Raw genomic sequence first — 43,089 nt, 5'->3', positions numbered from 1 at the left:
AAGACTTCCAGGACGTCGTCAGCCACCTGCCTCAGTTCATTGACCAGGTCTACAACGCCACCCGACTGCACTCGGCGCTGGGCTACGTCCCACCCAACGAATTCGAAGATCAACTCGCCCGGCAAGCGGCTTAGTTCTGTGCCACCTCTGTGGTCCAGCCCCAGGGGTTCACTCCAGCGCTCAAACAACTGCCGCGAGTCAGTTCACGAAGCGGGCCTGTCCTTCGGCAGGCCCGCAGCCCGTCCGCCCTGCGCTCCTCGGCGCCCCACAGGCGCGCCGCCACGCCCTCACCGGCACCAGGGCCTGCGTCGCGGGTGATCGGCCGGCACCGGCGACATGCCGAACTGACCGTAGCGGTACATCGAACTGCCAGGGAGGCAGGGAGGCAGGGAGCCAGGGAGCCAGGGAGAAGCGGGCACGCTCGGTATTCAACGATCGTTTCCACGCGGTGGTGGCGGGCTCAGGGTGCGCGGGCGATTTCGGGGTCGGCGAGGAGCGGAGGATGGACGGGCTGCAGGCCTGCCGGAGGACAGGCCTGCTTCGTGAACTGATTCGCGGCGGTTGTTTGAGCGCAGCGCGAAGCGCGTAGCGAGTTCTGCCGCGGCCCGTCTGTCCGAGCACCGCAGCGGAGTCGGACCGCAGGGCCGACCGACCCCGTATGAGCCCGCGCACCCTGAGCCCGACACCACCGCGCACCCCGAAGCATCGCCGAAGCAGCAGCGACGATCTCAATCCAGATACGACCGCACCTTCACCGGCAGCACCGGCGCCTCCCACCGGTAGTCGTCCGCCAGAACGTCGCGCCCGGCGACCTGGCCCTTCCACTGCAGGGCCAGCAGGTCGGCCATCGTCCACCCCAGCCAGTCCGCGCGGAAGGGACGTTCGGCCACCGATGGCACATCGGCCGGCACCTGGTTGCGCCACACGATGGCCGGAATGCGGTACCCCGAGGCCGTGCTCGGGCTGTGGCCCACATGGTCGCTGCCGTGGCCCACCTCCTGGCCATGGTCCGAGACGTAGACCCAGGCCCGGTACTCGGCCAGGCGCCCCACGGTGCGCGTGAGCTGCAGCGTCTCGGCGACCACGAAGTCGTGGTACAGCAGGGCGTTGTCGTAGTCCTGGCGGAAGCGCCGCACCCACGCCGGGCGGCCCTTGGCGATCAGGCCCGACTCGACCGCGTCCACCGTGTCGTCGAAGGGGTTGTCCTGCGTGCCCGGAAAGCGCAGCCGGTAATGCGGATGGGCGCCCAGCAGGTGCACCACGATCAGCTTGCGCTCGGCCGGGTCGGCCAGGGCTTCCTGCACGCAGTCGAGCAGTTCGCCATCGAGCGAGGCACTGGCGCGCCCCGGCACGCGGTTGACGATCTCGACCTCGTCGGCGAGGCGCGCATGCTGCTGCTCGATGGCCACGTCGTCGTGGTTGCTCATCCACCAGACCTTGTAGCCGGCGGCGCGCGCCAGCGGCAGCAGGTGCTGCGCGTCGGCCGCCGTGGGCTGGCCGAATCGCATCATGTTGGCCATGGCCGGCAGCGTGCTCGCGTCCACCGACCAGGCATGGCGCAGCACCGTCATCTGCTGCGGCTCGCGCCGCTGCGCGGCCGCCAGGCGCGGCGTGGTGTTGCGACCGTAGCCGTAAAGCCCCAGGTTGTCGCGGTTGATGCTGTCGGTGATGACCAGCACCACCGTCGATGGCCCTGCGCGCGTCACCTGTGGCGCCGCCGCATGGGCGTGCTGCAGGGCGGCGTCGCGCATGCGCTGCTGGTCGGCCCAGGCGGTGCGCAGGTCGCCCGCATCGTCGACCCACTGCGTCCAGAAGACCACCGGATGCAGCCGCCGCCAGGGCTTGCTGGCATGGGCCAGTGCACCGAAGGCGAAGGCCACCACCAGCAGGGCCAGCCAGGCGCGGTGGGGCGCGACCTCGATCTCGACCGGCGTGCCTGCTGCACCGCCATCGGCGGCATCGCGTGGCGCTCCGGCGGCCGTGGCGATGCGGCGTCGCCGCCCGTAGGCCGTCAGCCGCCACACGGCATAGCCCGCGGCCCCCATCACCGCGCACCACAGCGCGGCCGTGCGCCAGTGCATCTGCAGGTACTCGCCACTTTCGCGCGCATTGGTGTTGGCCAGCGCGCCCAGCACCACAGCGCCGTCGGGCGCGGACTGGTAGGTGTCGAGCAGGTAGGCCCGCACCACGCCATCGGCCGCGAAGGCCATCACCGCCGCCAGCACCGCCACCCGCCGGGCGCGGTGCACCGCCGTGCTGCGCACCGGCCAGGCCATCCAGGCCAGCGCGGGCAGCAGCAGCACCAGCATCTGCGCGACCCGCCGCCCATCGTGGCCCAGCACCACGAAGCCGGTCGCGATGGCGACGAGGGCCATGAGCGGCCAGGCCTTGGCGCGTCGCGGTGCGCCAGGCGTCGGGACGTCGGTCGGCGCCATGTCGGCGTCCTGGCGGCGGTCGCTCAAATGGAGGGCTCCTGCAGGCGAATGCGGGCGCTCAGCGGCCGGTCATGTTCTCGGGGATGACCCACTGGTCGAACTGCTCGCCCGTCAGGTGCCCCGAGGCGATGGCCGCCTCGCGCAGGCTGCTGCCTTCCTTGTGCGCCTTCTTGGCGATGTAGGCCGCCTTGTCGTAGCCGATGTGCGTGTTCAGCGCGGTCACCAGCATCAGCGAGCGGCTCACCAGCTCGGCGATGCGGTCGCGGTTGGGCTCGATGCCCACGGCGCAGTGGTCGTTGAAGCTCACGATGCCGTCGGCCAGCAGGCGCACGCTCTGCAGGAAGTTGTGGGCCACCATGGGGCGGAACACGTTCAGCTCGAAGTTGCCGGACATGCCGCCGATGTTGATGGCCACGTCGTTGCCCATCACCTGCGCGGCCAGCATGGTCACGGCCTCGCTCTGCGTCGGGTTGACCTTGCCGGGCATGATCGACGAGCCCGGCTCGTTCTCGGGAATGCTCAGCTCGCCGATGCCGCTGCGCGGGCCGCTCGCCAGCCAGCGCACGTCGTTGGCGATCTTGTTCATGCTGGCCGCCAGCGTCTTGAGCGCGCCATGCGCATGCACGAAGGCGTCGCAGGCGGCCATCACCTCGAACTTGCTCGGCGCCGTGACGAAGGGCAGGCCGGTCAGGCGGGCCAGCTCGGCCGCCACGCCTTCGGCATAGCCCTTGGGCGCGTTCAGGCCCGTGCCCACCGCGGTGCCACCCAGGGCCAGTTCGCACAGGTGGGGCAGGGCGGCGCGCACATGGCGTTCGTTCTGGTCCAACTGGGCGACCCAGCCCGAGACCTCCTGGCCCAGCGTCAGCGGCGTGGCGTCCTGCAGGTGGGTGCGGCCGATCTTCACGATGTCCATGAAGTCCTCGGACTTCTTCGCCAGCGTGGCGCGCAGCTTGGCGATGGCCGGCAGCAGCTTGTGCGTGAGCGCCTGCACGGCCGCGACGTGCATGGCGGTGGGGAAGACGTCGTTGCTCGACTGGCTGCGGTTGACGTCGTCGTTGGGGTGCACCAGGCGGCCTTCGCCGCGCGCACCGCCCAGCAGCTCGCTCGCGCGGTTGGCCAGCACCTCGTTGACGTTCATGTTGGTCTGCGTGCCCGAGCCGGTCTGCCATACGACCAGCGGGAACTCATGCGGATGCTTGCCGGCCAGCACCTCGTCGGCGGCGGCCACGATGGCATCGGTCTTCTTGGCGTCCTGCAGGCCCAGCTGCTGGTTGACCACGGCCGAGGCCCGCTTCACCAGGGCCAGCGCCTGGATGATCTCCAGCGGCTGGCGCTCGCCCGAGATGTCGAAGTTCTGCAGCGAGCGCTGCGTCTGCGCGCCCCACAGGTGGTCGGCAGGGACCTCGATGGGACCGAAGGTGTCTTTCTCGATGCGGGTGCTGGTGCTCATGGCGGCGAGTGTCGAGTGGATGAAGGAAAAGTCCGCCAGTATCCCCCGCGATGAGAAAAATTCTCAACCGCGCGGGTATGGCCCGGCGCGCAGCCTCCCCGCCCACAGCAGCCCCGCCAGCGCCAGGCCGAACACCACAGCCAGCTTGCCCAGCCAGGGCAGCACATCCGCCAGCGGCGCGCCCATCTGGTTGAGCCGCAGCGAGGCCTGGATGCCCGCCGTGCTGGGCAGCCAGCCGCCCAGCCATTGCAGCGGCAAAGGGAGCGCCTCGCTGGGCCACGAGAACCCCGAGAGGAAGGCCAGCGGCAGCGAGCTGAACAGGATCACCTGCAGCGCGCGTTCCCGGTCGCGAAACCAGCAGCCCAGCAGCAGACCCAGCGCACAGACCGTGGGCACATAGAAGGCCAGCAGCAGCGCGGCGGCCGGCGGATTGCCGCCGCGCGGATAGTCCTGCAGCACGAAGATCCAGCCGAAGAAGAACAGCCCCGTCATGAGCCCGAAGCCCGACAGCGCCGCCAGGCGCCCCAGCCAGGCTGCGGGGCGCGCACGCAGCCGGTCGGCCTCGGCCCAGGTGCCGGCCAGCATGGCGCAGCCCATCAGCAGCGTCTGGTGCAGGATCAAGAGCGCCACGGCCGGCACCACATAGCTGCCGTAGCCCTCGGTCGGGTTGAACAGCGGCACCAGCTGCGTGTTGAGCGGACTGCGGCTGGCCTGGGCCTGCGGCGCGCTTTGGCCGGCCGCCTGCAGGCGGCGGATCTCGATGCCGGCCGACACCGTGCCCACCGCTTCCGAGAAGCCGTAGAGCACCGACTTGTTGAGCAGCGCATAGGCGCCGTTGCCCTCGATGGTCACGCCCGCCGCCGCGCCGCGCACCACGTCGCGCTTGAGGTCGCGCGGCAGCAGCGCGTAGCCCTCGATCTCGCCGCGCCACAGGGCTTGTCGTGCCGCCTGTTCGTCGCCGGTCACCAGACGCACGTCGATGCGCGGGCTGGCCTGCGCGAAGCGCACGATCTGGCGCGACAGGTTGCTGCCGTCCTGGTCCACCACCGCGACGGGCACGCGCGTCACGGCCTCGGTGCCGTAGGGCCAGGGATAGAAGAAGCCGTAGATCACCGGCGCGAGCAGCAGGATCAGCAGCACGCCCGGGTCGCGCAGCACGGCCAGGGCCGTGGCGCGCCAGGCGTCGGCGAAGCGCAGGCGGGTGCGGTCGGCGTGCGGTGCGTCTGTCATCAGCGCTTGCCCCAGCTCTCGGGCGCCTTGGTCGCGCGGCCGACCAGGCCGGCGCTGGCGGCCAGGAGGGCCGTTGCGGCCACCGCCATCCACAGCGGCGTGGCCATCGAATAGGCCAGCGGCGCGCCCATCTGCAACTGCTCGATCTGCACGCGGGCGTAGTGCGTGTACGGCAAGGCCAGCGCCCAGGCGCGCGCGGCGGCAGGCATGGCCACCAGCGGAAAGCCCACGCCGCCGAAGGCGAAGGCCGGCGCGGTGATGAAGCCCGTGCCCGAGAGCGCCGTGCGCAGCGAGCGCGTCAGCGCCGCCAGGAAGGCGCCCATCGCCACCGACAGGCCCAGGAACAGCACCAGCGCCACGCCCACCCACAGCAGCGAGCCGGCCGGGTGCCAGCCCCGTCCGAGCGTGAGGCCCAGCAGCGCCAGCAACCCGACGACCGACAGCGATGCCCATGGCAGCAACAGCTTGCCGGCCAGGGCCGCGGCTGCGTCGCCCCAGTTTGCGCCGGCCGCCGTGCCCGCATTCGCACCCACACCCGGCGCCAGCCACTCGCCCAGGCTGCGGTCGCGCAGCTCGCGGCCCAGCGTCCACGCACCCGCGGTCATGGCAAAGATGTGCAGCAGCGCCGGGATCAGCGCCGCGCCCAGAAACTGCTCGTAGTTGCTCGAGGTGTTGAACAGCGCCACCGTGTTGGCCCGCACCGGGTCCAGGTGCGCCCGCGCCGTCGGGGCCGATTCGCCGCGCTTGGCGCGTGCCGTCAGCTCGATGCCGGCCGACACCGTGCCCACGGCCGTTCGCACGTCGCGCTGGATCAGGCTGGAATGGGTGCCGCGCTGCGCGTTGTGCAGCAGCACGACCTGACCGGCGCGGCCCTGCTTGAGCTCGCGCGAGAGCTCGCGCGGCATCCACACCGCCGCATGCACGCGGCCGGCCACCAGGGCACGGTCCATCTCGGCCGCGTCGGCATAGCGCTCGGCCACCTGCAGACCCGGCGAGGCTTCCAGGAAGCGCTCGATCTGGCGGGAGATGGCCGAATGGTCCTCGTCCAGCACGCCGATGGGCAGCCGGTTCGGCAGGCCGGCCGAGAAGATCCACCACATCAGCGCGGCGGCCAGGGCCGGCACCCAGCTCACCATGGCCAGCTCCCAGGGCTGGCTGGCGAGGCGCCGGGCTTCGCGGCGCAGGCTGCGGGTGAAGGGGCTCACCGGCTCAGGCATCGTGTGCGAGCTGGACGCCGCCGGGCGCGTGGTGAAGATTCATGGTGGCTTCGGGCACCCAGCCTCAGTCGACCAGCACGCTCATGCCCGGCCGCGCGCCGGCGATGGGCTGCAGCGGCCTGGCGCGGACTTCGAAGGTGCGCACGTCGAAGCCGGCGCCTGCGCGCGTGGCGCGCCAGGTCGCGAAGTCCGGCAGCGGCGCGCTGTACGTCACCTTGAAGCGGGCCGTCGCCGCCTGCGGGCCCAATGCCGGCAGGCGGGCCTCGAACTCGTTGCCGACGGCGAAGCGCGACAGCCGGTCCTCGCGCACGTTCAGCACCACCCACTGGTCGGTCAGGTCGACCACGGTGACGGCGGCCACGCCCTGCGGCACCAGCTCGCCGGCGCGGGCCAGCACCTTGGCCACCTCGCCGGCGACGGGGCTGCGCAGTTCGGTCTCGGCCTTGGCGGCCTGGGCCTCGGCCACCACGCCCGCCACCTGCCGGGCCTGGGCCTCGGCGGCGGCCTTGTCCTCGCCGCGGGCGCCCTGGCGGGCCAGGTCGTACTGCGCGCGGGCGGCGATGGCGGCATCGCGCGAGGCCTTCCAGTTGGCTTCGGCCTCGTCGCGCTTCTGCGCCGGCACCAGGCCCTCGCGCGCCAGGCCGTCCACGCGGTCGAAGGACTTGCGGGCCAGCTCGGCGGCCGTCTCGGCGCGCCGCCACTGCATGCGGGCCATCTCGATCTCCTGCGGGCGGGCGCCGTTCTCGGCCTTCTTCGCCACGGCCTGGGCGGCCTGCTGGGCGGCCGTGGCCTGGGCCAGCTTGGCATCGACCTCGGGCGAGGCCATGCGCAGGATCGGCGCGCCCGCCTCGATGCGGTCGCCCTCGCGCACCATGACCTCGGCGATGCGGCCGGGGATCTTGGCGGCGATGTCGGTTTCCTTCGCCTCCATCTGGCCCTGGAACACCTCGGGCGCCGGCCGGCTGGCGCGCCAGAAGCCCCAGCCGATCAGGCCGGCGACGATGAGGCCGGCCACGATGGCCAGGGGCAGGGTCTTGCGACGTTGGGTCATGGTCATTCGATCCTCACATCGGCGCGGGCGATGTAGTCGGCAAAGCGCTCGGAGATGCCGGCGCTCTGCAGCAGGCGGGCCAGGGCCTGCACGTACTCGTTGGCGGCCTGGGCGCGTTCGGTCTGCACCTTGGCCAGGTTGGTCTCGGCGTCGATCAGGTCCTGCGTGGTGCTGGTGCCTTCGCGCAGGCCGGCGCTGCGCAGGCGCACCACCTCCTGCGCCAGGTCGATGCCGGCCTGCATCGACGCGAACTGCCGGCGCGCGTTCTCCAGTGCCCGCCAGTTGCGCTCCACCAGCAGCGAGATGTCGCTGCGCGCCTGCGCATCGGTGCGCTCGGCCTGCTCCACCTGCTTCAGGCTGGCGGCGGCCAGCTGGTCGCGGTCGATGCTGTCGTAGAGCGTCCAGTACACGCCCACGCCGGCCACCCAGCCGGCCTCTTCGCGGCGCTTGAGGTCGTGCGTGCCGAAGGCCAGCACCTGCGGGCGACGCAGGGCCTCCTCGCCGGCATGCAGTTCCTCGGCCTGCACCTTCTTCGCCGCGACCTTGGCCAGGCCCGGATGGTGCAACTGCGCCGCATCGAGGAAGTAGCCGAGCGGCTCGACCGGCTGGCTGAGGACGAAGAGCGGCGTGCGCGGCAGCACCGGCTGGTCGGCCCGCACGGTGCGGGCCAGCGCGACGGCGGCCAGCTCGGCATCGTCCCGGGCCTTCTCGGCATTGCGGCGTGCCTCTTCATAGGCGCTGCGGGCCTGCAGCCGCTCCACGCGCGAGATGACGCCGGCCGCCAGCATCTTCTGCGCCGCCTCGTCGTGGCCGGCGATGGTGCGTTCGGCCTGGGCGCGCAGGTCGGCAGCGCGCTGCGCGAGCTGGGCGCCGAAGTAGCGCTCCACCAGCGTCTGGTCCACCTCGCCGCCGGTCTGGTCGGCATCGGCACGGGCCTCGCGGGTCTGTGCGCCGGCAAAGCCGCGCACCGCGTCGGTGGCGCCGCCGGTGTAGAGCGGCCAGATGGCCGACACCGACGACGTGAAGCCATGGCCATCGCGCTGCAGCGTGTAGCTGTCGGGCAGGCGCACCGGCAGGCGGGCCAGGCTGCTCTGCAGGCTGGCGGGCAGCAACTGGCCGACCTGCGTGAGGCCCGAATCGAAGGAGGACAGATCGACGTTCAGCCGCGCGTCATAGGCATAGCCCACGCCGGTCACGCTGACCACCGGCCCGCCCAGGTTGCGCAGCGCATCGGCGCGCAGCGACTTGGACTCGACACCGGCGCGCGCGGCGGCCAGCTTGTCAGAGCGCTCCAGCATGCGCTGGCGGGCGGCCTCGAAGCTCAGCGCCAGGCCGTCGGGCGCGGTCTGCGCATGCGCCGCCGAAGCAGCCAGGCCCGCGGCCAGCGCGAAGGCCGCAAGCGGAAAGGGGCGTCGCAGGTGGGTCATGGCGTGAAGGTCATTTCTGGCGGGCGACGAGGGCATCCAGCTCCTGCTGGAGGATGAGCGGAAAGGCCGCCTGCACCGCCCCCGTGGCCAGCGGTCCGGCCTGCTGCAGCAGCGCGGACGCGCGCTCGGGCTGGGCCAGCACCGCATCGACCAGCGTGCGCAGCCAGCGCCGCGCCACGCTGCGCAGGGTGCGCACCAGCGCCTCCTGCATGTCGATGGCCTGCTCGGGCGTGAGGCCCAGGGCCGCCAGCTGCTCGGCGATGCGCGCGAGCGCGGGGCTCAGGTGCTGCACGCTGCCGTCGGGCAGGCGGCGCGCCAGGCCGGCGCGCAGCGCGCGGTCGAGCAGGGCGGGTGTCATGCGGCCCTGCCATTGGGCCTTGACCTGCTCGGCTGGCACCACCAGCGGTGCTTCGGCCGCGAAGAGGTTGTCCGAGATCGACTGCGCCACCGCCGCCAGGCTGCGCCAGGAGCTGGCCGGCGCCTGCTCGAACACGCGGCGGATGGCCTCGATGCCGAAGCCCTGCTCGCGCAGCGCGCGGATCAGTTCGAGCCGCTGCGCATGCTCCTCGCCATAGAGCCCCAGCCGCCCGCGCAGCTTCGGCGGCGGCAGCAGGCCGGCCGTGGTGTAGGCGCGGATGTTGCGCACCGTCACGCCCGAGCCCGAAGCCAGGGCTTCGATGGTCAGTGCGTCGGTGGCGGTCGGGTCGGGGGGCATGGGGTGGGCGTGACGTGTCTTTTTCTATGTTACATGCGTCATGTCAAATAACAAAGCCGGATCGACGTCGGTCCGCAAGACCCCGCCAGCGCCTGATGTACGTGCAGCCCCGGCGTGCAGATCAGCCGACGCGGCCAGCCAGCGCGCGCAGCCGCGCCGCATCCAGGATCTCCACCGTGCCGCGCCCCGGCCGCACGATGCCCTGGTGCGCCAAGCCCTGCAGCACCTGGTTCACCGTCTGGCGCGAGAGGGCCAGCATCGAGGCCAGCTGCTCCTGCGACAGCCGGACCACGCGGCGCGTCTGGTGCGTCCATTCGCCGTAGCCCTGCGACATGGCCAGCAGGCGCGCGGCGATGCGGTTCTCGGCCGGCAGCAGGGCCATGTCCTCCAGCGCCTGGAAGGCCGCGCGCAGCTTGCTGGTGGCCAGCAGTCCGATCCACTGCCACAGCGCGGGCTGCGCCTGCAGCACGGCCAGCAGCGCCGCCTGCGGCACATGCAGCGTGACGGCCGCACCCTGCGCGTGGGCGTCGTGCGTGCGCGGCAGGCCGTCGAGCAGGCCGATCTCGCCGATCCACTGCGAGGGCTCCGCGATGGCCAGCAGGGCTTCCCGGCCATCGGCCGCCAGGCCGGTGATGCGCACCGCGCCCTCGGCGACGCCATAGAGGCCGTCGGGCGGGTCGCCGCGCCGGAACAGGCAGGCGCCGTCCGCATGGCGGCGCGCCACGGCCAGGCCCAGCAGCGCCTGCTGCAGGGGCGCGGGGGCGGCCTTGAACCAGCTGCCGCTGGCGGCGATGCGGGGCCAGTTGTCGTCGTTCATGGGTCGCAAGGGCGGCGGGCGCCTTGTGTCCGGCAGCCGACAGTGGCGCGCGGGGGGCCCGCCCTAGCATCGCCGCATTGCGCCAAGGAGACAACGATGAAGACACTGACCGAGCAACTGTCCACCTACGCGGGCTACCACAGGGACCCGCGCAACATCGCCACGCATTTCATCGGGATTCCCATGATCGTCCTGGCGGTCGTCGTGCTGCTGTCGCGGCCCGGCTTCATGCTGGCCGGGCTGTCGCTCACGCCCGCGGTCATCGCCAGCCTGCTGGCGATGGCCTACTACCTGCGGCTGGACCTGCGCTTCGGCGCCGTCATGGGCGCGCTGCTGGCCCTGGCGCTGTGGTTCGGCGACTGGGCCGCGGCGCTGCCCACGGCCCAGTGGCTGACCGTGGGCGTCGGCGGCTTCGTGGTCGGCTGGGCCTTCCAGTTCGTCGGCCACTGGTATGAGGGCCGCAAGCCGGCCTTCGTCGACGACCTGATGGGCCTGTTGATCGGGCCGCTGTTCGTGGTGGCCGAGGCTGCGTTCATGCTCGGCCTGTGCCAGACGCTGCGCCAGGCGGTGGAGCAGCGCGCCGGCCCGGTGCGCCACCGCGTGACCGCCTGAGCGCCCTGCCACCGGCGTGCCCCTACGCCGTTCGCCCTAGACCTTCCTGCAAATTGGCCCCGCGGGGGTCCGTTCCTAGACTGCCCCGACGACGTCCGACGGGCAGGTCGCATCCTGCGCCTGCGGGGCCCGCCGCCCGGGCGTGCCCCACGGCCGGACGCCTGGGGGTCGAATGGAACGCAAGATGCACAAGCCGGCCGGGGGCGCCGGCCGCCACCGCGCCGGGTGGGGCGCCTGGGCCGTGGCCGCGGCACTGGCCTGGCCCGCCGCCGGCGCCTGGGCACAGGCCGCCGCGCCCGATGCCGAAGCCGCCGCCCGCCAGCAGGAGCAGGCCCGGCTGGCCGATTCGGACACGCTGCTGGCGCTCACGCAGGAGGGCGCCATCCTGTATTCGCAGGACAAGGTCAAGCTCAGTGCCTACCAGTACTGCAGCCAGGCCGTGTCGCTGGCCGAGGCGGGCGACTTCCGCCAGAGCGTGCGCGCCGCCAGCAAGGCGCTGCACCTGGCCGGCGCCACGCAGGACCCGGCCCTGCTGGCCGCCGCCAAGCGCGACCTGGCCATCGTCTACAGCTATGCCGGCCAGCTGGAGAAGGCCGAGCAGTTCGCGCGCGAAGCGCTGCAGCTGCCCACGCGCGAGCCGCAGCTCATCCGCGGCCCGGCCCTCAAGGTGCTGGGCGATGTGGACGCGCGCCGCGGCGACCTGGCCGGCGCCATCCGCAGCTACGACGAGGCCCTGGCCGCCAGCTCGCCGCGCTATGCGCCGCTGGTGCAGGCCTCGCTGGCCAACGCGCTGATCGACAGCGGCAAGCCCGCCGACCTGGCGCGCGCGCGGCAGCTGGTGGACAGCCTGCCCCCGCAGCGCGACGCCTCGCTGGCCGCGCAGGTGGAGCGCACCCGCGCCAACCTGCTGCTGGCCGAAGGCAAGCCCGCCGAGGCCCTGACCGTCTTCCAGCAACTGACCACGCGCCGCGCCGGCACCGACGCCGGCTACTTCCAGCTCTGGGCCTGGGACGGCGTGGCCCGCAGCGAATTGGCGCTGGGCCGCAAGGCCGAGGCCGCGCAGGCGCTGGACCGCGCCCTGGCCGGCGTGGACAAGGTGCGCGCGCGCTTCCGCAGCGACGAATTCAAGATGGGCGTGTTCTCCGACCTGCAGCAGCTCTTCGAGCGCGCGGTGGGTCTGTATGCCGACATGGGCGCGCCGCGCCGCGCCTTCGAGGTGAGCGAGCACAGCCGCTCGCGCGCGCTGCTCGACGCCGTGCGTGGCCGTGCCCAGCTGGCCACGCAGGCCACGGCCGTGGTCGACCTGGCCAGCCTGCAGGCCACCCTGGCGCCCGACGAGCGCCTGGTGCAGTACCACGCGCTGCCCGACCGGCTGCAGGTGTGGGTGGTCAGCAGCACCGAGGTGCGCAGCCAGAGCCTGCCGATCCGCCGCGACGAGCTGGTGGAGCTGGTCGACACCTTCCGCAACTCGGTGGTGCGCGGCCGTCGCACGGCCATCGGCAATGCCGACAAGATGGGCGCGGCGCTGATCGGCCCGCTGGGCCTGCAGCCCGGCCAGCGCATCGTGGTGGTGCCGCACGGGCCGCTGCACTACCTGCCCTTCCAGGCCCTGCGGGTCAACGGCCGCTACCTGATCGAGACCAACCCGGTATCGGTCTCGCCCTCCATGAGCATCGCGGTGCAGCTGGCGCGTCGCACGCCGCGCGTCGACGGGCGGCTCACGGCCTTCGGCAATCCGCGCATCGAGGACAAGTACGACCTGCCCGGCTCGGTGGCCGAGGTCCAGCGGCTGGAGCAGCTCTTTCCGCGGCACACCGTCTTCATGGGCGCGCAGGCCACCAAGACGCAGTTCCGCCAGGCGGCCGGCGGCTCGCCGCTGGTGCACGTGGCCGCGCATGCCGAGGCCGATCAGGTCGACCCGCTCTATTCGCGCATCCTGCTGGCCAACGAGAACGGGCGCCAGAACTTCCTGGAGGCGCACGAGATCCTGGAGCTGCCCATGCAGGGCACGGCCCTGGTCACGCTGTCGGCCTGCGAATCGGGCCTGGGCCGCATCGCCTCGGGCGACGAGGTGCTGGGCTTCACCCGCTCCTTCCTGTCGGCCGGCAGCAGCAGCCTGATCGCCTCGCTGTGGCCGGTGTCGGACGACGCCACCGCGGTGCTCATGAGCACGCTCTACGGCGAACTCGCCAAGGGCCGCGACCTGCAGCAGGCCATGCAGGCCGGCCAGCTGGCGGTGCTGCGCGATCCCAAGATGGCCCATCCCTTCTTCTGGGCCCCCTTCAACCTGATCGGCAACTGGCGCCTGACCGTCCAATGAAGCCCGCCATGACCTCATCCTTCGCGATCCGTGCAACGGCACTGGCCGCTGCATTGACGGCCATGGTGCCCGCGCTGGCGCAGCAGCAGCTGGTGCCCACGCAGCCGCCGTGCACCAGCTGCGCCGCGCCCGGTGCGCAGACCCTGCCCGCGGCGCCGGCCGCGCCGGCGGTCTCCTTCCGCCTGAACGACCTGCGCCTGACCGGCGCCGAAGCGCTGTCGGCCGAGGACCTGCGCGAGATCACCGGCCCCTACATCGGCCGCGACGTCACGCTGGCCGACCTGGAGAAGCTGGCCCAGGCCATCACCGACCGCTACCACGCCCGCGGCTACTTCCTGGCCCAGGCGGTGGTGCCGGTGCAGACGGTGCAGAACGGCGTGGTGGAGATCAGCATCGCCGAAGGCCGCATCGGCAAGGTGGACGTGCAGGTGGCGCCCGAGGCGCCCACCAGCGAGGCGCGGGTGCGCGGCTTCCTGGCCGCGCTGCAGCCCGGCGCCGCCGTGAGCGCCCCGGCCTACGAGCGCGCCATGCTGCTGCTGTCCGACCAGCCCGGCATCGCCGTGGGCTCCGGCCTGCAGGAAGGCAGCCAGCCCGGCACGACCGACCTGGCGGTCGAGGTCAACCCCGGCTCGCGCTTTTCCTTCAGCGCCGATGCCGACAACCATGGCACCCAGGAGTCGGGCCGCTACCGCGTGGGCGGCTCGCTGCGCTGGAACAGCCCGCTGGGCATCGGCGACAACCTGGACCTGCGGGCCATGGTGTCCAACAACGACGCGCTGCAGCTCGGTCGCATCGCCTACGAAGTGCCGCTGGGCACCAGCGGCCTGCGCCTGGGCGCCGGGCTGGCCCGCATCAACTACCAGCTCGACGGCGAATTCGCGGTACTGGGCGCGCAGGGCAAGGCCGACGTGGCCGACTTGTCGCTCTTCTACCCGGTGATCCGCCAGCGGCGGCAGAACCTCTTCCTGCGGCTGTCGGTGGACACCAAGCGGCTGACGGACGAATACACCACGCTGGCTTTCGAGGGCCGCAAACGGGTGCACGGCATGGGCTTGAGCTGGACCTGGGAGCTGCGTGACGACTGGCTGGGCGGCGGCTACTGGGCCAGCTCGGGCACGGCGTACCGCGGCAGCCTGTCGATCCGCGAGCCCAGCCTGCTGGCGGCCGACCAGGCGCTGGGCGGCCCGCGCACCGAGGGCAGCTTCTCCAAGCTCACCTTCCAGGCCTCGCGCCTGCAGTCGGTGCTGCCCGAGCATTCGCTGTACCTGGCCCTGGGCGGCCAGTGGGCCAGCAAGAACCTGGACGCCTCCGAGAAGCTGAGCCTGGGCGGCGCGCGCGCCGTGCGCGCCTATCCCTCCGGCGAGGTGCTGGTGGACCAGGGCCTGATCGGCACCGTCGAATGGCGCTGGTCGGCCACCTCGGAGCTGACGCCCTACGTCTTCTACGACGCGGCGCGCGGCCGGCCGCAGAAGACCCCGGGCCTGTTCGACACCACGCCCGCCAGCCGCAGCCTGCGCGGCGCCGGCATCGGCCTGCAGTGGGTGCGCGCCGGCAACTTCTCGATCAATGCCTCGCTGGCCTGGCGCGCCGGCACGCCTGCGGCCGTCACCGACGGCGGCGGTCGCAATCCGCGGCTGTACGTGCAGCTGCAGAAATCCTTCTGACCGGCCGCGGCACCCGGCGCTTTATCCAAGAGGCCTCGCCATGAGTTCCCGACATCCCTCTTCTTCCGCCGCCGCGGCACGCCACTGGCGCCTGCGGCCCCTGGCGCTGTCGCTGCTGTGCATGGGCGCCGGCTCGGCCATCGCCCAGCTCGCACCGCTCACGCTGCCGGTGATCGCCCCGGGCGCGGGCTCGCTGCGCGGCGTCGCCATCACCGCGCAGAACGCTGGCGCCGGCACCATGACGCTGACGCAGAGCCAGGCCCGCGCCATCGCGCAGTGGACGAGCTTTTCCATCGGCTCGGGCGCGGCCGTCAACATCGTGCAGCCGACGGCCGCGTCGGTGCTGCTCAACCGGGTGACCGGCGGCAATCCGTCGGAGATCGCGGGTCAGCTCACGGCCAACGGGCGCGTGTTCCTGGTCAACCCCTCGGGTGTGCTGTTTTCGGGCACGGCGCAGGTGAACGTGGGCGGTCTGGTCGCCACCACGCTGGACATCCCCGACGCCAGCTTCATGCCCGCCGGCCGCGAGAACACGGCGCTGGGCCCGGGCGAGGTGCTGGTGTTCGAGCGCAACGATGCGAGCGCCACGACCGTGGTCAACCGCGGGCGGATCGTGGCGACCGCGGGCGGCACCGTGCTGCTGATTGGCGCGGGCGTGAGCAACGACGCCGGGGGCACGATCAACGCCCCGGGCGGCACGGCCGGCCTGGTCTCGGGCCGCAAGGTGTCGCTGGACTTCGCAGGCGATGGCCTGACCAATGTGGTCATCAACGCCGACGCGCTGGCGACCAACGCCTCGGCCGCCAATGCCGGCGTGCTGCAGGCCGACGGCGGCCGGGCGCTGATGCTGGGCAGCTCGACCACCACCGGCCAGCTGGTGGTGAGCAACACGGGCGTGGTGCAGGCCCGCAGCCTGGAGTCGCGCAACGGCGAGATCGTGCTGGGTGCCGGCCGCACCAACGCGCTGGCGGTCACCGGCGGCACGGTCGATGCGAGCGGCATCGAGGCCGGTCGCCAGGGCGGCAGCATCACGCTGGCCGGCGGCCAGGTGGTTCTGGCCGACGTTCCCCCGCCTGCCGTGCCTTCCGTCGCGGCCGACGCGCCGGCCACGCGGCTGGACGCGCGCGGCGCCGCGGGCGGCGGCACCGTCACCCTCGCGGGCACCTACGTGGGCGTGGCGCCCACGGCCAGCATCGATGCGAGCGCCACCGGCAGCGGGGCGGGCGGCAGCATCGTGATCGGCTCGGCCCAGGCGGTGACGCTGCCGGGCGAGGCGGCGCCCTCGCCCGAGGTCCCGCGCACCACCGTGCAGCTGGCCGGCACGCTGCGGGCCCGCGGCGCGGGCAACGGTGCCGGCGGCAGCATCTCGGCCAGCGCCGACGGCATGGTGGCCAGCCCGGCCGGCGTGGATGCCGGTGGCGGCAGCGACGGCGGCACCAACGGCCGGCTGACGCTGGCGGTGGGCGATGCGGTGCAGGTGCTGGCCGGCGACGTGGCCTACGACTCGGCCCTCTCGGCCACGGAAGGCGGCCGGGTGGGCGCCGCATCGCTGGGCCGGGCGCTCAGCAGCGGCACCGATGTCACCCTGTCCAGCGCCTCCACCGGCGATGGCCGCGGCGTGGTCTTCCAGCAGGGCGACACGCCGGCCAGCGCCGCGCAGGTCATCAAGACGGGCGGCCCGACCACCACGCTGCGCATCGATTCGGCCGGCAGCATCGACATGGGGCCGGGCAGCGCCATCACCGCCACCGAAGGGGCGCTGAACGTGGACTTCAATGCCGACTCGACCGGCGCGGCCCTGGCCACGGCGGGCACGATCCGGCCCTTTCCCGATTACGACACCGCCTGGGCGGGCGCGATCCGCCTGGACGGCGCGCGCATCGACGCCAATGGCGGCAACGTGCGCTTCTTCGGCCAGGGCGATGCCGCCAATGGCCGCGCCGTGGGCGGCGGCTATTCGGACGGCGGCACCGCCAGCGACCGCTGGCGCGCGGGCGTCTACATCGGCAACAGCCAGGTGCTGACCCGTGGCAGCGGCCAGCTCAGCCTGGCCGGCCAGGGGCGCAGCTGGGCCACCAGCGGCTCCTACACCGCCAGCGAGGGCGTGCTGGTGACGGCCGGCAGCACGGTGCAGGCCGGCACGGGCGGCCTGGCCGTCACAGGCACCAGCGGCGTGGGCGCGAGCGGCGTGCGGGTGGACGGGGCATCCACGCTCACCTCGGGCGGTGCGGCGGCGCTCACCGGCGTGGCCAGCAGCTGGACCGACGCGCAGCCGGGCGGCAGCATCGGCAACACGGCGGGGGTGCTGCTCAGCGGCGCGGCCGTGCAGGCCCAGGGCAACGTGACGCTGCAGGGCACCGGCGCCAACCTCGATGGCATGCGCGGCGACAACGAATTCACCGGCTTCCTCAGCACCGCCCAGGCATCGCAGGGCGTGCAGATGGTGTCCAGCCAGGTGACGGCAGGCACGGGTGCGCGCATCGACGTGACGGGTACCGCCGGCAGCGGCGGCTTCTCGGCCGTGCGCGACGGCACCACGGGCGCGATCTCCATCGTCGAAGGCGCGTCGGCGCGGGCCATCGACATCGGCGGCGCGGTGGGCGGCGGCCTGCGGGCCGAAGGCGGCACCGTCAACCTGCAGGGCGGCAGCGGCGCCGTGCGCCTGGGCACCGACGCCACCACGGTCGCGCTGGCCGGGCCGCGGCTCGATGCGCTGGTCGATGTCTCCAGCACCACGGGCACGGGCGGCAGCATCGTGATCGAGGCCAACAACGTGCTGCTGCAGAACCCGCAGGCCGATCCCGGCGCCACCTTCATGGACGCGAGCGGCGCGGGGCAGGGCGGCAGCATCGTGGTCAAGGGCACCAACGCCGTCGCCATGGCCAACGACGCGGTGCTGCGCGCCGACGCCAACGCGGCCACGGGCAACGGCGGGCAGATCCAGCTGCTGGGCGGCCGCACGCTGCGGGCCCACGGCAGCCTGTCGGCGCAGGGCGGCGCTTCGGGCGGCAACGGCGGCAGCATCGAGACCTCCGGCGCCGGCTTCGACCTCACCGGCATCCGCGTGAACGCCGGGGCCAGTGCCGGCAATGCGGGCACGTGGACGGTCGACCCCTTCGACATCACCATCGTCAACGGCAATGCCAGCGGCAGCCTGCCGGCCAATCCCTACGACGCGGTGGCCACCTCGACCATCCAGGACGGCGACATCAACAACGCGCTGCTGCGCTCCAACGTGACCATCGGGACGGGCACGGGCGGTGCCGCCGACCAGGGCGACATCTTCCTGGACGCGGCGCAGATCGCCTACGCGGGCACCGGCGCGCGCACCTTCACGCTCAATGCCAACCGCAGCGTGCGCTCGAATGCGGGCGCGAGCATCGCCTCGTACGGCGCGGGCGGGCCGCTGAACGTGGTGTTCAACGCCGCGGCGACGACGGGCAGCGCGGCCGTGGGCGGCGGCCAGGTGAGCTGGGACGGCCAGATCTACACCAACGGCGGCAACGTCGTCATGAACGGCGCCTGGACCAACGACTCCAACGGCGCCACCAGCGTCAGCCTGGGCGGCACGGCCGTGGTCGACACCCGCGGCGGCAATGCGCTCACGTCCCCGGGCGTCTACACCGGCGGCAGCGACGCGCAGGCCGGCGGCAGCGTGCAGATCACGGGGCGTACCGACACCACTTCGACGGGCAACTTCGTGACCGCGGCCGTCAACCTGGCCGGTGCGCGCATCGTCACGTCCACCGGCAACGTCGACATCCTCGGCACCACCACGCTGGGCACCGGCGTGCAGCTCACCGCCAACACGGCCACCGCGGGCATCCACACCACCAGTGGCAATGTGCGCATCACGGGCGTGGGCAGCTATGCGGCCAACAGCGGCAATGCGCCCGGGCATGGCGTGGCCATCGGCGCCCAGTTCGGCGGTGCGGGCTCGCTGCCGATGGTGGAGACCGGCACCGGCAGCATCGACATCACCGGCCTGCGGCTGGCGGGCGGCGCGTCCACCGGCGGCGACGGCGTGTGGCTGGGCAACCAGGCGCAGATCGGCAGCACCGGCGGCGGCAGCGTCACGGTGACCGGCGAGTCGCGCAACGACGGCGGCGCCGGCATCCGCATCATCGATGCCGGCGGCATCAGCGTGCCCTCGCCCGCGGGGCGCATCCAGTCCACCGGCCAGGTGGTGCTGCGCGCCGGCGCAGCGGGCACGGCCGATGCGCTGGTGCTGGGCAACGGCAGCCAGGTCAGCGCCGGCACGGTGCTCAACCTGCGGCCGGGCGCCGTGACCCTCACGGGCACCCCCGACAGCTATGCCGCCACCGGCACCGAGCGCGGCACCGACGCCATCGCGCTGGGCGGCACCAGTGCCAACGGCTTCGCCGTCTCCGCCGACGAATGGGCGCGGCTGTCCGCGCCGACGGTGGTGGTGGGCAGCAACGCACAGGCCGGCGCCATCACCGTGGCCGGCGCGCTCGGCGCCTCGGGCAACCTCACGCTGCAGGCCGACAACGAAGGCAGCATCGCGCTGCAGGCGCCGCTCACCGTCGGCGGCACGCTGGGCCTGCTGGCCACGCGCGACATCACGCAGACGGCGGCGGGGGGCATCACCGCGCCGACGCTGCTGGCGCGCTCGATCCTCGGCAACGTGCTGCTGGACCAGGCCGCCAACGACGTGGCGGCCAGCACGCTGGGTGGCAGCGCCGGGGGCAGCTTCCGCTACGTGGACGTGAACACGCTGCGTGTGGGCAGCGTCACCGCCTCCGGCTTCGATGCGACGGCCAATGCCGCGCAGGCCGTGACCAGCGGCACCCTGAGCGGCAGCGACGTGCTGGTGCGGGCCACCACGGGCGACCTGCTGCTGGACACCTCGGTCGCCAGCACGGCGGGCACCGACCTCGTGGCCGGCAACACCTTCCAGAACATCGGCGGCGGCGGCATCAGCGGCCCCTGGCGCATCTGGGCGGCCACCTGGGTGGGCGAGACGCGCGGCGGCCTGGCCGGCACCTCGCCCATTCCCAACCTGTACGGCTGCACCTATGCGGGCGCCTGCGTGCCGGCCTTCCCGACCTCGGGCAACCGCTTCATCTACACGGCGCGGCCCACGGCCACCATCACCATCGCCGACGCGAGCCGGCAGCAGGGCCAGGCCAACCCGGCCTTCGGCTACGGCATCGCCGGGTTGATCCTGGGCGACACGGGCGCCGGCATCACCGGCGCGGTGGGCACCAACGCCAATGCCGGCAGCCCGGTGGGCGTGTATGCCATCAACGGCAGCTTCGTCTCTGCCGAGGGCTATCTGCTGAATGTGGTGCCGGGCCGGTTGAGCGTGACGCCGGCCCCGGTGCCGCCACCTCCTCCCTCTCCTTCGCCTGCTCCGGCGCCGTCGGTGTTCAGCCCGCCGAAGGTGGCGCCGGCCGACGTCATCCGCGAGGACGTCAACACCTACACCTTCGACCGCAACATCGGCGGCCCGCCCATCTGCTACGCCACCGGCCCGCTGGGCGGCAGCCGCACGGCGCAGCAGGGCGACGACGTGCTGGCCCGCGAATGGACGCGGGTGCGGTCGCGGCCACAGCTGACGAGTTGCGTGGACACGGAGCGCAAGAACGGGTGTTCGGACTTCTGAGCGTTGGCGGATCAGGCTTTGCTTGGTGCTTGGTGCTTGGTGCTTGGTGCTTGGCGCTTGGCGCTTGGCGCAGGTGCAGGTGCAGGTGCAGGTGCTTCGTGCCCAGGGCTGGGCTGATGCGGGCGGTCGGCAGCACGAGCGGCTGGGACGGTAACCCGGCAGAGGGCGCCGGCATGCGCGCTCCCGGTGCACGCTCGCGCTGACCGGCTTGCCTCACCGGACGGGTGCCCGCTTTCCACCGACGCGCTTGGGGCACTGCACGGCGCCGCGAATGGCACCTCCGCACGCACACCGGCACCCTCCGCCTCGACGGTGCGCGCGAGCCCTCCCGGTTTTCGGGCCTTGGGACCTTGGTCGTGTGAGGCCTTGGTCCTTTGGTCTTGGGGCCTCGGGTCCTTGGGGTCCTTGGGGTCCTTGGGGTCCTGGAGGTAATGCCGGCCAGTCAACCCCAACCCGTTCGGGCTGAGCCTGTCGAAGCCTCGCCCATGGGGTTGCACGCAGGCGGCTCAAGCAGCGCCAGGCACATGCGCCGCGCGCCGCTCTGCCCTTCGACAAGCACAGGGTGAACGGAGTCAGGACCCGGGCGGCCAAACCCGGCCGTTCGGGCGCAGCGTCCAGGCGGAGGGTGCCGGTGTGCGTGCGGAGGTGCCATTCGCGGCGCCGTGCAGTGCCCCAAGCGCGTCGGTGGAAAGCGGGCACCCGTCTGGTGAGGCAAGCCGGTCAGCGCGAGCGTGCACCGGGAGCGCGCATGCCGGTGCCCTCTGCCGGGTTAGTACCCCGCAAGCCCAGCCGCCCAACCGCCCAGCCGCCCAACCGCCCGAACGGACCGAACGGACCGAACCGCCCGATCAACCCCGAGCGCCCCACAAGCGCCCCGGCGTACTAGGCCCTTCGGACGAGTCCCGCCCCCCGCCTATTCCGTCCGATGGATTTGCCGCGCCCGGCGCCCCCGGGACACTGCACCTCGCTTGCCGCATCGAGGTTCCGAGCGCCCCGCCCGCGTCCCGGCCCGGGATGAAGAAAGAAGCCCGGGCGGTGCAGCCCTGTCGTTTGGAAGGAGCGTGCGCGCGATGAGTTGGCGATCGAAAGTGGTCTGGAGCGAAGGCATGCTGCTGCAGCCGCAGCACCTGCAACAGGCCGAGCGCCACGCAGACCATGCGCGCCACCTGCTGCTGCGCGGCACGGCGCCCTGCGGCTGGGGCTTCGCGGCGCTCGACATCGATGCGGCGGCCCTGTCGCTCGGCAAGCTTGCGCTCACCCGCGCCGTGGGCGTCTTCGCCGACGGCACCCCCTTCGACATGCCGGCCGTCGACCCGCTGCCCGAGCCCATCGACGTGCCGGCCAACCTGCGCGACGAGGCCATCGTCCTGGCCCTGCCCGTGCGCCGCGCGGGTGCGCGCGAATCCAATGCCGAAAGCGGCGACGAGGACGAGCTGGTGCGCCACCGCGTGCTCGAGTCCGAGGTGCCCGACGCCAACACCGCCGGCGAGCGCACCGCGCTGCTGCAGCTGGGCGCGCTGCACACCCGGCTGATGCGTGCCGGCGAGGCCACCGATGCGTGGACCACGCTCTCGGTCGCCCGCGTCGTCGAGCGCCGCACCGACAACCAGCTCTCGCTGCACCGCGGCTGGGTCCCGCCCTTGCTGGACGTGGCGGCCCATGCCGTCATCCGCGGCTGGGTGGACGAGCTGCTCGGCCTGCTGCGCCAGCGCGCCGATGCCCTGGCCGGCCGCATGACCCAGGGCGGCACCGGCGGCGTGGCCGAGATCGCCGACTTCATGCTGCTGCAGACCGTCAACCGCCACGAGCCGGTGTTCGCGCACTTCGCCCGCGGCCCGCTGCTGCATCCGCTGCGCTTCTACGAGCAGGCGCTGGAGCTGGCCGGCGACCTGGGCACCTTCCGCGACAGCCGCCGCGCCCTGCGCCTGCCGCCTTATGTGCACGACGACTTGGAGGCCAGCTTCCGCCCGCTGATGGACGACCTGCGCCGCAGCCTGTCGATGGTGCTGGAGCAGTCGGCCATCCGCATCGAACTGCACGACCGCAAGCACGGCGTGCGCGTCGCGCTGATCCCCGACGTCGAGCTGCAGCGCAACGCCACCTTCGTGCTGGCCGTGCAGTCGCAGCTGCCCGGCGATGCGCTGCGGGCGCGCTTTCCCACGCAGGTCAAGATCGGTCCGGTCGAGCGCATCCGCGACCTGGTCAACCTGCAGCTGCCGGGCGTGACCCTCACGCCGCTGCCGGTCGCGCCGCGGCAGATCCCCTTCCATGCCGGCGCCAACTACTTCGAGCTGGAGACCAAGGGCAGCGACCTGTGGCGCCAGCTGGAGGCCTCGGGCGGCATGGCGATGCACATCGCGGGCGATTTCCCCGGTCTCGACCTGGCCTTCTGGGCGGTCCGATGACAGCCCCTCGTTTCCTGCTCGCTTCGCGTAGCCGAATGCTCTCTGGAGGCCCTCGTGAGCACGCCTGATCCCTTCGCGGCCTTCGAGTCCGAACGCACCGTCATCAAGCCCAAGCCGCGCACGCCCGGTGCGGGCGGCAATGCGCCGCCGCCGATGATGCCGCCGCCTTCCTCGCCGGGCGCCGAGCCGCTGTCCACCGAGCTGGGCGACCTGGGCCTGCTCAATCCGCTGGTGTCGGCCGCCGGCCGGCTGCTGGTGCTGATGGGCAAGCTGCGCAACCTGGTGCAGCCGCCCGACGTGGGTGCGCTGCGCGCCTCGGCCGCGCAGGCGGTGCAGCAGTTCGAGGCCGACGCGCGCCGCGCCGGCGCCACCAACGAGACCGTGCTGGCCGCCCGCTACGTGCTGTGCACCGCGCTGGACGAGGCCGTGGCCAACACGCCCTGGGGCGTGTCGGGCGGCTGGAACAAGCAGAGCCTGCTGGTGCAGTTCCACAACGAAACCTGGGGCGGCGAGAAGGTCTTCCAACTGCTGGCCCGCCTGGCGCAGGACGTGCCCACGCACCGCCAGCTGCTCGAACTCATCTACAGCGTGCTGGCCTTGGGCTTCGAGGGCCGCTACCGCGTGGTGGACAACGGCCGCGCCCAGCTGGACTCGGTGCGCCAGCGCCTGGCCGACCTGATCCGCAAGGACCGCCCGCCGCTGGAGCCGGCGCTGTCGCCCCACTGGCAGGGCGCGGGCGGCGGCAGCGCGCGGCTGCGCGAATCGGTGCCGCTGTGGGTGGTCGGCGCCGGCTTCCTGCTGCTGCTGGCACTGGTCTGGTTCGGCCTGCGGCTGTGGCTGGGCAACCTCTCTGACACGACCTGGTCGCGCGTGGCGGGCCTGCGCCTGCCCAACACCCAGCTGGTGCCGCCGCCGGCGCCGGTGCCGGCCAAGTCGCCGCGGCTCGCGCGCTTCCTGGAGGCCGAGGTCAAGCAGGGACTGGTGACCGTCACCGACGAGGCCGACCGCAGCACGGTGCGGCTGCGCGGCGACGCCTTCTTCGGCTCCGGCAGCGCCGAGCCCATGGCGCAGGCCATGCCGGTGCTGGTGCGCATCGGCCAGGCCCTGGCCGAGGTCAAGGGCGAGGTGCTGATCACCGGCCATTCCGACAGCCAGCCGATCCGCTCGCTGCGCTATCCCTCCAACTGGCACCTGTCCACCGCGCGGGCCGAGGCCGTGCGTCAGGCGCTCACGCCATTGGTCGACCCGGCCCGCATGAAGGCCGAGGGCAAGGCCGACGCCGAGCCCGTCGCCGCCAACGACACGCCCGCCAACCGGGCGCGCAACCGGCGCGTGGACATCGTGCTGCTCGCTTCGCCCGAAGGAGTGGCGAAATGAAGGCCGTCTTCAAGTTCATCTTCCACCCGGTGCTGCTCACCGTGGTGGCCCTGGCCATCCTGGGCCTGCTGATCTGGTGGATCGGCCCGCTGATCAAGATCGGCGCGCTGGTGCCGCTCGAAAGCGAACTCGCGCGCGCCATCCTGATCGGCGTGATCGTGCTGCTGGTGCTGCTGCGCCTGGCCATCCGCCGCTGGCGCGTGCGCCGTGCCAGCCGCGCACTGACCGACGGCCTGATGAAGGCGCCCGCCGCCGCCAAGGCCGAGGCGCCCGGCAATGGCGAGCAGCAGGTGCTGGCCGACCGCTTCGGCGAGGCCATCGCCACGCTCAAGAAGATGCGTCTCACCGCCGCCGGCAAGAAGCCCGGCTGGCGCGACTGGCTGTCGCTGTCGGGCGGCAGCTACCTCTACGACCTGCCCTGGTACGTCTTCATCGGCGCGCCGGGTTCGGGCAAGACCACGGCGCTGGTCAATTCGGGCCTGTCGTTCCCGCTGGCCGAGAAGTTCGGCGCCGGCGCCATCCGCGGCGTGGGCGGCACCCGCAACTGCGACTGGTGGTTCACCGACGAGGCGGTGCTGATCGACACCGCCGGCCGCTACACCACGCAGGACAGCCATGCCGCCGAGGACAAGAGCGCCTGGGACGGCTTCCTCAACCTGCTGAAGAAGGCCCGCCCGCGCCGGCCGCTCAACGGCGTCTTCCTCACCGTGAGCGTGGCCGACCTGCTGGGCCATGGCCTGGAGGCGCGCAGTGCGCTGGCGGCATCGATGCGCGCGCGCCTGCTGGAGCTGGACGAGCGCCTGACCACCCGGCTGCCGGTGTACGTGCTGGTGACCAAGAGCGACCTGCTCTACGGCTTCACCGAGTACTTCGCCGACCTGGGCAAGGAGCAGCGGGCGCAGGTCTTCGGCTTCACCCTGTCGCCCGACGAGGGCTCGCACCTGGCCGAGCACGGCCTTCAGCAGCCCTTCCAGCGCGAGTTCTCGCTGCTGCACGAGCGCGTCAACAACGGCCTCATCGAGCGCATGCAACAGGAGACCGACGGCACCCGCCGCGGCGCCATCTTCGGCTTCCCGGCGCAGTTCGCGACAGTGGGGCCGCTGCTGGCCGACCTGCTGGACCAGGTCTTCACCGGCTCGCGCTTCGCGCAGCCGCCGTGGGTGCGCGGCGTGTACTTCACCAGCGGCACGCAGGAAGGCAGCCCCATCGACCGCGTGATGGGCAGCCTGGCGCGCAGCTTCGGCATCGAGCGCGCCATCCTGGCACCGCAGAAGTCCAGCGGGCGCAGCTACTTCCTCACCACGCTGCTCAAGGACGTGGTGTTTCCCGAGCAGCGCCTGGCCGGCGCCGACGTCAAGCTGGAGCGCAAGCGCCATCTGCTGCGTCTGGCCGGCGTCTCGGCCATGGGCCTGGTCACGCTGGCGCTGCTGGCGGGCTGGGGCTGGTCGGCCTGGCGCAATGCCGAGTACCTGAAGTCGGTCGAGGCCAAGCTGGAGCCTACCCGCCAGTCGCTGGCCACGCTGCCCACGCAGGCCAGCAGCCCCATCGACATGGCGCCGGTGCTGGGCAACCTGCGCGACGTGTGGCGCACGCCGGTCAACCGCGAGGGCGACACGCCCTTCCTGATGACGCTGGGCCTCTACCAGGGCGACAAGATGGACGCCGCCGCCCAGGCCGCGCACCAGCGCGCGCTCAACGAGGCCTTCCTGCCGCAGCTGGCGCGCCGCATCGAGGACCAGCTGCGCAGCGCCCCGCGCGACAACCTGGAGTACCTGTACGAGGCGCTCAAGAGCTACCTCATGATCCACCAGCCCGAGCACTTCGACCCCGAGGCGCTCAAGGCCTGGATCACGCTGGACTGGGAGCGCACGCTGGACCGCGGCGTGCCGCCCGAGCGCCGCAAGATGCTGGAGGACCAGCTCGACCTCCTGATCGCCCAGGGCCCGCCGCGCTCGCCGCTGCCCATGGACGAGAACCTGGTGCGCAGCACCCGCGGCCTGCTGGCCAGCTACCCGCCCGAGCAGCGCATCTTCAGCCGCCTCAAGCGCCAGCGCCTGGGCAAGGACATGCCCGACTTCACCGTGGCCCAGGCCGCCGGTCCTTCGGCGCCGCTGGTGTTCGAGCGGCCCAGCGGCAAGCCGCTGACCGAGGGCGTGCCGGGCCTGTTCACCTACGACGGCTATCACCAGCGCTTCCAGAAAGCGGTGGTGCTCGTGACCGGCCAGCTCGCCGCCGAAGACCCGTGGGTGCTCGGCCAGGAGAAGAGCGCCGCCGACCGCGCCCGCGACGCCGCGGCGCTGGGCCAGCTCACCGACCGCGTGCGCCGCCTCTACCTGGAGGAATACGCGCGCCTGTGGCAGGCCCTGCTGGCCGACGTGCGCCTGATCCGCGCCGGCGGGCTGGAGAAGAACATCGACATCGCCCGCATCGTCTCGGGCGTGGATTCGCCGCTGGCCAACTTCCTGCGCGCGGTGGTCAAGCAGACCACGCTCACGCCCGTCAAGGACGACAAGTCCGCCGTCGGCAAGGCCGCCGAGACCGTGCGCAACACGCGCAAGGGCCTGGAAGAGTTGTTCGGCGGCAGCAGCAGCGATGCCCAGCGCGCGGTGCCCGTGGGCAAGAGCATCGAGTCCATCGTGGACGACCGCTTCGAGAGCCTGCGCCGGCTGGTCACGCCCGCAGCGCCCGGCCAGCCCGCGCCCATCGACGACGCGCTCAAGCTCTTCAACGAGGTCTACGTCTATCTCACGGCGGTGGACACGGCCGTCAAGAGCCGCAGCGCGCCGCCGCCCGGCGACGTGGCCGGCAAGCTCAAGTCCGACGCCGGCCGGCTGCCCGAGCCGGTGCGCTCGATGATCGAGAACCTCAGCAGCACCGGCGCCGCCCAGGCCCGCGTGGCCGAGCGCGGCAACCTCAGCCAGGACCTGCGCCCGGTCACCGAGTTCTGCCAGCGCGCCATCGCCGGCCGCTATCCCTTCGTGGAAAGCAGCAACCGCGACGTGCTGCCCGAGGACTTCGGCCAGATGTTCGGCCCGGGCGGGCTGATGGACGACTTCTTCCAGAAGAAACTGGCGCAGCTGGTGGACACCAGCCGCCGTCCGTGGCGCTACCGGCCCATCGCCGAGCAGGGCGCCATCTCGCCGGCGGCGCTGCAGCAGTTCGAGCGCGCGGACGTCATCAAGCAGGTGTTCTTCCGCGGCGGCGGCCGCACGCCGGGCATGCGGCTGGACTTCAGGCCGGTGGAGATGGACGCGGGCATCACCAGCTTCTCGCTCGACGTCGACGGCCAGGTGGTCAAGTACGCGCACGGCCCCATCGTGCCGATGACCGTGCAGTGGCCCGGGCCGCGCAACACCAACCAGGTGCGCCTGACCATCGCGCCGCCCACGTCGGGCGGCACCTCGGGCCAGGTCACCGAAGGGCCGTGGGCGCTGTTCAAGATGCTCGACCGCGGCCAGCTGGCCTCGGGCGACGGGCCGGAGAAGTTCTTCATCACCTTCCAGCTCGATGCGCGTCGCGCGCGCTTCGAGGTCACGACCAACAGCGTGCAGCATCCGATCCGGATGAAGGAGCTGCGCGAGTTCTCCTGCCCGGAGGGCCTCTGATGGCGGCGCACTTCCTGGCCGAGCCGCAGACGCTGCCGGGCTGGTTCGGCAAGCTGCCGGGCATCGGCGACTTCGCCCACCGGCGCCTGCCGGCGGACTTCCGCGAGGCCTGGGACGGCTGGCTGCAGGAGGGGCTGATGCAGCTGCGCCTGCGACATGAAGGCGAATGGCGCGAGCGCTACCTCGAAGGGCCGCTGTGGTTCTTCGTGCTCGCGCCGGGCGTGGCCGGCGAGGCGGGATGGATCGGCGTGATGATGCCGTCGGTGGATGGCGTGGGGCGCTACTTTCCCTTCACCATCGCCGGCCGTCTGCGTGACGGCGGGCTGCAGCCAGGCGACTGGCAGGCCGTGGCCGCCTGGTGGCAGGACGCCACGCAGGCCGCGCTGCAGTCGCTGGAGCAGGACCTGGATGCGGCCGCCGTCGACGCCCTGCTGGCGGCGCTGGGCGGCCGGACGTCCCCCGCCGCTGCTGGCGGTGCCGCGCCTGCGCCTGCGGCGGGCGAGGGGCAGGGCGCCGCCGCCGGTCCGGGTGCGGTCTCGCATGGGCAGTCGCTGTGGCTCACCCATCCGGAGGCCGGCGCCGCCGGGGCCCAGGTGCTGACCGTGGCCGGCCTGCCGCGCGGCGCCCGGTTCGACCTGCTCTTCGGCTTCGACGATCCGGCCGAAGGCGCTGTGCAGGGAGCGGCGCAATGAGCGATCCCCGCCCCGACGAACCCACCCGCGTCTTCGGCGGCGGCGCGCCCGGCCCCGACGAGGCCACGCGCGTGGTCACCGGCGCCGCTGCAGGCGATGCGACCCGTGTCATCACGGGTGGCGTCGCGCCGGCTGGCGACGCCACGCGGGTCGTCACCGGCAGCATCCTGTCGCCCACCCAGCCGCGCACCGGCACCGGTGCCGCGCCTGCGGGCGGCGGCGATGCCGGCACCTTGCCGCCGGGCAGCGTGATCGCCGAATTCGAGATCACCCGGCTCATCGGCCAGGGTGGCTTCGGCGTGGTCTACGAGGCCTGGGACCACACGCTGGAGCGCGTGGTCGCCATCAAGGAATACCTGCCCACCTCGCTGGCCACCCGCACCGGGGACGGCACCATCATGCCGCTGTCGGAGCGCCACCGCGAGACCTTCGACCTGGGCATGCGCTCCTTCATCAACGAGGCCCGGCTGCTGGCGCAGTTCGACCATCCCTCGCTGCTGAAGGTCTACCGCTTCTGGCAGGAGCGCGGCACCACCTACATGGTGATGCCCTTCTACCGCGGCGACACGCTGCGCCAGGCGCTGGCCGACATCCCGGCCGGCGTGGACGAGGGCTGGCTGCTGCGCGTGATGGACGGCGTGAGCCAGGCCCTGGCCGTGATGCATGCGGCCAACTGCTTCCACCGCGACATCGCGCCCGACAACATCCTGCTGCTCGAAGGCTCGGGCCGGCCGGTGGTGCTGGACTTCGGCGCCGCGCGCCGCGTGATCAGCGACAAGACGCAGGCCATCACCGTCATCCTCAAGCCCGGCTACGCGCCCGTTGAGCAGTACGCCGAGATGCCTGACATGAAGCAGGGCCCGTGGACCGACGTCTACGCCCTGGCGGCGGTGATGCACGTGGCCATCTGCGGCCGGGCGCCGCCACCCTCGGTGGCGCGCATCCTGAGCGACAGCTACGTGCCGCTGGCCGGCAATGAACAGCTGCAGCAGCGCTACAGCCCGGCCCTGCTGGCCGCGGTGGACGCGGGCCTGGCGGTGCGGCCCGAGGGCCGGCCGCAGTCCATGGCCGAGTTCCGCCAGCAGCTCGGGCTGGAAGAGACCACCACCATGGCCGCCGCGCGCAGCGCACCGGCCGGCGGCGCGGCGCCGGCCGTGGCCCGTGCCCCGGCTGCCGCGCGCACGCAGCCACCCCGGCCCGCGCCTGCACCGGCTGCGGCCGAGGGCGGGGCGGGCCGCTCGAAGCTCGTGCCCGTGATCGGCGGCGTGGCCGCGCTGGCCGTCGCGGCGGGCGCGGCGCTGTGGTGGAGCGGGCGCGGCGATGGCGCGGCGCCACCGCCGCCTTCCGCCGTGGCCCAGGCCCCGGTGGCCGATGCGCCCGCTGCCGCGCCCAGCCCGGCCCCCGTGCCGCCGGCCCCGCCGCCGCGCGTCGCGCCGAAGACGCCGCTCGAATCGCTGCAGGCCCTGTCGGTGGGCGCCACGCCGGGCTTCGACGTCACCGCCACGGCCCGCAAGCCGGAGGTGAGCATCGGCAAGGACAAGCTGGCCTTCGACGTGCGCAGCAACCGCGACGGCTTCGTCTACGTCTTCCTGCTGGCCAGCGGGGGCGAGCTGTTCCAGCTCTTTCCCAACCTGCTGGACCGCCACAACCGCATCACGGCCGGCAGCACGATGGCCCTGCCGCGCGCCTCCTGGCCCATGGAGGCGGGCGGCCCGCCCGGCACCAACCACTTCGCCGTGGTGGTGAGCGAGCGCGAGCGCGACTTCAGCGATGCCGGCATGAAGAGCGAGGGCGTCTTCCCGCTGTTTCCGGCCGCCGGCCTGGCTTCGCTCGAAGCCGCCAACCCCGGCCCCGCCGCCACCGTGCTGCTGGGCCGGCCCGTCTGCCCGCAAAGCGCCGGCTGTGCCGACGCCTACGGCGTAGGGAGCTTCAAGATCGTCGAGAAGTGATCGTCTTCATGGTCTTCCCCGCGCGTGAACCGAAGGAGTGATCCATGCAGGTCCTGGTCCCGAATCCCCTGTCCCCCAAGGCGCCCGCGCCTCGTGGCCGCCCTGCCGCGTCGGCGGGCAGCGCCCGTGCCGTCTCCCTGGCCGGCGCCACGGCGGTGACGCTGGCGGCGCTGCTGGTCGCCGGCTGCGCCACGCCGCCGCCCCCACCGCCGCCACCCGCCCCGGTGGCCGCCGCGCCGCAGGCGCCCATCGTCATCGGGCCGCCGGTGGCCGCACCGGCGCCCGCGCCGGTCGCACCCGCGCCACGCCCGGGCGGCAGCGTGGCCGGCCAGGCCCGCACCTTCTCGACCCAGCTGGCCACCTACACCGCCACGCCCTTCGACGTGGTGCCCGGCTGGCAGCGCGACGACTTCGTCGACAGCTGGTCGGCCTTCCTCGACAGCTGCAAGGTGCTGGTGCGCCGCGGCCAGCAGTGGCAGCAGGTGTGCGCGCGCGCACGCCAGGTGGACGGCGCCAGCAATCCGGCCATCCGCAGCTTCTACGAAAGCGAATTCGCGGCCTACCAGATCCGCGACGACGACCGCCGGCCCGACGGCGTGGTCACCGGCTACTTCGAGCCCGAGATCGAGGGCAACCGCAGCTACTCGCCGCCCTTCATCTACCCGGTCTATGCGCAGCCGGAGGACATGCTCTTCCTCGACACGCGGCGCCTGCCCGCCGGCAACGGCACCGTGGCCGCGCGGCTGAACGGCCGCAACGTGGTGGTGCAGACGGGCCTGTCGACGCGCGACATGGGCGCGCCCGGCCTCTATGCGCTGGACCTGTCGCAGATCGTGCGCGACACGGTGGACCGCAAGGCCCGCCTGCGCGTGGAGGGCCGCCAGCTGGTGCCCTACTACACGCGCGCCGAGATCGAACGCCTGGGCGTGCCCAATGCCAAGGTGCTGGCCTTCGTGCGCAGCGCCACCGAGCTGTACGAGATGCAGGTGCAGGGCTCGGGCCGCATCCGCCTGCCCGACGGCCAGACCGTGCGCGTGGGCTATGCCGAGCAGAACGGCCAGCCCTTCCGGCCCACGCTGGCCAAGGCGGCCAACGGCAAGGCCAAGACGGCCGTGCGCACCCGCGGCTCGGCCGTCGAGCTGGAGGTGGACGACGACGATGCCGACGAGACCGACACCAGCGCCGTGCGCACGCGCGGCTTCGCGCTGGCGCTGCCGGCCCGCAGCGGCCCGGTGGCCGTGCCGGGGCAGCGCACGCCCGCCGCGGCGGCGACGGGCACCGGCATCCAGGATCCGAGCTACGTCTTCTTCAAGGAAGTGCCCACCAGCGCCGACGGGCCGGTCGGCGCGCTGGGTGTGCCGCTGCAGCCGGGCCGCTCCATCGCGGTCGATCCACGCAGCGCGCCGCTGGGCTTTCCGGTCTTCGTCTCCACGCGCCAGCCGGGCACGGGCACGCCCATGCAGCGCCTGACCATCGCGCAGGACACCGGCGGCGCCATCCGCGGCGCGGTGCGGGCCGACTACTTCTTCGGCAACGGCCGCCAGGCCGCCAACCAGGCGCGCCGCATGAAGGAGCGCGGCCAGCTCTGGCTGCTGCTGCCGCGCGGCCTGACGGTGGCCGCGGCGACCACGGGCGGCGGCTCGGTGCGCACGCGGGGCGCCAGCCTCGCCAACTGCGTGGTGCCCGACGACGACACCTGCTCCGACGACCAGTAGGCCATGCAGAACACCCTCTCGTCCGAAGACAGCGCGGAGCTGGTGCGCCTGTGGCGCCGCCGGCAGACGCTGGCGCCGCACGAGATGGGGCGCATGTACGGCATCGTCGGCACGGCCCTGGGCGATTGCCATCCGCCCGAACTCAAGGCCCTGGGCGAGGGCAGGCAGGAGCTGGTGGCGCAGTTCATCTACCTCAAGGTGCTGCGGCTCGACGCCGACCCGGAGGAGGGCGAGGAGGAGGGCGGCGCCAGCGTCCCCGACCGCGCCGCGCACAGCGCCCCGTCCACCGCCTTCGCCCTGTGCGCCTACTTCCGCCGCTACCTGATCGACTGCACGCGGGCCACGAGCTTCCGCCGCAAGCTGTCGCTGGGCGAGGAGGTGAGCGACGAGCAGCTCGACGCGCACCTGCGCGGCCACCGTGGCGCCGCGGGCGATGCCGCCGGTTGCCTGGCCGAGCATGGCCTGAGCATGGCCGGCGTGGCCGAGGCGGCGCGCCGCTTCATCGCCGGCCTGGGTGAGCCCGAGCGGCTGCTGCTGTGCGAAGGCTTCGGCCGCGAGGCGCCGCTGTCGGGCGTGGCCGCGCGCCATGCCATCGCCTCCTACCACTACCGCGCCGGAAGGCTGGGCCTGGTGCACCGGCGCGAATCGCTGCCGGCGGACTACGGCCGCACCCTGCTGGGCGGCTGGATCGCGCAGACCCTGGGCATCGCCATCGAGCCCGGCAACATGGACGCGATCGGGGCGGTTTTCGAAATCCTCGGTGCTGAGGCGTCCTCCTCCTGACGACATAGACCATCAGGACGGATGCCATGCGCCCCCTCGACCTCTGGCCCCCGCTGGCCCACATCCGCAGCACGCTGGAAGGCCCGCCGGCGCGCCGCCCCGCCGCGGGCCCGGCGCGCGAGGACGCGGGCGTGGACGCCGGCATGCCCACGTCCGCCGACCTGCTGCTGCCGCTGACCGAGCTGGCCCGCCGCCGCGAGGCCCTGGCCGCCCGCGGCTTCGGCGCGCGCTGGGCGCCCGGGCGGCTGCTGTCGGTGCTGTGCGAGGGCCGCCTGCTGGGCGTGCTGCTGGACCGCCTGCTGCCCGACGGCCGCTGGCAGGGCTGGCTGGCCGCGGGCGAGGCCGACTGGGCCGGTGCCTGGGACGTGCTGCTGGAGCCTCAGGACGAGCCCTTCGAGCCGCTGTTCGGCGTGGTGCAGGCCTGGAACCCGGTCACGCTGGTGCCCGCGCCGCCGCTGTGCGCGCGCGTGCTGGGCGAGCTGTCGGCCACGCGGCTGGCGGCCATCCGCACCGTGGCCGACGAATGGGCGGCGCAGCGCGTGGGCGCCCCCGCGGGCGCCGTGCCCGCCACCCCGCCCGCGCCGGGACAGATCGCCTTGCGTGACGTGGCCGGCTGCTTCACGGTGCTCACCGGCACGCCGCTGGCGCCCGAGGGCGATCCGCGGGCCGACTACCAGGTGCTCTACCAGCAGGCCGCGCGGCGGCTGGCGCAGTCGGCGGCGCCGGCCGCGCTGGCGGGGCGCACGCAGGCGCGTTCCGCGGCGTCGCCGGCGGGCGGCCAGGCACGCAACGGCGGCCGCGAGGATGATGCCGGCCCGCTCGGGCGCTTCCTGCGCCGCCTGGGCGGGGGCGGCGGCAGCTTCCGCGGCACCTGGGGCCCGGCCCTGGCCGTTCTTGCGCTGGTGCTCGTGGTGCAGAACGCCGGCCTGCTGCCGGCGCTACACGGCAGCGATGACGACGCCATGCGCCTGCGCGATGCGCCGCCCACGGCCCCCGCCGCGCCGCAGGCCGACGCGCGGGTGCGCTGGAAGCCCGGCACCGACATGGCCGAGGCCACGCGCCTGCTGCAGACGGCCGGCGCCCAGGTCGTCGGCGGGCCGGACGGGCAGGGCCGCTGGTCGCTGCGCCTGCTGCAGCCGCAGGACGGCCTGGCGGTGCTGCGTTCCTCGCCGCTGGTGGACGCGGTCGAGCTGCCCTGAAAGCCGCCCTCATGCGCCGTCTCGCCCTGCTGCTCCTGCTCGCATTGGCGGCCCTGCCCGCCACGGCCGTGCAGCGCGCGCTGCTGGTGGGCGTCTCGGAGCTGCCCTTCCAGCCCCAGAACCTGTGGCTGCAGGCCCCGCGCAACGACGTGCTGCTGATGCGCGAGGTGCTGCAGCAGCAGGGCTTCGCGCCGGCCGACATCGCCACGCTGGCCGACGGCGTGCCCGGCGCGCAGCCGCCCGACAGCCGCGCCATCGGCCAGGCGTTGCAACAGCTGCTGGCCCGCTCGGGCCAGGGCGACTTCGTGCTGCTGTACTTCTCGGGCCATGGCACGCGGCTGCGCGACACGGCCAAGCGCTACCAGGAGCCCGACGGCCTGGCCGAGAACTTCCTCGCACGCGACGTGCGGGGAACCATCGGCGGCGGACGCGCTCTGAACGGCGGCGTGCGCGACGTCGACGTGGACGGCTGGATCCAGGCCTTCCTCTCGCGTGGCGTCTTCGTGTGGGCGGTGTTCGACACCTGTTCGGCCGCCTCCATGACGCGCAGCACCCGTGCCATCGACAGCCCCGACCCCGGCCCGCCGGACGACGAGGTGCGCTGGCGCGGCGTGCGACCCGAACAGCTGGCCGGCGGCGATGGCGCCGCGGCCCCCCCTCTGCCCGCCGCGCCGGCTACCGCCGCCGTGCCGCGTGCCCGCTACGTGGCCTTCTTCGCTTCGGAGAGCCACCAGGTCACGCCCGAGCTGCGCCTGCCGCGCGGCGATCGGCAGGCCCGTCCGCACGGACTGCTCACCTGGGCCCTGGCCCAGGGGCTGCAGCGCCGTCCCGCCACCTGGCGCGAACTCTTCAACGACGCGCTGGCGGCCTACCCGCCGGTCATCGACGAGCTGGAGCAGCGCTTTCCGCAGCGCGAGCTGCCCTCGCCGGTGGCCGAGGGCAGCCTGGACCTGCCCCTCTTCGACAACAGCACCCGCCCGCGCAGCACGCAGCCGGCCTGGCCCGCCCAGCGCGCCGGCGCCAGCCTGTCGCTGGACGCCGGCCTGCTCGACGGGCTGGAGGCGCAGCAGCCGGTGACGGTCACGGCCGTGCTGCCCGACGGCAGCGCCCGCAGCGCCACGGCCCGCCTGCAGGAGGCCACGCTCGCCCAATCGCGCCTGGCGGTGCCCGACACCCTGCAGGACGCCGCCGGCGGCGCGCTCTGGAGCGTCGCACCGGTGGAGCCGCCGCCCTCGCTGGTGCTGCGCGTGCGCGCTGACCGGGCCCTGCCCGCCGGCATCAACCTGGACTATCCGGCCGCCATCGAGTCGGTCGATGGCGACGCCGACCTGCTGTGGGCGCCGGCCGGCCGCGCGGGCCAGCGGCTGTCCCCGCTGTCGGCCGACGCGGCGCGCTGGACGGGTGCCGTGCCCGCGCCGCCGCCGCTGACCAGCGATGCCGCCGTGCGCCGGCGGCTGGAGCTCATGGCCCAGCTCAAGTGGTTCGAGCGGCTGCAGCAACTGGCCGACGGCCGCCGCGTGGATGGGCTGGACCTGGCCATCGAGACCTGGGAAGGCGAGCGCCTGGTGGCCAGCCGGCCCCTGCCGGTGGACAGCGTGCTCGCGCCGGCCGAGGGCCAGCGCCTGCGCCTCTTGGTGCGCAACGCCAGCGGCCATTCGCTGGACCTGGCCGTGCTGGCCCTGGACGCGCAGGGCGGCCTGTGGTCCGTCTACCCGGGCGAGGCCGGCGAGGCCAACCGCTTCGAGCGCGGCCAGCCGCAGTCGCCCGCCATGAAGCGCTTCGACCTGCCCGCGGGCGGGGCCGGCCGGCTGCTGGTGGTGGCCAGCCCGGCACTGCCGCAGAGCGCGCCGCGCCTGTTCGGCCTGTCGGCCGCCGCCCCGCTGGCGGACCTGCGCGTGCGCGGCCAGGCGCGGCCCGACCGCGAGCGGCAGGTGCTGGCCGTGGCCGTGCGCTGGGGCGCGGCCCGGGCGCCCTGACCCGCCATCTCCCCTTTCCGGAACACGAGGAACACCATGTCATTCAACCAGGACCAGCAGATCGACGCCGACGAGGCGCTGCGCATGCTCGAACTCTCGCTCAACCGCAGCGACAACATCGACGTGGTGATGACCATCGAGAGCAAGGGCAACCCGATCGAGGGCGAATCGCTCCGGCTCTTCGGCGATGGCAAGAAGCGCATGGCGGTGCTGGGCTACTTCAGCGCCGTGCGGGCCGATGCGGCGCCGGGCGGCACCAAGTCCAAGCTGAGCATGAACGCCATGCTGATCGTGCGGCGCTGCGACGCGGCCACGGCGTCCATCGCCAACCTGATCAAGTCGCAGGCCAGCGATGCCAAGGTCGTGCTGTCCTGCTTCAAGGCGTCCGGCGACTCCTCGAAGGAGCAGGAGTCGACGCTGGAGATCGCGCTCAGCGACGCCCGATTGGCCAACTATGTGCTGGTGACCGGCGGCAGCGTGGGCTTTCCGTGCGAGATCCTGGCCTTCGCCTACCGCAAGCTGAGCATCGCCTCCGCCCCGCAGCTCGACGACGGGCGCCGCGGCGCCATCCGCATGGCCGAACTGGGCTGACCGTCCCCGATCCCCGTCCACCAAGGAGCCCCGAATGAGCACCCCCGAAGAACTGCTGGCCGCCCACGACCCCGCCGGCGCCCTGGCCGCCCTCACCGCGCAGGTGCGCGCCAGGCCGGCCGACATGAAGCTGCGCGTCTTCCTGGCCCAGCTGCTGTGCGTGCTGGGCCAGTGGGAGCGGGCGCTGAACCAGTTGAGCGTGGCCGCCGAGATGGATGCCGCCGCCATTCCCATGAAGCAGATGTACGGCGAGGCCATCCGCTGCGAAGGCCTGCGCGCCGAGGTCTTCGCCGGCAAGCGCACACCCATGATCTTCGGTCAGCCCGACGAATGGCTGGCGCTGCTGGTGGAGTCGCTGCTGCGCATCGGCGCGGGCGATGCCGCGGCCGGCGAGCAGCTGCGCGAGCGCGCCTTCGACGCGGCCCCCGCCACCTCGGGCACGCTCGACGGCCAGCCCTTCGAATGGCTGGCCGACGGCGACATGCGACTGGGCCCGGTGCTGGAGGCCTTCGTCAACGGGCGCTACTACTGGGTGCCCTTCTCGCGCCTGGCGGCCGTCAAGATCGAGGCGCCCGAAGACCTGCGCGATGCCGTGTGGATGCCCGCGCACCTGACCTTCGCCAACGGCGGCGAGGCGCTGGCCCTGATCCCCACGCGCTACGACGGCAGCCAGGCCAGCAGCGACGGCGCGCTGCAACTGGCACGCAAGACCGAATGGCAGGAGCGTGCGCCCGAGGTGTGGACGGGCCTGGGCCAGCGCAGCTTCAGCAGCGACGCGGGCGAGCATGCGTTGATGGACGTGCGCGAGATCGTGTTCGACGTCGTGATGGACGCCGGCGCGGCCGAGACCGGCCAGGGCGACGCCGTGGACGCCGCCCAGGACAGCGCCGCCGGTGGCTGAGCCGCGCGACATCGCGAGCGCGCAGGAGCGCCTGCAGCCCTCGCTGCTCGACCGGCTGGTGGACCTGGAGCCCGGCCGCGAGCGCGAGGGCGACGACCAGCGCACGCTCACGCGCCAGGCGCTGCGCGCCGCGGTGCTGCGCGACCTGGCGTGGCTGTTCAACGCCACGGGCGGCCTACGGGGCCTGGACGAGCGCCGCCATCCGCAGGCGGCGCGCTCGGTGCTGAACTACGGATTGCCTATGCTGTCCGGCCAGTTCACCTCGTCGATCCAGCGTGTCAGCATGGAACAGGCGCTCAAGAACGCAATCCTGCAGTTCGAGCCCCGCATCCTGCCCCGCACCCTGGAAGTTGAACTCGTCATGGAAGGCTCGGCCCTGGACTCCCACAACCGCGTCGGTCTGCAGATCCGCGGCATGCTGTGGGCGCAGCCGGTGCCGCTGGAGTTCCTGATGCGAAGCCGCATCGACCTGGAAGAAGGGCGCGTCGACATCGAGCAGGCCACGCCACCGCGCTGAGGGCACACCATGGACCCCCGGCTGCTGAACCTGTACGAGCAGGAGCTGCGCTACTTCCGCGAGAGCACGTCGGAGTTCGCACGCACCTTCCCCAAGATCGCGCACCGCCTCGGCCTCGAAGGCCAGGAAGTGGCCGACCCCTATGTGGAGCGGCTGATCGAGGCCACGGCCTTCCTGGCCGCGCGCGTCAACCTCAAGCTCGACGCCGACTACCCGCGCTTCACCGGCCACCTGCTGGACATCGTCCATCCGCACTTCCTGGCCCCCACGCCGGCCATGACGGTGTGCGCCTTCGACGTCGACCTGGAAGACGCCAACCTGGCCCGCGGGCCGGTGCTGCCGCGTGGCAGCGGCCTGCGCGCGCGGGCCGCCAGCGGCCAGAACACGCACTGCGAGTTCCGCACGGGGCAGGACCTGCGCGTGTGGCCCGTCGCGCTCACGCAGGCCCAGTACTTCAGCTATGCGCCGGACCTGCCGCTGGCGCGGCATCCACGCGCGCGCGACATCCGCGGCGGCCTGCGCTTCACGCTGCAGGCGACGGCCGGGCTCAACTTCAGCCAGATCCCCATGGACGCGCTGCTGCTGCACTTCGCCGGCGCGGATGACGTGGCCTGGCAGTTGCACGAATGCGTGCTCAACCGGCCCGTGGCCGTATGGCTGCGGCCGCTGGGCACGCCCGCGGGCGGCGCCACGACAGCCGGCCTGCGCGAGCTGCCCGGCAGCACGGTGCAGGAGTGCGGCTTCGACGACGACGAGGCGCTGCTGCCGGTCACCCACACCGGCTTCTCGGGCTTCCGGCTGGTGCAGGAGTACTTCGCCTGCCCAGAGCGCTTCCGCTTCGCGCGGCTCACCGGACTGGCACCGCTGCTGGCGACCATGCCGGTCGCCGAGGTCGAAGTGGTGATCCTGTTCTCGCGCGGCGACGCGGCGCTGGAGAAGCTGGTCGGCCCCGACACCGTGCGGCTGAACTGCGTGCCGGCCATCAACCTCTTCCCCAAGCGGCTGGACCGTGTGCAGGTGGGCGAGGGCGTCAGCCAGTTCCACCTGCTGCCCGACCGCACCCGGCCGCAGGACTTCGAGGTGCACTCGGTGACCGAGGTCGTCGGCCACAGCGGCACGGTGCAGGGCGAGGGCGTGCAGGAGCAGCGCTTCCTGCCTTTCTATGCGGCCTTCCACGGCAGCCGCCATGTGCACCCGGCCTACTACACCACCACGCGCGAGCCGCGCCTGCTGTCGGCGCGCCAGCGCAGTGAGGGCCACCGCAGCAGCCACATCGGCTCGGAGGTCTACCTGCAGATCGTCGATCCGCAGGAGGCGCCCTTCCCGACGCAGCTGCGGCAGCTGGCGGTGTCGGCATTGGTCACCAACCGCGACCTGCCGCTGCTGCTGCCGCAAGGGCGCGACAACGACTTCGAATGCATGGACGCCTTCCCGGTGCAGCGCGTGCGCATGCTGCGGGCGCCGTCGCGGCCGGTCTCGCCGGTGGTGCAGGAAGGCCTGGGCTGGAAGGTGATCGACCACCTGGCGCTCAACTACCTGTCGCTGGCCGACAGCTCGCCCCAGCAGGGTGCGGCGGCGCTGCGCGAGATGCTGCAGCTCTATGCCTCGCATGCCGACGAGTCGCGCCAGGCGCAGGTGCGCGGGCTGCTGTCGGTGCGCACGCGCGCGCTGGTGCGCCGCCTGCCGCTGCCGGGACCGATCGCCTTCGGCCGCGGCCTGGAGGTGGCGCTGGAGGTGGAGCCCACGGCCTTCCACGGCGGCAGCGTGTTCCTGTTCGGCGCCGTCATGTCGCGCTGGCTGGCGCGGCATGTGGAGGTCAACCATTTCGTCGAGACCGTGCTGCACGCCGCCGGCCGCGGCGAGCTGATGCGCTGGAGGCCGCAGTGCGGGACCCGGGCGATCCTGTGAGCACCGGCGGTGCACCCGCAGCCGCTCCGGCCGTGGCCACGCCCGTGCCGGCGCCGGCGCGCGCGGGCGCGGCGCAGCTGCTGGCCGCGCGTGCCGAGCAGGCCTGGGCCTACGACTACTTCGCGCTGATGCGCCGGCTGGAGGCGACCGACCTGTCGGCCCCGCGCTGGGGCCATGCGCTACGGCCCTCGGCCGAGCCGGTGCGCGTGGGCCAGGAGCCCTCGCTCGCCTTCGCGCCCGCGGGGCTCAGCCGCTTCGAGCTGCCGCAGGGCGATGGCCGGCCACCGCTGATCCGCCAGCATTTCTTTGCCTACGTGGGCCCCAACGGCCCGCTGCCGGTGCACCTGTCGGACTTCATCCGCGAGCGCGCGCTCAACCATGGCGACCGCACCTGGCTGGCCTTCCTCGACACCTTCCTGCACCGCTTCGCGCTGCAGTTCTACCGGGCGTGGTCGCAGGCCCGGCCCGCACCGGGCATGGACCGGCCGGGCGAGGACCCTTTCCGCCACCGCGTGGGCGCGCTGGTCGGCATCGGCGGTGCGGCCCGGCAGCAGCGCGACGACGTGCCGGACGACGCGCGCCTGCATTTCTCGGGCTGGCTCGCGCGGCGCGTGCACAGCGCCGAGGGCGTGGAGCGGGTGCTGTCGGGCTTCTTCGAGGTGCCCGTGCAGCTGGAGCGCTGGGTGGGCCACTGGATGACCCTGCCCGAGGACGAGCTCACGCGCCTGGGCGCGAGCAACCCCAACACCGCCTCGCGCACGCTGGGCCTGGGCGCCGTGCTCGGCCGGCGCGTGTGGGACCGGCAGCACAAGGTCTGCCTGCACCTGGGCCCGCTCACGCTGGATCAGTACCGCCGCTTCCTGCCCGACGGCAGCGCGCGCGGCCCGCTGGTGCGCTGGGTGCAGCAGCTGCTGGGCGGCGAGCTGGACTGGGACGCGCGCCTGCTGCTGCAGCGCGCCGAGGTGCCGCCCACCCGGCTGGGCAGCGGCGCGCGCCTGGGCTGGACCAGCTGGGTCGGCAACCGGCCGCGCGCGAACCACGCGGTGGACGTGCGCATCGCCGGTCCTTCGCACCTGTCCTCCATCGTCGCTGCGCCCGCGGCGGCCCCTGCCCACATGGCCTTGTGAAAACAGCGGCCGCCGTTCGTTCTGTCTCTACTGGAGAAACCCATGAGTGAAATCAGCCGCACCGCCCTCTTCGGCAAGCTGAATCCCCTGGCCTACAAGGCCATCGAAGGCGCGACGGTCTTCTGCAAGATGCGCGGCAATCCTTATGTGGAGCTGGAGCACTGGTTCGCCCAGCTGCTGCAGAACCAGGAGAGCGACCTGCACCGCATCGTGCAGCACTACGGGCTGGACATCTCGCTGCTGGCCAAGGACGTGACGGCTGCGCTGGACCGCCTGCCGCGCGGCGCCACCGCCATCAGCGACTTCTCGCCGCACATCGAGAACGCCATCGAGCGCGCCTGGACCTATGCCACGCTGCAGTTCGGCGAGGCGCAGGTGCGCACCGGCTACATCGTGGTGGGCATGCTCAAGACGCAGAGCCTGCGCAACCCGCTGCTGCAGCTGTCCAAGCAGTTCGAGAAGATCAAGGTCGAGGACCTGGCTGCCAACTTTGCCAAGATCTGCGATGCCTCGGCCGAGGGAAAGATGCGCGCGCAGGACGGCACCGGCATGGGAAGCGGCACGCCGGGCGAGGACAGCGGTGCCATCGCGCCCGCCGCCATGGGCAAGGGCGATGCGCTCAAGAAGTTCACCACCGACCTCACCGAGCAGGCCCGCAGCGGCAAGATGGACCCCATCGTCGGCCGCGACGACGAGATCCGCCAAGTGGTCGACATCCTGATGCGCCGGCGCCAGAACAACCCCATCCTGGTGGGCGAGGCCGGCGTGGGCAAGACGGCGGTGGTCGAGGGCTTTGCCCAGCGCATCGCCCGCGGCGACGTGCCGCCCGCCCTCAAGGACGTGAAGCTGCTGGCGCTGGACGTGGGCCTGCTGCAGGCCGGCGCCAGCATGAAGGGCGAGTTCGAGCAGCGCCTGCGTTCTGTCATCGAAGAGGTGCAGGCCAGCGAGCAGCCCATCATCCTGTTCGTCGACGAGACCCACACGCTGGTGGGCGCGGGCGGCGCGGCCGGCACGGGCGATGCGGCCAACCTGCTCAAGCCCGCCCTGGCGCGCGGCACGCTGCGCACCGTGGGCGCCACCACCTGGGCCGAGTACAAGAAGTACATCGAGAAGGACCCGGCGCTGACCCGCCGCTTCCAGAACGTGCAGGTGGACGAGCCCGACGAGCGCAAGGCCATCCTGATGATGCGCGGCGTGGCCAGCACCATGGAGAAGCACCACCAGGTGCAGATCCTGGACGAGGCGCTGGAAGCCGCGGTCAAGCTGAGCCACCGCTACATCCCGGCGCGCCAGTTGCCCGACAAGAGCGTGAGCCTGCTGGACACTGCCTGCGCGCGCGTGGCCGTGAGCCTGCATGCCACACCGGCCGAGGTGGACGACAGCCGCAAGCGCATCGAGTCGCTGGAGACCGAGTTGCAGATCATCGGCCGCGAGAAGGCCATCGGCATCGAGGTGGCTGAGCGCGAGCAGGCCGTCAATGCCGACCTGGCCGCCGAGCGCGACCGCCTGGGCGACCTCGAAGGCCGCTGGGGCCAGGAGAAGGCGCTGGTGGACGAGCTGCTGGCCCTGCGCGCCAAGCTGCGCAGCGGCGGGCAGCCCGTCGACGTTCCTCCCCCTCCCCCCCTGGGGGAGGGCAGGGGTGGGGGCCCGGCGGCCTCCGCCGAGGGCGCGGCCCCCCCCCCCCCCCCCCCCCCCCGGGGGGGGGGGGGGGAGACCCCCCCCGCGGGGGCGGGGGGGGGGGGGCGCCGGGGGCGGCGCCTTTTACACACTACCCCAC

At 72.9% G+C, this 43,089-nt stretch carries 27 protein-coding genes; 19 read left to right on the top strand and 8 right to left on the bottom strand.

Features of this window, described 5'->3' with window-relative positions; all coding sequences use genetic code 11:
- Window positions 1-728: 728 nt before the first annotated feature.
- From KBC94_RS26655 to KBC94_RS26620, 8 genes are all read right to left on the bottom strand, one after another.
- Window positions 729-2,462, bottom strand: a complete 1,734-nt coding sequence (locus KBC94_RS26655; RefSeq protein WP_366934735.1) for a phosphoethanolamine transferase — start codon at window positions 2,460-2,462, stop codon at window positions 729-731.
- Window positions 2,463-2,493: 31 nt separating this feature from the next.
- Window positions 2,494-3,885, bottom strand: coding sequence for a class II fumarate hydratase (fumC, locus tag KBC94_RS26650; protein ID WP_294377805.1), 1,392 nt, complete (start codon window positions 3,883-3,885; stop codon window positions 2,494-2,496).
- Between the two features lie 63 nt (window positions 3,886-3,948).
- Window positions 3,949-5,115, bottom strand: coding sequence for an ABC transporter permease (locus KBC94_RS26645; RefSeq protein ID WP_294377803.1), 1,167 nt, complete (start codon window positions 5,113-5,115; stop codon window positions 3,949-3,951).
- The gene (locus KBC94_RS26640) at window positions 5,115-6,332 is read right to left on the bottom strand and encodes an ABC transporter permease (protein ID WP_294377800.1); all 1,218 of its coding nucleotides are present in this window, start codon (window positions 6,330-6,332) and stop codon (window positions 5,115-5,117) included. Before KBC94_RS26640 ends, KBC94_RS26645 begins: the two co-directional genes overlap by 1 nt.
- A 64-nt stretch (window positions 6,333-6,396) precedes the next feature.
- The gene (locus tag KBC94_RS26635; protein ID WP_294377797.1) at window positions 6,397-7,383 is read right to left on the bottom strand and encodes an HlyD family secretion protein; all 987 of its coding nucleotides are present in this window, start codon (window positions 7,381-7,383) and stop codon (window positions 6,397-6,399) included.
- A 2-nt stretch (window positions 7,384-7,385) separates the two neighbouring features.
- A complete protein-coding gene (locus KBC94_RS26630) occupies window positions 7,386-8,810 on the bottom strand; it encodes a TolC family protein (protein WP_294377794.1) in 1,425 nt (474 codons plus the stop codon).
- A 10-nt stretch (window positions 8,811-8,820) separates the two neighbouring features.
- Window positions 8,821-9,525, bottom strand: coding sequence for a MerR family transcriptional regulator (locus KBC94_RS26625; protein WP_294377792.1), 705 nt, complete (start codon window positions 9,523-9,525; stop codon window positions 8,821-8,823).
- A 121-nt stretch (window positions 9,526-9,646) separates the two neighbouring features.
- On the bottom strand, window positions 9,647-10,342 hold the full coding sequence (locus KBC94_RS26620; protein ID WP_294377789.1) for a Crp/Fnr family transcriptional regulator: 696 nt from the start codon (window positions 10,340-10,342) through the stop codon (window positions 9,647-9,649).
- 96 nt (window positions 10,343-10,438) lie between these two features.
- On the opposite strand from KBC94_RS26620, the gene KBC94_RS26615 reads away from it, so the two are divergent.
- The 19 genes from KBC94_RS26615 to KBC94_RS26525 all read left to right on the top strand — a co-directional run.
- Window positions 10,439-10,954 (top strand): Mpo1-like protein, encoded by a 516-nt coding sequence (locus KBC94_RS26615; protein WP_294377785.1) that lies wholly within the window; start codon window positions 10,439-10,441, stop codon window positions 10,952-10,954.
- A gap of 184 nt (window positions 10,955-11,138) precedes the next feature.
- On the top strand, window positions 11,139-13,274 hold the full coding sequence (locus KBC94_RS26610) for a CHAT domain-containing protein (protein ID WP_294377783.1): 2,136 nt from the start codon (window positions 11,139-11,141) through the stop codon (window positions 13,272-13,274).
- A gap of 8 nt (window positions 13,275-13,282) precedes the next feature.
- On the top strand, window positions 13,283-14,938 hold the full coding sequence (locus tag KBC94_RS26605) for a ShlB/FhaC/HecB family hemolysin secretion/activation protein (RefSeq protein WP_294377780.1): 1,656 nt from the start codon (window positions 13,283-13,285) through the stop codon (window positions 14,936-14,938).
- Between the two features lie 40 nt (window positions 14,939-14,978).
- Complete coding sequence (locus KBC94_RS26600) at window positions 14,979-20,567, top strand: filamentous hemagglutinin N-terminal domain-containing protein (RefSeq protein WP_294377778.1); 5,589 nt, start codon at window positions 14,979-14,981, stop codon at window positions 20,565-20,567.
- 1,070 nt (window positions 20,568-21,637) lie between these two features.
- On the top strand, window positions 21,638-22,972 hold the full coding sequence (gene tssK, locus KBC94_RS26595; RefSeq protein WP_294377775.1) for a type VI secretion system baseplate subunit TssK: 1,335 nt from the start codon (window positions 21,638-21,640) through the stop codon (window positions 22,970-22,972).
- Between the two features lie 54 nt (window positions 22,973-23,026).
- A complete protein-coding gene (locus KBC94_RS26590; protein WP_294377772.1) occupies window positions 23,027-24,349 on the top strand; it encodes a DotU family type VI secretion system protein in 1,323 nt (440 codons plus the stop codon).
- Window positions 24,346-27,954, top strand: coding sequence for a type VI secretion system membrane subunit TssM (tssM, locus tag KBC94_RS26585; protein ID WP_294377769.1), 3,609 nt, complete (start codon window positions 24,346-24,348; stop codon window positions 27,952-27,954). Before KBC94_RS26590 ends, tssM begins: the two co-directional genes overlap by 4 nt.
- Window positions 27,954-28,646 (top strand): type VI secretion system-associated protein TagF, encoded by a 693-nt coding sequence (tagF, locus tag KBC94_RS26580; protein ID WP_294377766.1) that lies wholly within the window; start codon window positions 27,954-27,956, stop codon window positions 28,644-28,646. The genes tssM and tagF overlap by 1 nt, the downstream gene beginning before the upstream one ends.
- Entirely contained in the window at window positions 28,643-30,595 is a 1,953-nt protein-coding gene (locus tag KBC94_RS26575) for a serine/threonine-protein kinase (RefSeq protein ID WP_294377764.1), read from the top strand. The genes tagF and KBC94_RS26575 overlap by 4 nt, the downstream gene beginning before the upstream one ends.
- 44 nt (window positions 30,596-30,639) lie before the next feature.
- Window positions 30,640-32,310: an MltA domain-containing protein gene (locus tag KBC94_RS26570; RefSeq protein WP_294377761.1), complete on the top strand. Its 1,671-nt coding sequence runs from the start codon at window positions 30,640-30,642 to the stop codon at window positions 32,308-32,310.
- 3 nt (window positions 32,311-32,313) lie between these two features.
- Window positions 32,314-33,093 (top strand): hypothetical protein, encoded by a 780-nt coding sequence (locus KBC94_RS26565; protein ID WP_294377756.1) that lies wholly within the window; start codon window positions 32,314-32,316, stop codon window positions 33,091-33,093.
- Window positions 33,094-33,119: 26 nt separating this feature from the next.
- Entirely contained in the window at window positions 33,120-34,292 is a 1,173-nt protein-coding gene (locus KBC94_RS26560; RefSeq protein WP_294377754.1) for a hypothetical protein, read from the top strand.
- Between the two features lie 11 nt (window positions 34,293-34,303).
- A complete protein-coding gene (locus KBC94_RS26555) occupies window positions 34,304-36,268 on the top strand; it encodes a caspase family protein (RefSeq protein WP_294377751.1) in 1,965 nt (654 codons plus the stop codon).
- A 36-nt stretch (window positions 36,269-36,304) separates the two neighbouring features.
- Window positions 36,305-36,859, top strand: a complete 555-nt coding sequence (locus tag KBC94_RS26550; protein ID WP_294377749.1) for a type VI secretion system tube protein Hcp — start codon at window positions 36,305-36,307, stop codon at window positions 36,857-36,859.
- A 34-nt stretch (window positions 36,860-36,893) separates the two neighbouring features.
- Complete coding sequence (locus KBC94_RS26545; RefSeq protein WP_294377747.1) at window positions 36,894-37,760, top strand: type VI secretion system accessory protein TagJ; 867 nt, start codon at window positions 36,894-36,896, stop codon at window positions 37,758-37,760.
- Window positions 37,753-38,277, top strand: coding sequence for a type VI secretion system baseplate subunit TssE (gene tssE, locus KBC94_RS26540; RefSeq protein WP_234197456.1), 525 nt, complete (start codon window positions 37,753-37,755; stop codon window positions 38,275-38,277). The genes KBC94_RS26545 and tssE overlap by 8 nt, the downstream gene beginning before the upstream one ends.
- Before the next feature lie 9 nt (window positions 38,278-38,286).
- Entirely contained in the window at window positions 38,287-40,185 is a 1,899-nt protein-coding gene (tssF, locus tag KBC94_RS26535; protein ID WP_294377743.1) for a type VI secretion system baseplate subunit TssF, read from the top strand.
- A gap of 32 nt (window positions 40,186-40,217) precedes the next feature.
- Window positions 40,218-41,312, top strand: coding sequence for a type VI secretion system baseplate subunit TssG (gene tssG / locus KBC94_RS26530; protein WP_294377740.1), 1,095 nt, complete (start codon window positions 40,218-40,220; stop codon window positions 41,310-41,312).
- A 42-nt stretch (window positions 41,313-41,354) separates the two neighbouring features.
- Window positions 41,355-43,089: AAA family ATPase (locus tag KBC94_RS26525; RefSeq protein WP_294377738.1), on the top strand; the 1,735-nt coding region annotated here is incomplete at its 3' end.

The organism is Pseudacidovorax sp. (genome assembly GCF_017991995.1).
Taxonomy (GTDB): Bacteria; Pseudomonadota; Gammaproteobacteria; order Burkholderiales; family Burkholderiaceae_C; genus Xenophilus.
This window is presented reverse-complemented; position numbering and strand designations above follow the sequence as displayed.

Excerpts from the sequence above, each read along its gene's own strand:
- KBC94_RS26565 (WP_294377756.1), top strand. The coding sequence starts at position 32,314 with ATGCAGAACACCCTCTCGTCCGAAGACAGCGCGGAGCTGGTGCGCCTG.
- KBC94_RS26555 (WP_294377751.1), top strand. The coding sequence starts at position 34,304 with ATGCGCCGTCTCGCCCTGCTGCTCCTGCTCGCATTGGCGGCCCTGCCC.
- KBC94_RS26640 (WP_294377800.1), bottom strand. The coding sequence starts at position 6,332 with ATGCCTGAGCCGGTGAGCCCCTTCACCCGCAGCCTGCGCCGCGAAGCC.
- KBC94_RS26615 (WP_294377785.1), top strand. The coding sequence starts at position 10,439 with ATGAAGACACTGACCGAGCAACTGTCCACCTACGCGGGCTACCACAGG.
- KBC94_RS26630 (WP_294377794.1), bottom strand. The coding sequence starts at position 8,810 with ATGACCCACCTGCGACGCCCCTTTCCGCTTGCGGCCTTCGCGCTGGCC.
- tssM (WP_294377769.1), top strand. The coding sequence starts at position 24,346 with ATGAAGGCCGTCTTCAAGTTCATCTTCCACCCGGTGCTGCTCACCGTG.
- KBC94_RS26635 (WP_294377797.1), bottom strand. The coding sequence starts at position 7,383 with ATGACCCAACGTCGCAAGACCCTGCCCCTGGCCATCGTGGCCGGCCTC.
- fumC (WP_294377805.1), bottom strand. The coding sequence starts at position 3,885 with ATGAGCACCAGCACCCGCATCGAGAAAGACACCTTCGGTCCCATCGAG.
- KBC94_RS26545 (WP_294377747.1), top strand. The coding sequence starts at position 36,894 with ATGAGCACCCCCGAAGAACTGCTGGCCGCCCACGACCCCGCCGGCGCC.
- KBC94_RS26620 (WP_294377789.1), bottom strand. The coding sequence starts at position 10,342 with ATGAACGACGACAACTGGCCCCGCATCGCCGCCAGCGGCAGCTGGTTC.
- KBC94_RS26645 (WP_294377803.1), bottom strand. The coding sequence starts at position 5,115 with ATGACAGACGCACCGCACGCCGACCGCACCCGCCTGCGCTTCGCCGAC.
- tssF (WP_294377743.1), top strand. The coding sequence starts at position 38,287 with ATGGACCCCCGGCTGCTGAACCTGTACGAGCAGGAGCTGCGCTACTTC.
- KBC94_RS26600 (WP_294377778.1), top strand. The coding sequence starts at position 14,979 with ATGAGTTCCCGACATCCCTCTTCTTCCGCCGCCGCGGCACGCCACTGG.
- KBC94_RS26570 (WP_294377761.1), top strand. The coding sequence starts at position 30,640 with ATGCAGGTCCTGGTCCCGAATCCCCTGTCCCCCAAGGCGCCCGCGCCT.
- tssK (WP_294377775.1), top strand. The coding sequence starts at position 21,638 with ATGAGTTGGCGATCGAAAGTGGTCTGGAGCGAAGGCATGCTGCTGCAG.
- KBC94_RS26605 (WP_294377780.1), top strand. The coding sequence starts at position 13,283 with ATGACCTCATCCTTCGCGATCCGTGCAACGGCACTGGCCGCTGCATTG.
- KBC94_RS26575 (WP_294377764.1), top strand. The coding sequence starts at position 28,643 with ATGAGCGATCCCCGCCCCGACGAACCCACCCGCGTCTTCGGCGGCGGC.
- tagF (WP_294377766.1), top strand. The coding sequence starts at position 27,954 with ATGGCGGCGCACTTCCTGGCCGAGCCGCAGACGCTGCCGGGCTGGTTC.
- KBC94_RS26610 (WP_294377783.1), top strand. The coding sequence starts at position 11,139 with ATGCACAAGCCGGCCGGGGGCGCCGGCCGCCACCGCGCCGGGTGGGGC.
- KBC94_RS26625 (WP_294377792.1), bottom strand. The coding sequence starts at position 9,525 with ATGCCCCCCGACCCGACCGCCACCGACGCACTGACCATCGAAGCCCTG.
- KBC94_RS26550 (WP_294377749.1), top strand. The coding sequence starts at position 36,305 with ATGTCATTCAACCAGGACCAGCAGATCGACGCCGACGAGGCGCTGCGC.
- KBC94_RS26560 (WP_294377754.1), top strand. The coding sequence starts at position 33,120 with ATGCGCCCCCTCGACCTCTGGCCCCCGCTGGCCCACATCCGCAGCACG.